A 57,671-nucleotide genomic window follows, 5' to 3' on the forward strand; every position below is an offset into this window, starting at 1 on the left:
AGGTAACACAGAAGAAGTAAAAAAATTAATAAATAATGGAGCAGATGTTAATGCCAAATCTAATGGCATGATGCCAATTCATTATGCGGCAAAATATAATCGTGTAGAATTAATAAAAGTATTAATCACAGCAGGTTCTGAAATACATAAAGCTTGTGACCAAGGTTATACAGCATTAACAATTGCTAAAAATGCAAAAGCAAAAGACGCAGCATTATTTTTAAAGCGTTTTAAAAAGAAAACTGCCTAGGAGTAGGTAATTATTTGAGTTAGTTAGTTAAAAAAAGCGTCCATTAGGATGCTTTTTTGTATTTAGAAATAGCCTCTCTTATTTTTTCAATTCTATTTTCGGGATCGGGATGTGTACTTTGCATTTCAGGAACTCGATTTGGTCCTGCTGCAGCTTTAAGAATTTCCATTACACCTATCATTTCTTCTGGATTATAGCCTGCGTCCATCATAAAAATTACGCCAAGTTCATCACTTTCTAGCTCGTCACCTCTTCCGTTTTTAAGTAATGATCCGTTACCAATTTGTTGGGCTACACCACCCATATCTATTGCAGAACTACCCATAGCTAATGTTTTCCAAAAATTAGCATTTGTTATACGTTCGTTTGAGTGTTTGCCTAAGACATGGCCTATTTCATGGCCTAAAACGCCTGCTAATTGATCTTCGTTTTCTAATTGAGAAAATAAGGCATATGTTATAAAAATTTGTCCACCTGGTAAAGCAAAAGCGTTTATTGTATTTTGGTCTGCTAACAGATGAAATTCGTATTTGTAAGGTGTATTTTTAGCTAAACTACTATTCACTAATTTATTGCCTACATTGTCTACAAAAGCTTGGTATTCTGTGTTTGGGTGTAATCCACCATGTTGTTGAGCCATGCCAGGCGCACTTTGTAATCCTATAGCTATTTCTTCTTGTGGCGATAAAGATATGGCTTGTTTTTTACCTGTATAAGGGTTCACTTCTTCTTGACTACATTTTCTTAAGAAAGCAAAACCAGCTATTGCTACGAATATTAAAATACGTATTTTAAAATTACCTCTTCTCATAATTGATGGATTAATGGGTTCAATTTACAAAAGTTTGACACATGTTTTGCCTTAAAGTCATCGATTTAGATTAAAATGTATTCCTTTTTTACGATAAAACCCTACTTTATTATCATAAAAATACTATACTTTTAGTCTTTAAAATGTCAAAGATGGATTACCAATTTAAAATACTGTCTAACCAAGATTTAGAGCAAATTATCCCTTTGGTTTTTGAACTCAATGCATCTAAAGTAAGTATGGAAATATTGAGAGCTCGATTTAATGAAATGAAAAATCAAAATTATAAATGTGCTATTATCTCGCTAGATAAAGACGTTGTTGGTGTGACGGGTTTATGGTTTAGTACAAGACATTACATTGGTAAATCAGTAGAATTAGATCATGTTTACATAAAACCAGAACATAGAGGTAGTGGCTTAGGAAAACGGTTTATGGCTTGGATTAATAATTATGTTGTAGAACATGGTTGTAAAGCAATAGAGCTCAATACCTATGTGCAAAATTACCCTTCTCATAAATTTTATTATAACGAAGGGTTTGAAATTTTAGGATATCACTTCTTAAAAAAGCTCTAGTGTTATTTTAAAAACTCTAAGTTAGCATTTGTGTGTATTTCATAAGGCTGTTTTCCGTATTCAAAAATTCTAGCCTCTAAGTTCCCTTTTAATGTTACACAACTGCCTTTAACATCGATCCAGCTACCTTCTCTAAGTCCAATTACAGGTTGTGTGTTAAATGCATGAAACTCCTTAATCCGTGTTTCTCTAGTTTCTCCCATATGTTTGCTACCAACAATTGGGTCTAAATAATGCGGATTAATATTAAATGGTAACAATCCTAACGTTTTAAAACTTGGCGGATACATAATGGGCATATCGTTAGTAGTATTCATGGTTAATCCACAGATGTTGCTACCTGCACTAGTTCCTAAATAAGGTGTTCCGTTATTTACAACGTCTTTTATTACAGACAATGTATTGGTTTTATACAGTTGTGATACTAAAACAAACGTGTTTCCTCCACCAACAAAAATTCCTTCCGCATTTTCAATAGCGTCTATTGGATTTTCAAATTGATGAATCCCAATAACGGTTTTACCAATAGATGCAAAGGCTTTTGCTGCAATAGCCGTGTACTCATCATGTGTAATTCCTCCAGGACGTGCATAAGGAATAAACAAAATGTTATTCGCAGAATTAAAATGAAGTTTTAATTCCTCTAATAAATAGTCTAAATAGCCACTACCATGAATTGTAGATGTGCTAGCAATAATTAATGATTTCAAATTTGATTTTTTTTTTTTTTTTTTTTTGAAAAATAGGAATTCTATATTGTATTGAAAAATTATTGCCTGTAGAAATCCACAAATCATTTAACAAAAGTTTGATTATCTTTTTTCTGTTTTTTAAAATATAAAGCCGAACTTTATAGAACCAACCCATTAAATTATGAAATCAATTTTACTAATCATAGGTTTGGCCATTTCAATATCTATGCACGCTCAAGACATAGACAGAGTTTCCGTAAATGGTAGAATTGTTGTGGCATCAGAGGATAAAGAAGGCGTTACTGTGTATAATTCTTCTTCTAATAAAGGCACTATAACTGATGAAAATGGTGTTTTTAAAATCGCTGTGGCCCTTAATGATGTTGTAGAGTTTGGAGCTCTTCAGTTTAAAGATTTTAATGTTATTATCTCAGAAAGTGTCATTGAGTCAAAGCAGTTAACAGTAATCTTAGTAGAAGAAGTTAATAAGTTAGATGAAGTGGTCTTGCTGCCATTTGGATTAACAGGGAACTTAAATACAGATTTTGAAAATGTTAGAACTTATAACGTTGATTTGGATGCCATATATTTTGGATTAGATCATATCGATGAGTTTGAATTCTCTGCAGATTATAAAACCGAAGCCGAAAATTTAGCGTTTAATGAGTATCATCCAAGGATGGAGCATATGTTAAATTTAATTAATGTCACTGGTTTTTTAATGAAACAAATTGTAAACATTGATGGTGTTAGCCTCGATCATATTAAGTTTAAATCCGAAAAGGAAAAACAACACATTGAAAAAACACCGTTTAAAAAAGCCTTAGACGACTATAGTGTTAATTTTGTACATACCAATTTTAATATACCCTTAAATCAAATCGAAGCTTTTACCGACTATGTGGAGACAGAGGGTGTTGATGAATCATTGTTTGATGATGATAAGGAAATGCAATTATTAGAACGCATCACGCAATTAAGCAAATCTTTCTTAACAACAATCAGTGAAAAAGATTAGAATAATAACATTTTTTACGATTATTTTAAGTCTAAGTTTACAGGCGCAATCTAAGGAACTTCAAGGTCAACTCATAGCTAATGATGATGTAGATGGACTTCATATTCAAAATAAATCTCAAGCAAAATATACCATTTCTAAATCCGATGGTAGTTTTATAATAGAAGCAAAGGCCACAGACACTTTAGTGATTTCTGGTGTGCGGTATAAGAAACAAGAATATATTATCACAGCAGCTATCGTAGAGCAAGGCATGTGCAATATATACCTTACCGAAAATGTAAGTGAGTTAAAAGAAGTTGTGGTTGGTAAAATATTAACAGGAAGTTTAGAGTCTGATGTTGAAAACTCAGATGCTAAAACAGAAATAAATTTTTATGACCTCGGAATTCCAGGTTATAAAGGAAAACCATTAACCCAGAACGAACGCAAATTACACGATGCAGATGGAGGAGGTCCAATTTATACGGGATTAGGAGTTAATGTTCATAAATTACTCAACAGAGTGAGTGGTAGAACAAAAAAACTAAAAAATATTGTAGAATTAGATAATAGAGATGCTTGTAGTAAACGATTGCAACGCGATTATGAATCTATACTTTTTGAAAAAGATACATTAACCGAGAATCTAAGAATAGAGTATTTTTTATATTGCCAAGAAGATGAAGAATTCTTAAACTTGTGCAATGCAAATAACGAGTTAAAATTGCTCGAGTTTTTGCAAATTAAATTAGTAGCATATCGAGAAAATAGAAAATCGGTAACCCAAGATTAATTTTTGGAATACGTTTTGAGGGACCAAAAAGAACTATAAAAATATTTATGAAATCATTACAGTTATTAATAGCCTTTTTAATGCTTCCACTTTTTATATCTAACCAAAGTTCGCATGAATATTACGTAAGTGTTACAAAAATTGAATATTCAAAAAAGGACGAAAGTCTTCAAATCATAAGTCAAATATTTATCAATGATTTTGAAACCTTATTGCGCAAACGATACGATGATAAAATCACATTAGATTCGGGTCAAGAGTCTGAAACAGTAGAGACCTATATGAAGCGCTACCTCGAAGATAAATTAAAAGTTAAAGTCAACGGGTTAAACGTTAAATTTAATTTTATAGGTAAAGAATATAAAGATGATATTACATATTGTTATTTAGAAGTAGAAAATATATCTGAAATAAAATCCTTAGAAGTCACTAATACCATATTATTCGACGTGTTTTCCGAGCAACAAAATATTTTAAGAATGAAGCTGTTAGGTAAACACAAGAGTTTTTTATTGGTGCCAGATAATGACACCTGTGCGTTAAACTTTAAATAAAAAACTTTGTAAGCCGTCTTAAATTCTTATTTTAGGCTTCACTTTTAAACACAACTAATTTATTTATGAAAATCACTAAGTATTTCTTATGCATTTTGCTATGTTCATCATTTAGTATTTATGCTCAAGATGAGGTAAAAGAAGAGCGTCAACCTGGTCATACCAACGAAAATAAGTTTAAGCAACTTTATGATGAGTTTGCTACACCAAATATGTTTAGAACGGGTTCGGGAGCTCCAGGGCCAGCATATTATCAGCAACAAGCTGATTATAAAATGGATATTGAAATCGATGATGTTAATGCAAAGCTTTTTGGTAACGAAACCATTACTTATACCAACAATTCACCAGATGATTTAAAATACCTTTGGGTACAATTAGATCAAAATATGCGTGCTAGAGACTCTAAAACACCACTTATTCGTTCATCTGGTATTGCGCCAGCATCTTCATCTTCAAGAGCAGTAAGTTCTTATTTAAAAGAATCCTTTGATGGTGGTTTTAATATAGAACATGTAAAAGATGTAAACGGAAAAGATTTAGAACATACTATTAATCGTACCATGATGCGTGTAGAATTACCGAGTGTTTTAAAATCAGGAGGTAAGTTTTCTTTTCAAATTAAATGGTGGTATAACATTAATGATCACGTAAAGGATGGTGGACGTTCTGGATACGAGTATTTTGAGGAAAATGATAATCGCATCTATGTCATGGCTCAGTTTTATCCACGAATGGCTGTATATAATGATGTAGAAGGTTGGCAGAATTCTCAATTTTGGGGACGCGATGAGTTTGCATTGCCATTTGGAAATTTTGATGTTAATATTACAGTGCCTGCAGATCATATCTTAGATGGTACAGGATATTTAGTAAACCGAGAAGACGTGTTTACCAAAGAAATGATGAAACGTTTTAAGAAAGCGAAAAAATCATACGACGAACCTGTTATGATAGTCACACAAGAAGAGGCTGAGGTTACAGAAAAATCGAAGAGTAAGAAGAAAAAGACCTGGAAACTGTCTGCACAGATGGTCCGTGATTTTGGTTTTGCAACCTCGCGTAAGTTTTTATGGGATATGATGGCTGTAAAAATTGGAGAAAAAGACGTGATGGCTGTGTCTTTATATTCTAAAGAAGGAAATCCATTATGGGAACAATGGTCTACTAAGGCTGTGGCGAGTACATTAAAGTCGTATTCGCGTATGACCTTTGATTACCCTTACCACAAAGCAATCTCTGTACATGCTCCAATGGGCATGGAATACCCAATGATTTGTTACAATTTTGGTCGTCCAGATAGAGAAGGAAATTATTCTGATAGAACTAAATACGGAATGATTAGTGTAATTATCCATGAAGTTGGTCACAATTTCTTCCCTATGATTGTAAACAGTGATGAACGCCAATGGACATGGATGGATGAAGGTCTTAATACTTTTGTACAGTATGTTGCAGAACAAGATTTTGGAGCATGGTATCCTAAAGCCTTATCGCCAAGTGATAAAGTATATCCTTCTCGCCGTGGACCAGCTAAAAATATTGTGAGATACATGGGCGGAAACCAAGATTACATTGCACCAATTATGACCAAAGGTTTAAATACATATCAGTTTGGTAATAATGCCTACAGCAAGCCAGCAACCGGATTAAATATTCTTAGAGAGACCATTATGGGACGTGATTTGTTTGATTATTCTTTTAGAGAATATGCAAACCGATGGATGTTTAAGCATCCAACACCAGAAGATTTTTTCCGTACTATGGAAGATGCATCTGCAGTAGATTTAGATTGGTTTTGGAGAGGCTGGTTCTACACAACAGATTATACAGATATAGGAATAAAAGACGTAAAGAAATTTGCAGTATCTGCAACGCCTAATGAAAACGGTAAACAATTAGCAGAGCGTTATAATAGAGATCCAAATAGCTTAGTGTATTTTATTGAAGAAGGTGCAGATGGATATGATGAAGCCATTACAAAAGGTGAGGCGATTGATGAAGTACCTACTGTAAAAGAATACATCATGGATAACTTCTCTCCAGCAGAACAAAAGGAATTAAAAGAAACACCTAAATTCTTTTATCAGATTACTTTTGATAAACCAGGAGGCTTAGTAATGCCAATTATTGTAGAATATGTTTATGCTGATGGCACTAAAGAGCGTGTAACCTATCCTGCACAAGTGTGGAGACTTAACGATAAAGAAGTAAGTAAAGCTATTGCTACACAAAAGGAAATTGTTTCAATTACTTTAGATCCAGATTTAGAGACAGCAGATGTAGATACAACAAATAACAGTTGGCCAAAAGAAGAAGTAACGAGTGATTTTGATAAGTTTAAGAAAAAAATAAAAGACTAAAACTATTTATTATATAATTTTGAGCCGACTTTATTAAAGTCGGCTTTTTTTTATTTTTAATTTGGCTAGGTATAATACATAAACTCACTTTATATTTGCATTATGATACATCATTTAACATTATTATTTATTGGAGGTGCCGAAATAATGGTAATACTACTCGTTGTGGTTATGTTTTTTGGTGCGGATAAACTACCAGAAATTGCACGTGGTTTAGGGAAAGGAATGCGTCAATTAAAGGATGCTACAAATGATGTTAAGCATGAAATCACTAAAAGTGCTAAGGACAGTAAAATTATAGATACTGAGGTAACCAATAACGTTAAAGAGGAACTCAATAAAATAAAAGATGACCTAGAAGACTTCACAGGATCATTGAAAAGAGACCGTTAAATTTTGCTATTACTAATTACTCACTGTATTTTTTGTTAAAATCATAAAATATGCTATAAAATTATACATTATATTTAATATATTTAGGAAATTAATTAATCAACTAAATCTTATTAAATGAAAAAAATGTACCGTTTGGTAGTCGTATGCATTGCTATTACCATAGTGTCTTGTGCTAAAGACACTATTTTAGAAGAGGAGCTTAATGCCAATCAGTTTCCCGAAAAAGCATTAACCATAGATCAGATTAATCAAAGAATCAGTGAGCAAATTGAAGCAACAGGCGATTTTGATTGGAATAATGAAGATGCACATTTTGTTTGGAGCGCCTTAATTTTAGGGCAAAATGTACTAACTGTAGGTTATGGTAATGAAGGACAAAGCTATAGTGAAGTTGTAGATAATGAGTTAATTCAGAAAAAGAATGAGCTGCTATCAATTATAATGTCAACAGAGCAGGTAGATAAAGATAATTTTAAGCTAAAAGAAGATGAAATTCTTACTGTTTTTGATGCTGAAGTAACCAAGTTAGAAACTGTTGTAGCGCTTAGAAAAAGTGAATATGTTAGGTATTTGGAGCCAAACGGCTACAACCATTATGTCGCTGGTTCGGTACAAAAATCGAGCTCAGGTTGCGATAAAAGTGCAGATTATATAAACACTGCGCATTATACAACAACAACGCCTAATAATGTGCAAGTCTCTTGGCATTTTAATGAACACAACATACAAAGTGCTTGGAGTAAGTCTACGGGTTCTGGTGTAACTATTGGGTTAATTGACACTGGTATTTCTAGATATCAATCACTATTAACTTCAGCAGGAATTAATGATGGGTATTCTTCAGGACGTTTTGTTCAGAAGTATGGAACCTTTATAGATTCTAATTGGTGGTGGTCTAATAATTATGATGGTCCAGATGATAAATGTGGACATGGAACAGCAATGGGTTCTACAATGGCATCGCCTAGAAATAATGACGGTATGCCTGTTGGTGTGGCTTACAACGCCAACTTAGTTGCGTACAGAGCTACAGAAGATGTTTTACTAAATGATTATCATGAAAGAAAAGGCGTTTCTAAAGCCTTAACACAATTAGGGAATAGAAGTGATGTAAAAATTATTTCTATGTCTATCGGTTACGTTTGGTCAATTGGAAATATTAAAGATGCTGTAAAATATGCCTACAGTAAAGGAAAACTGATTTTTGCAGCTGGCGGAACGTCGACAAGTTTTACAAATGGCTTTGGTGTCATTTTTCCGGCAACAATGAGTGAAACTGTGGCTGTAACAGGTGTAAATGATGGAAGTAACTACGAACGTTGCGAAACGTGCCATAGTGGAAGTAAAATAGATTTCACAATAATAATGGAAGGCGATAACAATACAAGTAAAGCGCCTCCTGTTTTAAACTTTTATAATGGTCAACGTCGTTATACAGGTGGTTCTTCTGCAGCAACCGCAACGACAGCTGGTATTGCGGCTTTGATTTGGTCTAAGTATCCTAATTGGAGTAGAACACAAGTGATTAATAGGTTGAAGCAATCGTCTGATTTATATCCTTATAAGAGTAGTAGCTTTGGCTACGGGAATATTGATGCACTACAAGCTGTGCAATAACTTAAAATTGAATTGAAATAAAAAAATCCTTTTCAAATTGAAAAGGATTTTTTTTAATTTATTTTTTTCTACTTATCGTTAAACCATCTCTAATAGGAAGCAGCACAGTTTCAATTCGTTCATCATCTTTTAGAAGAGTGTTGTAATCTAAAACTGCTTTGGTAGATTTATCTTTTTCATCTAAGGGTTCTACAACTTTTCCGTGCCATAAAACATTATCAGATAAGATAATACCTCCAGAATTTAACTTGTCAATGACTAAGTGAAAGTAATTAGAGTAGTTAGGTTTATCCGCATCTATAAAAACTAAATCAAAAGTTTGATTTAGTTTGGGAACAATATCTAAAGCACTTCCTGTATGCTGAATGATTTGTTTTCCATAACTAGATTTGTCAAAATACTTACGCTGAAAGTCTACCAATTCTTCATTAATATCAATAGTATGCAATTCGCCATCGCTAACTAAACCTTCAGCTAAACATAATGTAGAATAGCCAGTAAATGTCCCTAATTCTAAAATAGATTGAGGTCGTATTAATTTAGAAATCATACTCAACACTCGTCCTTGATAAGGACCACTGAGCATAATAGGTTGCAGCACTTTCTGATATGTTTCTCTGGTGAGCTGTTTTAATAAATCGGGCTCTTGTTCAGAATGTGCAACAACATAGTTGTCTAGATTTTCTGGTAAGAAATACATATCTAAAAATTTAATGCATCAAAAACAATTATTCAGCAGACTCTTCTTGCTGAACTTCTACTTCAGCTTCTTCTGCTTCTGGTTTGCCCATAAAGAAAAGAACAGCACCTACAACAACAAGCCCAATTTTAATAGCCCAAGCAGCAGTGTCGCCCCAAGAATAAATCCACATTAAGATTGTTGGAACTCTGTCAAAGAAATTTAAAACAATAGCAAATAGGCCAAAAAAGACCATGTATCCTCCGATTTTTTTCATAATATATTTAGTTGGTTAGAGTTTAAATATAGACATAATAAATGAATTTCAAAGCTATGATGTAATTCTTGCAATTAACTTTTGCTTAGCGTCTTCGTCATCACCACATAGCCATTGAATGACATTGTCTTCCCATATGGCATCACCTTCATTTGCTGTAATTATCTCTCTGTCAATCGCTAAGTCAATTATTTTTCCTGGATAAGAGGACTGCTTTTCGCTTTCCATTTCGCCTAAAGGATAAGGGTCATCAAGTCCCATAATTACTTGTTTAGAACCTTGATTTCTAATCAATAATTCTAAGCCTCCAGTATCATGTACTAAAGTGTCAAAGAAGATATTTTTATGACCAACCGCTTTTCTCGGATGACTTTTGCCTTCAAATAAATCTGGTCGTCCATCAAACCCTTGGATACGTCTTCCTAAGTTAATTTGTGCCAATTGGCCACCATGCGCAAAACAAGTTCTCATATTTGGATATTTATCTTGGTAGCCATTTAACGTTAAGAAGTGGTACGCGTCTCCACATTGTGCTAACATCCAAATTAAGTGAAAACGCCATGATGTGTTTTCTAATTTTATAAACTTTTCGCCATCGTAAGGATGGATTTCTACAGCCAAATTATATTTGTTGGCCATTTCAAAAATGGGCTCGTTTTCTTCGTCAAAAATACAACGCCAAGTACCAATAGAATCCATGTAGTGCGTTGGCAAACATAATAAGCGCATACCTAATACTTCTACGCAACGTTCAATTTCCCAGCATGCACTTCGTACAAATCCAGGATGAACCACAAAACCAGAGGTAAACTTACTTGGATGATTATGCTGTACTTTGGCATTAAAATCATTTTGAAACCGTAAGGCTTGCTTCATTTCTTCAACCCTTAAACCATTACCATAAAGTTGGGATAGGTTTAAAACCACAGCGTGGTCTAGCTTATTGCGTTCCATCCATTCTAATTTTTCGTCTAAGAAAAAACTAGAATCTGTAATGGGACGGTTCCAGTCCTTTTGGAGCATAAATTTTCGGTCTTTATCGACCCAAAATATGCCTTTGTCTTTCATGAATTGTGGAATCTCTTCAGGATAGGGAAGAAGGTGTGAGTGACCGTTTATTCTTAATTTACGTTTTGTCATATAGATTGTGAAACTTAGAGCAGTTAAATAACTCCGTTGATTAATTTATTCTCTATTCTTCGATTTGAACCTTTTTTGGTGGTTCCATAATTTCACCGCAATTAGGACAGCTACGTTTGTTTTTGTCACCGTAATACTTGTCGAAAATAGCAGGCATATCGGTTTCAATGTTATCTAAAGTGAAATCTTCCTCATAAAGTTTTGTGGTACAGTTTTCACAATACCATAATAACGCATCTTGTACACCTTCTTCTCTAGGATATTCAATAACCAAACCAACCGTATTGGCACCGCGTTGTGGCGAATGAGGCACTTTTGGAGGTAAAAGAAAAATATCACCTTCTTTTATATGAATGTCTTTAGGTACGCCTTCATCTATAACTTTTAAAACAATATCACCTTCTACCTGATAGAAAAACTCTGGTGTTTCATTGTAGTGGTAATCTTTTCTGCTGTTGGGACCACCAACGACCATCACAATAAAATCGCCATCTTTCCAAACCACTTTATTACCAACAGGTGGTTTGAGTAAATGACGGTTGTCTTCAATCCATTCTTTAAAATTTATGGGTGGAAATAGTTTGCTCATGATAAGAAGAAGCCCATCCTAACCTTCCCGAATGGGAAGGAACTCTTACTTGGGCGGATAAGAGTAGTTATTAAACAATAATATTTAAATCGTAATAGCTAAAAAATTATTTCACTAATATACAAAGACCGTCAAGGTTTTTAAAACCTTTAAAGCCTATTTTTAAGTTAAGAATTGCCGCAACAGTTTCTCCTTCCCTTATGGGAAGGGATAGGGAAGGGCTTTTTTATAGTGATTTTGTTCGTCCACCATCCACAGGAAGGTTAATTCCATTAATATAAGCAGCACGTTCACTCGCTAAAAATGTTATAGCATCGGCTAGTTCTTCTGGTTGGGCAAAGCGTTTTGCTGGCACTGCGTTTTTCATGGCATTTGCAGCTTCTTCTTCCGTGTTTCCTGATTTAGCCGATTTATTTTTAATAATTTGAGTTAAACGCTCTGTACCAGTGGCTCCAGGTAAAACATTGTTTACTGTAATACCAAACTGACCAAGCTCATTAGCTAATGTTTTACTCCAATTAGCAACGGCTCCTCTAATGGTGTTACTCACGCCAAGACCATCTAAAGGTTGTTTTACAGAGGTTGAAATCACATTGATAATACGACCAAAACCTTCCTCTTTCATAAAGGGAACAACGGTTTGAACGAGAACATGATTACATTTTAAATGTTGGGTAAAAGCCGATTCAAATTCATCAACTTCAGCAGAAAAAACAGGACCGCCTTTTGGGCCACCTGTATTATTTACCAAAATATGAAAACCATGATGGTTTGAAATATATTCCGAAACCTTAGTTTTTAAATCTTCTGGATTCGAAAAATCAGCCACAATATAATCGTGTGTTCTTTGCTGAGGTAATTCAGAAAGTACCGTTTTTAATTTATCTTCATTTCTTGCTACTAAGGTCACTTGAACACCTTCGGCTGCTAATGCCATTGCTGTTGCTTTTCCTATGCCTGCTGTACTGCCGCAGACTAGTGCGTATTTGTTGTTTAGTTGTAAGTCCATAAGCCCATCCCAACCTTCCCAAACGGAAGGGGTTTTGTTTAGAGTTATTATTTTAAAAATTTATTCAATTTATATTTAGAGTTCCAATCTAGTTTCTTCCCTTATGGGAAGACGGAAGATGGGCTTCTAGTATTTTATACAAACATTCTTAGCTTCCGTAAAAAAGCGTAAGGCTTCAAATCCACCTTCACGTCCTACACCTGAGGCTTTTACGCCGCCAAAAGGGGTTCTTAAATCGCGCATCATCCAAGTGTTTACCCAAACAATACCTGCTTGTAATTGGTTACTTAGTTTCATGGTGCGTTTTAGATTGTTGGTCCACAAGGTCGCTGATAAACCATATTTTACTTTGTTTGCCATTTTCGAAACCTCGTCTTCTTTACTGAAAGGCATTATGGTTACTACTGGTCCAAAAATTTCTTCTTGATTCACTCTGCAATTGTCATTGGGAACTTCAATAACGGTTGGTTCTAAATAATAGCCGTTTTCAAATCCTGCAACAGTCACTTCATTGCCTCCACAAAGTATAGTTCCATTTTCTGTTTTTGCAATGTTGATGTATTCTTTTACTTTTTCAAGATGTGGTTTGGACACTAAAGCGCCAATATTGGTATCGGATTCTGATGGATGTCCAACTTTAAGTTGTTTTACTTTTACAACAAAATCAATCTTAAATTTTTCATAGAGGGAAGCTTCCACAAAAATACGACTGCCACACAAACAAATCTGTCCTTGATTAGCAAATGAAGAACGTACTGTAGTGTTCAACATATCCTCGTAATCGCAATCGGCAAAAATGATATTTGGGTTTTTTCCACCTAATTCTAAAGATAGCTTTTTGAACATTGGTGCGGCGACTTTGGCAATATGTGCTCCTGTTGCTGTACCTCCTGTAAAGGAAATCGCTTTTATGTCTGGATGCTCAATAATGGCTTGTCCTGTGGTTGTTCCTAAGCCGTGAATAATATTTAAAACACCTTTTGGTAAACCTGCTTCGTTACAAATTTCTCCAAGTAGATAAGCCGTCATTGGTGTAACTTCACTTGGTTTGGCAACCACACAATTTCCTGCGGCTAATGCTGGTGCAATTTTCCACGTAAAGAGATAGAGTGGAAGGTTCCAAGGCGAAATACAACCGACAACGCCAATGGGTTGACGCAAGGTATAATTTATGGCATTCTGACCAACAGACTCATGACTTTCACTGGCAAATTGCGTAATGGCATTCCCAAAGAATCGAAAATTACTTGCTGCTCTCGGAATATCTATGGCTTTTGCTAATGATATTGGTTTGCCATTGTCTTTACTTTCGGCTTCAGCAAAACGGTCTAAATTCGCTTCTAATAATTCTGAAATTCTAATGAGGATTCTGCTACGTTCTTCTAATGTGGTTTGCGACCACAGCCTAAAGGCTGATTTGGCATTTTTATACGCTTCTTCTACGTCTTCTTTGGTTGAATTCGGAATTTGTCCATAAATAGCACCATCTGATGGATTATAGTTATCTATCCAGTTGCCTTGAATTGGATTTTGGAATTTTCCGTTTATGTAGTTTTTAATTCCTGCGAAGGCAGGAATCTCAACTTTTTTTGTTTTTTCTGACACAAGTTTTAAGTTGTTTAGTTTTGATAGCCTCCTACTGTTTTATCTAGTACCCATTTGTTGTTTTCTTTTTTATAGAGTAATTCATATCCATGAGACATAAAATAACCCATAGAAATATAAGATTTATTTAGTTTTTTATTAAAGATTGGTTTATATAATATCAATTGTCCTTCTTTCTCATTATCTGTCTCTAATTTTAGAATAGAGTCTTTTGAAACCAACCTAACTTCTTTAAAATTATCATCATAATATCTAATTTTTGACCAATCTACAATGTTGTGTCCATATTTTGAAAGCTTAAAAACATCTAAGACTTGGTTTTCTTTTATTTGATTAATAATAAAAGTTGTGTCATTCTCTTTAAAAAAATGATTAATAACTTCAGGAAAAGTTGATGGTTTTCCTAATAATTTTAAATATTTAATATCTGTATTTCCGGTATAGTTATAAGAATGAAACATTAGGTATGGATTTTTGCTACTATAAGGATATAAATAATCATCCTCTTTATTACTTAAAATTTCATTTAAGAAATTAAGCTTAAATTCATCGGTAATTAAAGGTGTTTCAATTGTAGTTTCTTTAAATTTATTAGTTATTATATCCTTTTCTGAGTTCTGACAAGATAAACTCAAAAGAAAAATGAATAGATATGTATAATATAGTTTCAAATAGTAATTAGTTTTTAATGCTATGCGATTCCTCGTCGCTGCGCTCTGTAGGAATGACATTGATGATTCTTTATTTTGGTTTATAAGCCATAACCTTTATCTCAACAACCAAATCTGGATGTGGTAACTGATGCACAGCAACGGTTGTTCTGGTTGGTCCGGTTTCTTTTTCAAAGAATTCTGCGTAAGCTTTGTTGTAATCTGCAAAGTCATTCATGTTAACTAGAAATGACGTAACGTCAACCACATCTTTAAGGCTTGCTCCAACTTTTGCTAAGTTTTTTTCTATGTTTTTTAGAACTTCTTGCGTTTGGGTGTAGGCGTTTAAACGTTTTGTTCCCATCTCGTCAATGATGTCTACGCCAGCGATGCTGTTGTCTGCACGTCTAGAACTAGTGCCTGACACGAAAATGAAATCGCCTACTTGCTTAATGTGAGGGTAAGCTCCTCTTGGTGTTACTTCCATATGTTTAAAAAGCCCCTTTTAATTTCCCCAAAAGGGGAAAAAATCAGAGCGAAAAATTGAGTTAATATTTATAATTAATATTTTTTATGAGTCATTAGTTCCTTCCCTTTGGGAAGGTTAGGATGGGCTTTTTTTTACAATCCCGCGATCCTATCGTCTTCTAAAATAGCTTCAGTTTCTGCATTTACTTTATATAAAATGTCTTTTAAATCGTCTTCTGATGATATAATTTTATCGGTTAGCATGTTTAGTATGGCCTTGTCTTGTGCGCGTCCTTTTAGCATGGCTTGTCTATAACCTATCTTCTCGTTAAAGGTAACTAAACTATATTTTGACGAATACTGATTCGGAAATTCTTTCTCCAGCGCCATTTCAATTTTTCGTTTTTCTTGAAAAATTGGATTTGCCACATGGCCTTTCATTTCATGGAAATTGTCAATGGCTAAATCGGCAATGGCATCAGTGTCTTTCTTTCGGTTTTTCTCGTAAGTTTCAAATATCGCTTCCCAATTGTCGAGATTTTGGTCTAGGACTTTATCAAATTCAACAACATCTTCAAAAGACGCGTTCATACCTTGACCGTAAAAAGGGACGATAGCATGGGCAGAATCTCCCATCAATAGTGTATTTCCTTTATAATGCCATGGCGAACATTTTACAGTGCCTAATGATGCTGTTGGATTTTCAAAAAAGTCATCGACTAAATTTGGCATAATGGCTAACGCATCTGGAAACTCGTTTTGAAAAAATTCAGTTACAGCTTCTGGTGTAGTTAAATTATTGAAATTATATGTGCCTTCGTTATAACTTAGGAATAAAGTGACCGTAAAACTTCCGTCTAAATTTGGTAACGCAATAAGCATAAAGCTACTTCTAGGCCAAATGTGTAAAGCGTTTTTAAAGGTTTTGTAATCGCCAGTTTCGGTAGGTAAAAAACTAAGTTCTTTGTAACCATGACTTAAATACTCTTGCGAAAAACTGAATAAAAACTTCTTACCTAAATAATAACTTTTTCGCAATGCTGAACCTGCACCATCAGTTGCTATGATGCAATCTGCATCTTCTATAAATTCGTCTTTTGTATTATAATCTTGAAATAAAGCCGTGGTTTTTTCAAAATCTACCGATTTACATTTTTTATTGAAATGTATGGTAACGTTATCATGTTTTTCGGCTTCGGTTAGTAGTAAACCATTCAATTCTCCTCTAGAAATAGAATTGATATACTCGTAATCTCGACCGCTGTAATTAGACATAAAGGTGTTGCCTTCTTTATCGTGAAGCATTCTTCCATGCATAGGAATACATAATTCTTTTACTTTGTCTTCTATACCAACGAGTTTCATGGCTTTGTTACCTCTATCGGAAAAAGCTAAGTTGATAGAACGACCAGCAGATATGTCTGTGGTTCTTAGGTCTGGACGCATTTCGTAAACGGTTACGTTGTAGCCGCGTTGTCCTAGTCTTAGTGCTAAAAGACTCCCGCAGAGTCCTGCGCCAATGATTAGTATGTTTTGTTTGTTACTCATAATATTCTGTCTGGTCGAGCGCAGTCGAGACCTCTTATGACCTCTCGACTGCGCTCGAGGTGACACTTAGTTTTTATTCAAAATAGCTTTCATCTTTTCTACCATCCAGTAAACATCTTCAAATGAATTGTATAATGGTACTGGTGCACATCGTATCACATCTGGTTCGCGCCAATCGCTAATAACACCAGCTTCGGTTAATTTATCGTGTAAGGATTTGTCTGCATTTAACACTTGAATAGAGAGTTGACAACCTCGTTCTTCAGGGTTTTCTGGCGTAATAATTCTTATGGTGTCTTCACCTAAAGCTTTCAATAAAAATTCAAAATAACCGGTTAGTTTTTTCGATTTTTTTAGAATTTTATCAAATCCAACGTCATGAAACATATCTAGTGATGCTTTAATCGCAGCCATGGATAAAATTGGTGGATTACTGAGTTGCCAACCTTCGGCTCCTGGTAAAACATCAAATTCGTGTCGCATATTAAAACGTGTGTCTTTATTGTGACTCCACCATCCTGTAAATCGGTTGAGGTCTTTGTCATAAGCATGGCGCTCGTGCACAAAGCAACCCGATAAACTTCCTGGTCCTGAATTTAGATATTTATAAGTACACCAAACAGCAAAATCGGCTCCAGAATTATGTAAATCTAAATAGACGTTTCCGGCTCCATGAGCACAATCAAATCCGACTTTACAGCCATAACTGTGTCCAAGGTCTGTGATACGTTTAAAATCGAAAAACTGACCCGTATAATAATTAACACCACCAATCATAATTAAGGCTATCTCATTACCATGAGCTTCAAGAATGTCTTCTAAATCTTCGTAACGTAATAATTCTTCGTCTTTTCTAGGTTTCCAGAGAATTAATCCGTCTTTGTCATCGTAACCATGATGACGCAATTGGGATTCTACAGCATATTTATCTGAAGGAAAGGCATCACTTTCAATAAGAATTTTATAGCGTTCTGTGGTTGGTTGGTAAAACGACGCCATCATAAAATGCAGATTCGCCGTTAAAGAATTCATTGTAACCACTTCAATAGGTTTAGCACCAACTAATTTGGCTGTGGCTTCTGTTAAAAATTCGTGATACGGTAACCAAGGGTTTTTAGCATCAGTATGACCTTCAACACCAAGATTTGCCCAATCTTCTAGCTCTTGATTAATATAGTTTTTTGTTGCTTTTGGTTGCAAGCCAAGCGAGTTACCACAGAGGTAGATGAGCTCATTTCCCTTTTTGTCTTTTGGGATGTGAAACTGTGCTCTGTAACTAGATAATTCGTCTAATTCGTCTTGTTGTTTTGCGTAATCAAGACCAGGTTTATAGTTGGACAAAGTATATTGAATTTTCGGTTATTAACAAAAATAAGATAATTAAATGGTTTTTTTGTAATAGATAAATGCCTGTATTGAAAGATGATTAATTTCTAGATTTAAATTGTTTAATTGACAATATCTGCTTAGATTTAGAGTAATCAATCAATAACATACATGCTTAAGAATTTATGGTTGTCTTACCATCAATGGTATATTAAATACGGTGGATTCTCAAAAGGAGAAACACAAGACGAATTGTCTTATTTTAGAGATAGACTTTTTATATCTATTCTGTTATTGGTTTTACCTTTAGGCCTGTTTTCATACATACCTAGTGCTATTTTTAGTGTTATGCTAGAAAAATGGAATGTATTCTACGTGGATACTTTGGCGTTTTTACTCATTTGTTTTTTGTTTTTTAATAATAAAATGAGTTTAAGCCTTAAGAAAAAAGTGTTTTCAATTAACTTGTTTGTATTATCATTTGTGCTCGTTGTAAATTTAGGTTTAAAGAGCAGTAGTGGTTTGTTATTATTTATGTTATGTATTTTGGTAACGCTCTACAGTGGCAAAAAAGCAGGATTAATGACTGTATTCTATACCAGTTGTGTTTATGCTTTATTGGCAGTTGCTTTTTACTATAAAATTGTTTACTTACCAATTTTTGAAAATGAAGTTATTGAAGTTGTTGTCATTGTATTTCTAAACAACATACTTTTTATTTTAATGACTGTTTTTTCCGTTTCTTTTTTAATTGACCAGATTAATGCTGCGCTAATCAAAGAAAGTAAGTTGCAATCCGAGCTTGTAGAAAAACATAAAAATGTCATTATTGCTAAAGAAAGAGCAGAACAGTCTGATCAGTTAAAATCTGCATTTTTGGCGAATATGAGTCATGAAATAAGAACACCTATGTATGGTATTTTAGGATCTGCAGAATTGTTGAGAGATTATCAAGATCAAAATGATAAAGACTTTAAGGCGTTTGTTGATGTTATAGAGCACAATGGTTCAAAATTATTAGAAGTGATTTCTGGGATCTTAAATATTTCGCAAATTGAAACAGGTGTGATGTCTGTTAAGGTTAGTGCATTTAATGTTAAAGATGCTATAGCAACAGTTTGTAAGCCATTTGGAGCGGAAGCAAAGTTAAAGGGCGTTAATTTTATTTTAAAAAATAATATCAGTGAAACCGAAAGTATAATTCAATCCGATCAAGCCAAACTAGTTGTTATTTTAAAGAAACTAATAGAGAATGCTATTAAATTCACGTCCAAAGGAGATCGAATTGAAATACGTACAGTAAATGTTGGTACTAGAATACAATTTTCAATTGAAGATACAGGTATTGGTGTGCCAGAGGATAAAATTGATACTATTTTTGATCCATTTTATCAGGTTGATATTTCTAATAAAAATGCGTTGCATGGCTCAGGTATTGGGTTGTCTATAGCTAAAGCTTATGTGAAATTATTAGGAGGTAATTTAACGATAGAAAGCCAAGAAGGTTTTGGGTCTACATTTACATTTGGTGTTGATCGTCATTTAAAATCATCATAAATGTTTAAAGAACCTATAAAAAAAAACAAAGCACTTTTATAACTAATAAAAGTGCTTTCATATATATATATATATATATATATATATATAGGCGCCAAAAGGCGGAAAATGTAAGCTATGCATTATAAATAATCTTAAAACGCGAATCTTACATTATAGACTACAAATGTAATGCCATACTACTAGTTTTCCAAAGTAATGCTAACATCTGTAAAATTAAGATTCCAATTCTTATTGGCCATTTTATGTGCTGTGGCAATTTTAATGCCGTTATAAGTTTTATAGTTTTCAAAAGTTGTTGTTAAAGAAGGTTCTTTAGCATTTCCTTTTCTAAAAACCCATTCTCTAATGATAAAGTCATTATCGTAATAAATATCATAAGCATCACCAGGCGTATAACCACCTTCATTAGGATAGGTAATGGTTAACATATTTAATTGCATTTTGCTAATTGGTGCTATCGTAAATATTGGTTGTGATATTTCTGCAGCGCTATCCCAAACTAATTGAAAAGGGACTAGTAACCAAAATTTATCATTAATGAATTCTTGGTCTACGCCAATATGTGTACTATCCATTTTGCTTCTGGTGTATGCAATGCTCGTTTCGCCAGTCGTCATTTTTATTTTATCTGTTTTAGGCAACCATGTCCAAGACCTTCCATTACCTTTAATAGTATCTCTATCAACTTGAAATGTGAATTTTACTTCAGATACATTTTTCCAGTGTACAAAACCATGTGCATTAGCAATTTTTTCGACTAAAGTTGTATTTAGATCATCATCAGTTTGAATTTTTTGTCTGTCGGATTTACAATTAAAGACCAGTAGCAGGCAGATTAAACCAAGGTATAAAGGTTTCATATTAAAAAGTTGTTTTAAATTACATGCAAAATTAACCAACCATGAAAGAGAATTCGAATTATTTTGAAGTAAATAAAGTAACTTGGAATAAAAAAGTAGCTATACATGCTCAAAGTGAAATGTACAATATGAAGGCGTTTAAAAACGGAAAAACATCTTTAATGCCTTATGAACTTAAGGCACTTGGTAATGTTGAAGGGAAGTCTTTATTGCATTTGCAGTGTCATTTTGGTCAAGATACATTGAGTTGGAGTAGAATGGGCGCAAAGTGTGTAGGTGTAGATCTAAGTGATGAAGGTGTAAAATTAGCAAAGCAATTAAATGAGGAATTAAACTTAGATGCTGAGTTTGTTTGTTGTAACGTTTTAGATACATCACAGCATATTACCGAAACTTTTGATATTGTTTTTACAAGTTACGGCACCATAGGTTGGTTGCCAGATTTAAAACCATGGGCAACAATGATTGCAGAGCGCTTAAAGGTAGGAGGTACATTTTATATTGTGGAGTTTCATCCTATTGCGTGGATGTTTGATTATGTGGATGGGCAACCAAAAATGAAATATCATTACAGTCAAGATGAGGTGATCTATGAAGAGTATGAAGGCACTTATGCGAATCAAAATTCAAAAATGATGAGTAAAGAATATGGTTGGAATCATGGATTAAGCGAAGTCGTTAATTCACTAATTGAAGCCGGTTTGCAAATTGAGTTCCTCAATGAATATGATGAAAGTCCGTATGATGTATTTCCTGATTTAATAAAAACGGAGTCTGGAATGTATGTTATGGAAAATCAATTCTTTCCTATGATTTTTGAGTTGAAGGCTACTAAGAAGGAGCCCCTTTAATTCCCCAAAGGGGAAAACTGTACAATCTCAATTTATATTAATAGTACCTGAAAACCTAGTAAATTTTAAAATCTACTAGGTTTATATAAATATCTAGACCTGCTAGATTAAAAAAAAACCTGCTAGGTCTAATTTTGATTAATGCTTTTCATCTTCTTTTAGTAGCTCAGGAAACTTAGCTTTAAATCTATTTAATCTCGGAATCGAAACGTTTCTGATATAACCATGATTAGGATGTCGTTTTTCAAAGTTTTGGTGGTAATCTTCACCAACCCAAAATTTTTGAAAAGGATAAACCTCTGCAGCAATTGTAGCATCTAATTCTTCAGCTAAAGCCGCTTTTTTCTCCTCAATTATTTTCTTTTGCTCATCGTTTTGATAAAAAATAATAGAACGGTATTGCGAACCATGATCTGGACCTTGTCCATTAACTTGAATCGGATTCTGAGAGCCAAAATACACATCAACTAATTCGGAAAAACTAATGATGTCTGGATCGTAAATAATCTCAACGGCTTCTGCATGGCCAGTTTTACCCGTATTACTTGCTTCATAGGTTGGGTGTTCTGTAAATCCTCCAGAATAGCCAGAGATCGATTCGTCCACACCTTTTACACTTTCAAATATGGCTTCTACACACCAAAAACAACCACTTGCAAAGTAGGCTCTCGCTTTGCCATCTTCTAACGGAACGACCACTGGTTCGGCTTCAATGACAGCTTGCTGTTTTGGATTATTTTGGGCTTGATTATGACAATTACATAGTAATGTAATCGCTAGTAGTAATAATATCTTTTTCATAATGACTTTTTTTTTGGGATAGTCGTCATAAAATACAAATCCTTAAGTTTAATTTTTTTAAAGTTTTCTTAAAAAAAAAGCCTTTGCGATATGCAAAGGCTTAACTCTTATTTAGAATGCTGATTATTTGCTTAATTTGGCAAACAATTTATTCATTTTTACTTTTTCTTCTTCAGCTAATACAGAATCCACTAAGATACGTCCACTGTGCTCATCCGTAATAACTTTTTTGCGAGATGCTATTTCTACTTGCACTTGTGGAGGGATAGTAAAGAAAGATCCACCAGAAGCACCACGCTCAATAGCTACAACTGCTAAACCATTTTTAACGTTGTTTCTAATTCTAAGGTATGCTTTTACTAAACGCTCATCAATTTTCTTTTGAAAATCTAAAGACTTATCAATTAGAGCTTCTTCTTCTTTTTCAGTTTCCTTTAAAATTTCGTTTAGCTCTCCTTTTTTGTGCTTTAAATGCGCATTACGATCTTTTAAGCGCTCCTTAGTTTCAGAAATGATTACTTTTTTCTGCTCTATTTGCGCTTTAAATTCTTTAATGTGCTTTTCAGCTAATTGGATTTCTAATTCTTGAAATTCAACTTCTTTGGTCAATGAGTTATATTCTCTGTTATTTCTAACATTTTTTTGTTGCTCACTGTATTTTTTAATTAAAGCTTTTGCTTCTTCAATTAAATTTTTCTTCCCTTTAATTTCGTCGTCAATAATAGTAAGACTATCATTTAGCTTTTCCATTCTTAAGTTAAGTCCTTCAACTTCGTCTTCTAAATCTCTAACTTCTAACGGAAGCTCACCTCTGACATTTCTTATTTCATCTACTCTAGAGTCAATCAATTGTAAATCATATAGTGCTCTTAATCGCTCTTCAACAGAAAGTTCAGCCTTTTTTGCCATAATTATAAATACTTTATCGGATTTGTATTTGTCTTTGATAAAATGATTGCAAAATTAGTAATTTTTTTTGAGAGATAGTCTACTAAAAACGATTTTGTGAACTGTTCACTTTCATAATGCCCAATATCAGCTAAAACAATATCGTTTTCGGCGGTAAAAAAATCATGATATTTTAGGTCTGAAGTGACCAAAAGGTCTGCATTGGCCGCTTTTGCAGCTGAAATTGCAAAACTCCCTGAGCCACCTAAAACTGCAATTCGTTGTATGGGTTTATTTAGAGATTTTGAATGCCTTATGCAGGCTGTATTCATTTTAGTTTTAATATATTTTAAACAATCTTCTGTTTTCATGGCAGTTTTGAGCTCGCCAATCATGCCCATACCAATTTTCTGGTTGGTGTTTTCTAAAGTACTTATTTCATAGGCGACCTCTTCATAAGGATGCGCTGCAAATAATGCTTTTAATAGTTGAGGTTCTAAATGTTTTTGAAATGTAACAGAAATAGCTGTTTCATTTTCTGTATGTAATTCCCCTTTTTTGCCAATTACAGGATTCGCATGTTCATTCCCTAAATATGTGCCTTGTCCTTCTACGTTAAAACTACAAGATTCGTAATTGCCTAATGCGCCTGCACCTGCAGAAAATAGAGCAGATCTTAAGGCTTCGGCATTTGCTGTAGGTACATAGGTTTGTAGTTTTTTAATTGTACCAGATTGCGGTATTAATATTTTTTTATGTGTTAATTCTAATTGATTACAAATTATTGAATTTACACCATTATAAGCGTTATCTAGAGCCGTGTGGATTGAGAAAATCGCAATTTGATGTTGTATGGCTTTGATAACGACGCGTTCTACATAGGTTTTTCCTGTTAATTTTTTTAAGCCTGAAAATATAATAGGATGAAAACTTACAATTAAGTTGCATTTTTTTTCAATGGCTTCATCCACAACTGCTTCGAGCGTGTCTAATGTTACTAAGATACCCGACACCTTATTGTTTTTGTCACCAACCAATAAGCCTACATTATCAAAATCTTCAGCATAAGCTAAAGGTGCTAAGTTGTGTAAGTGATTAATTACGTCTTGTATAATCATAAGTGTATATTTGTTTCAAAAATAATATAATTTAGTACTCGTGAAGTTTTTACGTATCATATTGTTTCCCTTTGTGCCAATTTATTTTTTAATCACTTGGTTAAGAAATTGGATGTACGATTTAGGATTTATATCTTCTAAGTCTTATGATTTTCCTATTATTTGTGTTGGTAATCTCAGTACAGGTGGTACAGGTAAAACACCAATGATAGAATATTTAGTAAGATTATTGCGAGAAGATCGGCAACTTGCCACCTTAAGTAGAGGTTATAAACGAAAAACCAAAGGTTTTGTGTTAGCTGACCAACATACCAATGCCGATAAGATTGGAGATGAGCCATTTCAGTTTTACAAAAAGTTTAGTGATATTAGTGTTGCCGTAGATGAAGACAGGCAAAATGGTATCGCCAAGCTGATGGGTTTAAAAACGCATCCAGATGTTATTTTGTTAGATGATGCCTATCAGCATAGAAAGGTAAAAGCGAAATGTAACATAATGTTAACGGCTTATAATAATCTATATTTTAAAGATTGGGTTTTGCCAACAGGCAATTTACGCGAACCTAGATTAGGCGCAAAGCGTGCAGATATTATAGTGGTAACAAAATGTAATAACGATCTATCTGAAGCTGAAAAGTTTGAAATGGCATCTAAAATGAACTTAAAAAAACACCAGCAGCTATTTTTTAGTTACATTGATTATGCACCACACGTTAAATCGGAAAGTGATACACTCGATTTAGAACATTTACCAGAATTTTTACTCGTTACAGGTATAGCCAATGCCAATCCACTAGTTGAATTTTTAACGCGAAAAGGTTTAAAATTTAGTCATTTGGAGTTTCGTGATCATTACGATTTTAAGCCGTCAGATATTGAAAAAATAGTCGAGAATAAATTAATAGTTACAACAGAAAAGGATTTTGTTAGATTATCTGGCCAAAAGGAATTACATGGGAAATTGTATTATCTGCCAATAGAAGTAAAAATTGATAATGCAACGCAGTTTGATGGATTGGTAAAACGTATTATTAACTAAAGTAGCTCGAAACAATTTTCTCTCCTGATAAGGCTGCGTGTAATTTAGATTCGAAATCCTCTTGTTTAAATGGTTTAGAGATAATATCATTAAAACCAGCTTCACCAAACTCATGCATTTTATCTTCTAAGGTCACAGCAGTAAGGGCAAAAATAGTTAGCTCTTTGTCAAAAGTTCTAATAATTTTAGTCGCTTCTAATCCACTAATTCCTGGCATGTGAATATCCATTAAAACAACATCGTAGGTAACTTCTTTTACTTTTTCTACTGCAGCTTCACCATTATCAACGACATCACAATATAGATTCATTTTGTTCAGAATCTTCTTGGTAATCATTTGATTGATTTTGTTGTCTTCTACAATTAGAATTTTTACATTACTTAAATCCAAACTATCCATCTTATTAACTTTTTTAACGTCTTGTGTTTTTGGTTTTTCGGCTTCTTTATCATATTCTAGAGGCAGTTCAAAAAAGAATGTTGTGCCTTTACCAAGCTCACTCTTTAGATAAATTTTACCTTTTAGAATTTGAATAAGTCCTTTTACAATAGATAAGCCAAGACCAGTTCCGCCATATTTTCTGTTTATTTGTACAGAACCTTGCGAGAAGCTGTCAAACATTTGACCTTGCTTTTCTTTTGTAATACCAATACCATTATCTTCAATTTCAAAACGTAAGTTGTAGGTGTTGTCTTTAACATCAATTTTGTACGCTTTTACCCAGATGTCTCCATCTTTGGTGAATTTAATAGCATTTCCAAGTAGGTTAATTAAGATTTGGGAAATCTTTAGTTGGTCGCCAATATAGTTTTCTGGCAATCCTTTTTCATAATCAAAATGAATCTTTGTGTTTTGGTCGTTAGCAGAATTACTAAGTGCCGAAATCACATTTTCTAGTTTATTTTTAAGGTTAAAGTTTTCTGGGTCTAACTCTACCTTATTGGCTTCAATTTTATTTATTTGAAGTATATCATTGATAAAAGTTAATAGGTAATCCCCTGAAAATTTTAATGATTTTAAATGTGGAATTTGATGCTCTTTTGGTTCTTCATCTAAGAGCATATTTGTTATACCCGTTACCGCATATAATGGTGTGCGCAGCTCATGAGTAACGGTAGATAAAAAATTTGCTTTTGTTTTAGAGGCTAATTCTGCTTTCTCTTTAGCGACGATAAGTTCATCGTTCTTTTTGTGAAGCATTGTATTTGTATTTAGCCTAATGTTATTGTTTTTATATAATGATAATGTTAGTAAAGACAGTATAGTAATTAATGCAATACTTAAAATTGTAGTGATTCTGGTAAATGCACTTTCAGCATTAACTTCTTCAATTTGAGCTTTTAATTGTGCATTTTCTGCGTCTTTATACCTATCAATATTTTCACCAGACATGCCAGATGGTATGTTGTTTCGTTTTATATTTAAAATAGAGTCTGATAACTTAATATGCTCTTTTATATAATAATAAGAGCGTTCAAAATCTTTATGATTATGATGTATATCACTAAGCGCAACATAGGCTTCGTTGACATTTGCTAATATATTATGCTCTTTAGCAATGGATAGGCCTTCTTCTGCTTGTGATAGTGCTAAGTCGGTTTTGTTTAAGGCGTCAGATACCTTAGCACTTTGAATTAATGCACTACTTAAACGATCATCTTGATTAAATTTCTTGGCAATAATGATGGTTCGCTCTAGGCGTGATTTTGCTTCTTCGTAACGCTTTTGCGCTATAAATATTTTTGCTTCGTTTAGCGAAACATCTGAGATAAATTCTTCTAAATCTTCTTGTTCAAAAAGATTTTTAGCAGAATTAAAATATTGTAAGGCATAATCGTATTCTTCTAAATTACTATGAATTACACCTTTTATATTATATGTTATTGCTAAATTGGTATAATCGTTAATTTCGCGTTGTATTTTTAACGCAGTATGAAGTGAAATTGTTGCTAAATCAGGTTTGTTAACTAAAAATTGAACTTTAGCAATCTTGGTGTGTATTTTTCCTTGATTGACCTTATCATCAATTTTAGTAGCAATGGTCAAGGCTTTATCTAGATTATCTTGTGCATCGTAATATTTACCGCGATCACTATCTATTTTGGCCTGAACTAAATGATTTTCAAGCTGTAAGGTTAATGTGTCTGTGTCTTCTACGCTTTCTTGTTGCGAGAAAATCAGACTACAAAAACATGCTAAAAAAACAAATATGTAATATTTGAAATGGGACATTCAGCTCATTTAATTTGTAGCAAATATAAATATTTATTCGATAAAAGCTATTATTTTACCGATAAATTGCATATTAGGTCTAAAATTCTTGAGCTATAACCTGTTTCATTATCGTACCAACCTACTATTTTTACCATGTTTCCGATTACGGAAGTCATCTGAGAATCAAAGATACAAGAGTGCGGATTTCCAACAATATCTACAGAAACTATTGGGTCTTCTGTATATTCTAGTATATCTTTTAATGGTCCTTCGGCTGCTGTTTTAAAAATTTGGTTAACATTTTCAATAGATGTTGGCTTTTCTACATTTATTGTTATATCTGTTAAAGAGCCATTTGCTACAGGTACTCTAATACCACATCCACCAATGACGTCTGATAAATCCGGAAATATTTTAGTGAGTGCTTTTGCAGCTCCTGTTGTTGTTGGAACAATAGATTGTCCGGCTGCTCTAGCTCTACGTAAATCTTTATGTGGTTGGTCATGCAGACTTTGGTCTGTTGTATAGGAATGAATAGTGGTAATATAGGCTTGTTTTATCCCAAGATGTTCTTTAATTAAAGCAATCATTGGTGCTGCATTATTGGTAGTGCAAGATGCATTAGAAATAATGGTTTCATCACCATTGATACTTTGGTCATTTACTCCAAGGACTATGGTTTTTATATCATCTTCTATGGCAGGAACAGATAAAATAACGCGTTTACCGCCATTAGTGATATGATGTTGAAGTTCTGTTTTAGACTTAAATTTTCCTGTAGACTCTATGACAAAGTCGGGTTTTATTTCAGACCAATCTAAGTGTTTAGGGTGAGTGGAATTATATAAAGGAATAGCAATATCGTTAACTATAATATTGTTTTGGTTATAACTAACGTCTTCATTTAAAACACCGTGAATGCTATCGTATTTTAACAAATGACTTAATGTTTTAGCGTCTGCCAAATCATTTATTGCTACTACTTTTATCTGCTGTGTTTGTATGGCTAGCCTAAAAATTCGACGGCCAATTCTACCAAAGCCGTTGATGGCAATTGTAATCATTAATTAATGTGTTTTTGTGCCTTATATGAAGATCTTACCAAAGCGCTACTTTCAACATGTCTAAATCCTAATTCTAATCCAATGTCTTCATATTCTTTAAATTGGTCAGGATTAATAAACTGTTTTACTGGTAAATGTTTTTTACTTGGTTGTAGATATTGGCCAATAGTTACGACATCCACATCATTTGCTCTAAGGTCATGCAAAGTTTGTATAACTTCTTCACGTTCTTCTCCTAAACCTAGCATAATACCAGATTTTGTTCTGCGTTGTCCTTGGGCTTTTAAATATTTTAAAACACCTAAACTTCTATCATATTGCGCTTGTATTCTAACCTCGCGCGTAAGGCGTCTAACGGTTTCTATATTGTGAGAAACCACTTCTGGTGCAACGTCGATAATTCTGTCAATGTGTTTTTCTATACCTTGAAAATCAGGAATTAACGTTTCTAGTGTTGTGTTAGGATTCATTCGTCTTACAGCTTTTACAGTTTCGGACCACATAATGCTTCCCATATCTTTTAAATCATCACGATCTACACTGGTTAATACAGCATGCTTTATTTGCATTAATTTAATTGAGCGCGCCACTTTTTCTGGTTCGTCCCAATCTACAGTTTCTGGCCTTCCTGTTTTAACACCACAAAATCCACAAGAACGCGTGCATACATTACCTAATATCATAAAGGTTGCTGTACCTTCTCCCCAACATTCGCCCATGTTAGGGCAGCTGCCAGACGTACAAATCGTATTTAATTTGTATTTGTCTACTAAAGATCTTAGTTCTGTATATTTTTTGCCTGTCGGTAATTTTACTCTTAACCACTTTGGCTTACGTTCTGGTAAAATATTTGATGCGACTTTGGTTTCCATGCAGTTTTGTATTTCTATAGACAAAGATACGAAGTAAATAACAAAAATTGAGCCTTTGTATACAATGTTGGTGGTGTTAAAAAAAGAGCTGTTGCTTAACCAAACATAAATACATTTATGTGACTCTATTTTAGTGGTCTATGCTTTGGTAATAATAGCGGCTAATAGCTTTTTTGCTCTTAAGAGTTTTACCTTTACATTATTTATGGGCTCATGGAGTTCGTTAGAAATTTCTTTGTAACTCAATTCTTGAAAATATCTTAAGTTAATCACTTCTTGATAATGTGGCTTCAACTTTTTTATATCCCTTAGTAATTTTGCTAAGTTTTGTTCTGTAATAATCTTATCTTCAGGCGTAGGCGAGTCGTCAATAATTTCAAAATAATTATCATTATCGTCTTTTGATGTATTATTGATCGTTTTTTTTTGCTTTCGAACTAAATCAATATGAATGTTTTTTGATATTGTAATCAGCCAAGTTTTAAACTTAAACGATTCGTTATAGGTGTCAATTTTATCAAAAGCTTTTGAAAAAGTTTGAATAGTGATGTCTTCGGCATCATTTTCGTTTTGAGTTCTTTTAAGCTGAAATCCATAGACATCATTCCAAAAAGAATCTAGTAAAAAATTAAATGCAATTTGTTCTTTGTTTTTTGCTTTTGAAATGGCCTCTTTTATTTCCAATGTTTTGGTTTCGATATCTTATTAGCTATAAAGATACTTAATTGTGTAGTAATTAAAAATAATTCTAAAAATGGCGCTAAGAGAATAAGGTCTGTTTCCTCAAACTTTTTAGCCGTTAACCCAAAACAGAGCCATTGTATAACAAAGCGCGTGCCTGCCAAAGCTAATAGCCATTCCCAAGGCGTTGAGGTAAATATTAGTGAGATACCTAATACCCAGAAAAGCAACTGTGAGATAAAAAAGACACCAAGTATGATTTGATGTTTTAATTTATAAAATTTAGCTGTTGTGATATGCCTTCTTTTTTGAATTATCCAAGATATAAATGATGGTTTGGCCTCAGAAATAGTGAAACTCTCTTTTGAGAAGCATAATGCCGTGTTTTTAGCATTGGCGACTTCGTTTATAAATAAATCATCATCTCCAGATTTTATGGACATGTGATTGTTAAAGCCACGATTATTAAAAAAGAGTTCTTTTCTGTAGGCCATATTACGTCCTACACCCATATAAGGCAATTCTAATTTAGCATAAGAGAAATACTGTAAGGCAGTCATTACGGTTTCAAACCTTATGAGTTTGTTTAGAAAAGAAAATTTCTTTTTTGCGTAAGCACCATAACCTAAAACGATAGATTTTTCGTTAGAAAAGTGGGCACTCATATGTGATAACCATAATTTAGAATTAGGCACACAATCGGCATCAGTAAAAACTAAGAAATCATTTTTAGATGCTTTAATACCTAAGGTTAGTGCGTATTTTTTATTTCCCCAAAATGCTTCGTTACTTTTTACATCAACAAGTTTTATGTTGGTGTTTTGAGAAGCAAAAATTTCCATAATTTCTAATGTCTCATCACTAGAACTGTCGTTTACTAAAACAATTTCGAAATTGGAATAATCTTGGTTTAATATGGATGGTAAGTTTTTTTCTAAATTTTGAGCTTCATTTTTAGCACAAATAATAACAGAAACTGGAATTTGTTTTTTTAATCGAGATTCTGGTCGTTTTATAGCAAATGAAAAGAGAAAACTAGTGTAATATACGACCTGAATTATAACTACGACGAAAAATGCGTAAAACAGTAATGTGGTAAAAGCCATTAAGGTTTAAGAATGTTGAGGTTCGCTACAATCTTTATATTGATCTGGAGTTTTACCGCAAAAGCCACAAGCTTCACCTTCTTTGTTAAGCATTGGGTTTTGACTCGCACACGTACCAGCGAATTCACCATTTTTTTTGGCCCATAGTTTAATGGCTATTCCGGCTACAGCGAAAGCTAAAAGTGCTAGTGTTATTAATAGTAATTTCATTATTCTACTAAATTTTGCACAAAGATAATACTTTTACTTTGATTCCTTATCGTATTTTTTTTGTGACTTAACATTCTGATTATGTGTCATATTAGCATTCAACATATATTACTAACTAATTAATTTATCAATTATGAAAAAATTATTTGCAGAGTTCTTTGGAACGTTTTGGCTTGTTTTTGGAGGTTGTGGTAGTGCAATTTTCGCGGCAGGAATTCCTGAATTGGGAATTGGATTTGTCGGTGTCGCTTTGGCCTTTGGATTAACGGTGTTAACCATGGCATATGCAGTGGGACATGTTTCTGGAGCTCATTTTAATCCAGCAGTATCTATTGGTCTTTGGGCTGGTGGAAAATTTGATGCAAAAGATCTTCCTGGTTATATTATAGCACAGGTTATTGGTGCCATTGCGGCAGCAGGTGTATTATATCTTATTGTGTCGGGAAAATCTGGTTTTGATGGTGTCGGTGGTTTTGCTGCTAATGGTTATGGCGAATTGTCTCCAGATGGTTATGGATTAGTTTCTGCTTTGGTAGCAGAATTTGTGCTAACAGCATTTTTTCTATTGGTTATTTTAGGGAGTACGTATCCTAAAGCTCCTAAAGGATTTGCTGGTATTGCAATTGGTTTGGCTTTAGTATTAATACATTTAATTAGTATACCAATAACAAATACATCTGTAAATCCTGCGAGATCTTTAAGTCAAGCGATTTACGCAGATGGTGCATATTTATCTCAAGTATGGTTGTTTTGGGTTGCGCCTATTGCTGGTGCAATTGCAGGTGGATTAATACACAAAACGTTGTTTTCTAAAGATTAAGATCTTAAAAATAATATACAAAAAGAGGCGCAATGTTTATTGCGCCTCTTTTTTTGTTATTTATATATTAAAAGTTCTATTGATCTTTTAATGATACTTCTGCAACTTCAGTATCTGTTTCAGTAGTATTATCTTTTGATTTTATTTTTATACTCAATGCTAATGCATCTTCCATATATGGAATTTGCTTTAACTTACGGTCAGACTCATCTAGTATACCTAAGTTTACCATTTTGTCTTGCATTTCTGCCCAAATCTCGTAATGCTGCTCTTCTGGTAATTGTGGTAAAGAAATAACATCAATCATTGACGTTTTTTCAATTGGATTAATATAAGCAACCGTTTTTAAGTCTTTAGCACGATCATTACCTGTAATTAAATATTTTTTAGAATCAGGATTGTTTAATTTCATTAATTCTCTTGACAATTGATCTAATTTAGAATTATTAGATTCAATGTCACTACGCAAATCATAAATTTCATCAACAACAACATTGTTTTCGTTGTTTAATTGCATGTTTTTTTGATATAACATAAATGATGTAGCGGCAAATAAAACTGCCGCAGCACTTGCTGCAATACTATACCAAGGTGTTTTTCTTTTTTGTACTAAATTGATGACTTTAGTGTCTTTTGTGTCTTCTAAAGCGGCAAATATGTCTTCTAACATATCATTTGGTACTTCTGTAGCGCCAGCTTTAGCTATGATTTCTAAATTATTTTGTAATTCTTCGTAGGCTTCTGCTGCTTCAGAATAATTGTCAATAAAGTACTCAACCTCCTTAGATTCTTCCAAGGAAGTATCTCCAACTAAATACTTATTAAGTAAGTTAGAGTTTAAAAAAGTATGTAATTTTTTTTCCATGATTAACTGTTTTCTGGATCGTAAACCTTCTTAAGTTCTCGTAATCCTATTTTTAATCTAGATTTTATTGTACCAAGCGGAATTTCTAATTCGTCACTAGCTTCTTGCTGTGTCATCCCTTGAAAAAACAAGGCGTCTAACACGATTTGGTATTTTTCTTCTAGTCGACCAACATGCTCTTTAATGTCCATGACATCTTGGTTTAAATTAGATGTTGGTAGAATATATACGTTAGAAGTTTCAATTTGGACTTCTTTCTGAAAACGATTATTAAAACTTCTTAATTTATCAATGGCTGTATTTCTTGCAATACGAAATAACCATGTAAATAGTTTTGCCTTTGACGGGTCATATTTTGAAGCGTTTTTCCAAACTTTAACGAAGGTTTCTTGTAAGGCATCTTGCGCTACTTCTTCATTAATTGTTATTTTTAAAATAACACCATATAAGCTGTTCGAATAATTTTCGTAAAGTAAATTTAATGCACGCTTATCTCCTTTTTGGAGTAAATCGATTATTTTTTTCTCTATTGGTGTTATACTCAAAGTGTTAAAGTTTGTTTTTTTTATATTTATGACATCCAAATTGGATTTTGAAACGTAAATATAATTAAATACACCTTATATAGGTGCCCTCAATATATTTTTAGAATAATTTTTACTTCATAAGCGTTTGATTAATAGCATTTTCAACAGAGGTTATTCTAAAGCTAAAAGTCCCAATCCAAATTGGGACTTTTGTTTTATATGATGTTTACTTCGGTTTCTATAGTAATATTAAAAAGTCGTTTTACAGTTTTTTGAATTAGCATGGCTAATTCAAAAATCGCCTTTCCTGAGGCATCACCATAGTTAACTAAAACTAAGGCTTGTTTATTATGCACACCATAGTTGTTGAAGCGTTTGCCTTTAAAACCTGCTTTTTCAATCAGCCAACCTGCTGGTATTTTTATGGCGTCTTCCGTAATTTTATATGAAGGAATTTCTGCAAAGTTTTGTTCTAATGCTTCAAACGCCTTAGCTGTTATGATTGGGTTTTTAAAAAAGCTACCACTATTACCTATTTCTTTTGGATCTGGTAGTTTGCTTTTTCGTATTGCAATTATCGCGTCTGAAATGGATTGAATTGATGGTTTTGTAATGCCCTTAGCTTCTAGTTCATTTTTTATTACGCCATAATCCATCTGTAAGAGATGGTTGCGCTTTGTTAATTCTAAATTTACACTTGTTATGATGTATTGGTTCTTTAGGTTTTGTTTAAAAATAGATTCTCTATAATCAAACTTACATTCAGATTTTGTAAAGGTTCTTAACGTTTGGTCTATTATGTGTATAGCTTCACAACTCACAAATACATCTTTTAACTCTACACCATAGGCGCCAATATTTTGGATTGGTGCTGTACCAATATTACCTGGTATTAATGATAAATTTTCTACACCACCATAATTGTGTTTTAGACACCATAAAACAAAGTTGTGCCAATTTTCACCAGCCATGGCTTTTATGGTTATTTTGTCTTGCGACTCATTAACGGTTTCTATACCTTTTATATTGATATGAAGCACTAAGGCTTCAATGTCCTTTGTGAGTAACATATTACTGCCTCCACCAAGAATAAATAAAGGTGAATGCTGATACGTCTTTAAGGTTTCAGTGAGCTGCGCAATGGAGGTAATATTACAATACGATTGTGCTTTGGCTTCTATGCCAAATGTATTAAATTGTTTTAGTGACGCGTTTTTTACTATAGTCATTAATCTTTATAAACTTTTAAGGCTTCTTTTAAAATCTCTACAGAGGTTCTTAAACTTGCTTCGTTAAGTACATATGCAATTCTAATCTGGTTTAAACCAACACCTTTGGTAGAGTAAAATCCAGCAGCAGGTGCAACCATAACTGTATTGTTGTTAAAATCGAAGGATTCTAACAGCCATTTCGCAAAATCATCTGAATTTTTTACGGGTAGTTCTGCAATACAATAAAACGCACCATTTGGTTTAGCAACCTTAACACCTTCTATTTTTTCTAATGCTTCAATTAAAATATTTCTACGCTTTACGTATTCTTCTTTAACATCATCAAAATAACTTTGTGGTGTGTCTAAAGCAGCTTCGCTGGCAATTTGTGCTAAAGTTGGAGGGCTTAAACGTGCTTGTGCAAATTTTAATGCCGTTTTTATAAATTCTTTGTTTTTAGAAACTAAATAACCAATACGTGCGCCACACATACTGTAGCGTTTAGATACAGAATCTATTATAATAGCATGCTCTTCTAATCCTGGCTCTTGAAGTATAGAGTAATGCGCCACACCATCATAGACAAACTCTCTATAAACTTCGTCTGCAATTAAAAACAAATCGTGCTTTTTTACTATAGCAGCTAATTGTTTAATTTCGGCTTTAGAATATAAATAACCGGTTGGGTTGCCTGGATTACAAATTAAAATGGCCTTTGTTTTTGGCGTGATAAGTTTTTCAAATTCTTCAATAGGAGGTAAGGCGAAATTGTTTTCAATTTTAGAAATAACTGGCACAACATTGACACTAGAAGCTGTAGAAAAACCGTTGTAATTTGCATAAAATGGTTCAGGAATAATAATTTCATCGTCTTCATCCATTATACTACCAAAAGCAAATAATAAGGCTTCGCTTCCTCCAGTAGTCACAATGATATCGCTGTGTGTAACGTTGATGTCGTTACGTTTATAATAATTAGCAATTTTTTCTCTGTAAGCTTCAGAACCTTCAGATCTTGAATATGCTAAAATGTCTAAAGAATGTGTTTTTACAGCATCTAAAGCGATATCTGGTGTTTTGATATCTGGCTGCCCAATGTTTAGGTAATATACTGTTTTCCCTTGTTTATGCGCTTCTTCTGCGTAAGGCACCAATTTTCTAATTGGCGATTCGGGCATTTTAATACCTTTATTTGAGATTTTTGGCATGAAGTTTAGATTTTAAAATGCTAAGTTCTGAAAATTCTTATGTATTTAGAGAAAAATTCACAAAAAAAAGAGTCCTCAATTTGAGAACTCTTAATATAATAAATTTTAAAGTCATTTATTCTTCAATAATGCTTTTACTTTTCTTTTCTAAAACACTTGTTTTATTTGCTTCTACAACCATTCCTTTAATTCTAAGTGCAACCGTTTTTGGTTCTGCATTAGTCGTTATAGTAATCGTTTTAGCAATTTTATTAAGATTATTAGTATTATATTTTACTATAATTTCTCCAGTTTCTCCTGGTAAAATTGGCTCTTTTGGCCAGCTAGGCACAGTACAACCGCAAGTAGATTTTGCATTTTCTATAATAAGTGGTGCATTACCTGTGTTTGTAAATTCAAATGTTCTTTTTCCGTCAGCACCTTTTTCTATTGTGCCATAATCGATAACATTAGTCTTAAATTCTATTTTCGGTTTTGCGTCTTGCGCATAAGTCGCAAAACTAATAAGGCTAACAAATAATACTGCTATTAAATTTTTCATCATTTTATTTTTAAAATTGATTATTCAAAACTAGTTACTTTTTAGTTCCAATCAAAATTTATTAGACGTAATACATACCATTTAACAGAATTTATGGTTTTTCAACGCATATTGTTACGCTAATAATTTTTCGAAATAGGAATTATAAGTACTTTTGTCAGTTATATTACAAAAACGATACCAAACATGGAAATTCCATCAAAATATAATGCCTTGTCAGTAGAGAGTAAGTGGTACAACTACTGGATGGAGCACAACTATTTTCACTCTACACCAGATGATAGAGAACCTTACACCATTGTAATTCCGCCACCAAACGTTACTGGGATTTTACACATGGGACATATGTTAAACAATACCATTCAAGATGTGTTAATTAGAAGAGCACGTTTGTTAGGTAAAAACGCATGTTGGGTTCCTGGTACAGATCACGCTTCTATTGCTACAGAAGCCAAAGTTGTTGCTAAATTAAAGGCACAAGGCATCGATAAAAATGATTTAACTCGTGAAGAATTTTTAGAACATGCTTGGGAATGGACCGAAGAATATGGAGGAGTCATCTTAGAGCAACTTAAAAAGTTAGGTTGTTCTTGTGATTGGGATAGAACTAAATTTACAATGGACGACGATATGTCTGAAGCTGTAATTAAGGTGTTTGTAGATTTATATAACAAAGGCTTAATTTATAGAGGCTACCGCATGGTAAATTGGGATCCAGAAGCTAAGACGACCTTGTCTGATGAGGAAGTTATCCATGTTGAAAAACAAGGTTTACTCTATTATTTGGAATATAAAATTGAAGGTAGTGATGAAAAATTAACCATTGCAACCACAAGACCAGAAACTATTTTTGGAGATACTGCTATTTGTATCAATCCAAATGATGAACGCTTCACACACTTAAAAGGTAAGAAGGCGATTGTGCCAATCTGTGGACGTGTAATTCCTATTATAGAAGATGAGTATGTAGATATTGAATTTGGTACAGGTTGTTTAAAAGTAACACCTGCTCACGATGAGAATGATAAAGTTTTAGGCGATAAACACAATTTAGAAGTTATAGATATCTTTAATGAAGATGCAAGTTTAAATAGCTTTGGATTGCAGTTTGAAGGTCAAGATCGTTTTGTAGCCAGAAAAGCAGTCGCTAAAGCATTAGAAGAAGCTGGAATTTTAGTAAAAACTGAAAACCACCTTAATAAAGTAGGAACTTCAGAACGTACAAAGGCAGTTATAGAACCAAGATTAAGCGACCAATGGTTCTTAAAAATGGAAGATTTAGCAAAACCTGCTATTGATGCCGTTTTAAAAACTGGCGATGTAAAATTATTTCCAAAGAAATTTGAAAATACCTATCGTCATTGGATGGAGAATATTCGCGATTGGAACATCTCTCGTCAGTTACTTTGGGGACAACAAATACCTGCGTACTACTATGGCGACGGAAAAGAAGATTTTGTAGTTGCAGAATCTATTGAAGACGCACTAAAATTAGCCATAGAGAAAACAGGCAACCAACAACTAACAACTAATGACTTAAAACAAGATACTGATGCACTAGATACTTGGTTTAGTTCTTGGTTGTGGCCAATAAGTGTTTTTGATGGTATCAGAAATCCTGAAAACGAAGAAATAAAATATTATTACCCAACCAATGATTTGGTAACAGGTCCAGATATTTTATTCTTTTGGGTAGCACGTATGATTATTGCTGGTTACGAATATAAAGAAGAAAAACCTTTTGAAAATGTTTATTTAACTGGTCTAGTTAGAGATAAGCAAAGACGAAAAATGTCTAAATCTTTAGGGAATTCCCCTGATGCTTTAAAGTTAATTGAAGATTATAGCGCAGATGGTGTTAGAGTAGGATTGTTACTAAGTTCTGCAGCCGGAAACGACCTAATGTTTGATGAAGCCCTTTGTCAGCAAGGAAAAGGTTTAGGTAATAAAATTTGGTCTGCATTCTATTTAACAAATTTGTGGGACGTTGCAGATTTAGAGCAACCACAATCTAGTGCAATTGCGATTGAGTGGTTTGCTTCTAAATTTCAGAAAGTATTAATTGAAATCGAAGATCACTTTAGTAAATACAGATTGTCTGATGCTTTAATGGCTATTTATAAATTGGTTTACGATGATTTTGCATCTTGGTTATTAGAGATTGTAAAACCAGCCTACCAACAGCCTATAGATTCAAAAACCTATAATGCTGTAATGGCAATTTTTGAAGATATCCTAAAAGTGGTTCATCCATTTATGCCATTTATTACTGAAGAAATTTGGCAATCGATTAGTGAACGAACACCAGAAGACGCATTAATCGTTTCAACATGGCCAGAAGCAAAACCAGTTAATGAGGCTTTGATTTCTGAATTTGAATTTGCAACGGAAGTTATTTCAGGAATTAGAAACATAAGAAAACAAAAGAATATCGCTTTTAAAGATGCCATTGGGTTTTCTGTTGTAAATAATGAAAATGTAAATACAACATTTGATGCTGTAATTTCTAAATTAGGAAATTTGGAGAGTTTCGAATATGTAACTGAAGCTGTAGAAGGCGCTTTAACGTACAGAGTAAAATCTAACGAATACTTTATTCCTATGGAAGGCAGTATTGATGTTGAAGCAGAAATAAAGAAACTAACTGAAGAATTAAATTACACGGAAGGTTTTTTGAAATCTGTTCAGAAGAAACTTTCTAACGAGCGTTTTGTTGCAGGTGCACCAGAGCAAGTTGTAGCTTCAGAGAAAAAGAAAGAAGCAGATGCTTTAGCTAAGATTGAAACGCTAACAGCTAGTTTGGCAAGTTTAAAGTAATATTAACAACCTGCAAGGTTTCTAAAACCTTGTAGGTTTCTATCATAAAGCATGATTTTTTACCATGTAGAAGCTAGTCTATGCTCCTATATCTAAAAGCAAAGCGTTCTAACGTCTAGTTTACCACTCATTAATCTTATTACTATCGAGCTTCACAAAAATAAAGAGGAGGATAGTAAAGCCCCAAAGTCCGGAGCCGCCATAACTAAAAAAGGGTAGTGGAATACCAACAGTTGGAATTAATCCCATGACCATACCAATATTAATAGTGAAGTGAATAAATAAGATGGAAGCGACACCATAGCCATAAACACGACTAAATTGTGATTTTTGGGCTTCAGCCAAATAAAGAATTCTTATAATAAGGCATACAAAAATTAACACGACAAAGCTAGTGCCTAAAAATCCCCATTCTTCACCAACTGTACTAAAAATGTAATCGGTTTCTTGTTCAGGAACAAACTTTCCGGTTGTTCTCGTGCCTTCTAAAAAGCCTTTTCCCGAAAATCCACCAGAACTAATGGCTTGTTCGGATTGAATAAGGTTATAAGCTTCAGATTTTTTCATTCGTTCTAGCTTAGCAGGATCTTTTTCTAAGCGTAGCCATAAACTAATTCTATTTTGCTGATGTGGTTTAATGCCATGCTGATAGAATAATTTTACACCATATGAAAATATAACACTTATGAGCAATACTAGGATGTACTGCAATATTGAGCCTCTTTTTTTCTTTCTAAGAAAGTACGTCGTTATTAAAACGATTGCTACACCACCACCCGTAATTAACACTCCAAATTTAAGACCCAGAACAGCAAGAACAATTAAGGAAAGCCCTATAATTAAATAGATTTGTTGTAGACCTTCTCTGTAGAATACAAAGAAAAATGCGAGATATACGATGGTGCTTCCTGCATCATTTTGAAGTAAAATTAATAAGGCAGGAATAAAAATTATAGCAGTTACTCGTAGCTGATCTTTTAAGGTTTGCATGTTCGTTTGCAGATCACTTATGTATTTGGCAACTGCGAGTGCTGTGGCAAATTTTGCAAATTCACTGGGTTGTATGGTCATGCTGCCAATGCCGTACCATGAGCGCGCTCCATTAACGTCTTTACCAAAAATAAATAACCCAATTAATGCCAATATGGCGACTAAATAAATGATACTGGCAAACCGTTCATAAAATTTGGCTTCAAAGGATAAAATAAGAATTACTAAAACAAAAGTTAAGCCTAAAAACACAAGTTGTTTTCCATAAAGTTGGGTGGTGTCAAAGTAATTCGTTACTTCTCCAACATGCGATGCTGATAAAATATTGAGATAGCCAAAACCAACTAGCAACAAAAAAAGGATAATGATAATCCAGTCGAATTTAAAACCTCTATGATTTTCTCTTAACATTAATAATTCAAGTTTTGAAGTTGAGAATCGGTGTCCATAGAATATTCATCTATGACTTGAAGCGTGGTTTCTCCATTAATTTTAAAAGGCTCATCAGAATATGGCTTTTTGTATTCGTTTTCTAAGCTATGCGTTAAAATCCATTTTTCTAAATCCGTTCTTGTTATATGGCCTTTTATGTATTTTTCAATCATTAAACTGGCCATTCTTCCTGCAAAACGACTTCCCCAATATCCGTTTTCTACAAAGACGGCAATTGCAATTTTTGGGTTGTCTTTTGGTGCAAACGCCACAAAAATAGAATGGTCTGTAAGTTGCGTTTTTACACTGTCAATCTTTACAAAGTTTTCTGCTGTTCCTGTTTTTCCACAAATTTCAATTCCTGGTACTCTTAAGGATTGTGCTGTTCCTTTATTGTAAACATCAAACATACCTTCTATTACAGGTTCAAAGTGTCGTTTATCTATTGTGGTATGATGTGGTATTTTAAATTTTTTAGGAATGGTGTCGCCTTCTATACTTTTGATAATGTGAGGTGTGTAGTAATAGCCACGATTTCCGATGGCAGCAGCCATATTCGCTAACTGAATTGGTGTTGCTTCAACTTCACCTTGTCCAATAGCATTAGAAACGATATAGGTTGATCCCCAACGATTATCGCCATATTGTCTGTCATAATAATCACCATCTGGAATCCTTCCTTTTCTTCCAACAGATAAATCATTATTGAGATAATTTCCTAAACCAAAACTTTTTGCGTGCTCAGACCAAATATTCATGCCTTTGCCAGCATCATCATATTTGTCTACAATTCGTCGGTATACATTTACAAAATAAGCATTGCAAGATTGGGCAATTCCTTCATTCATGTCTACAGGACTTCTATGATGGTGGCAGCCAGTTAGTCGTCTGCTTCCGTAATAATAGCCCATTCTACACGTAAATTTGTCGTCTATTTCTACAACCTCTTCTTGCAACCCTATTAAAGCATTTATCACTTTAAAAGGAGATCCTGGAGGATATTGAGCTTGTAAGCCTCTATCAAAAGTAGGCATGTTAATCGTATCTCTAAATAGGCGGCTAAAGTTCTTGTTTCGTTCTCTACCTACTAATAAATTTGGGTTATAACTTGGGCCTGTTACCATAGCTAATATTTCGCCGCTTTGTGGATCTAGTGCTACAATTCCACCACGTTTGTGTTTCATTAGTAGCTCACCATAGGCTTGTAATTCTGAGTCAATCGTTATCGTAATGTCCTTACCAGGTTTAGGTAAAGTGTCATAACGACCATCTTTGTAAGGGCCAATATTTTTATTGTGTCTGTCTTTTTGTATAAATTTTATTCCCTTTACACCACGTAATACATCTTCGTAAGACAGTTCTATACCTTGCTTGCCAATGAGATCACCTAATTTATAATAGGGTTGACGTTTTATAATTCTTCGATTTACTTCACCGAGATCACCAAGTACGTTGGCTCCAATGCTCGTTTGGTAAAACCTAAGCGATCGTTTTTGAATGTAAAACCCTTCGAATTTTCGCATTTTTTCTTGAAGTACAGCATAATCGGTTTTTGAAAGTTGCGGTACAAAAGGTGACGGAAGTCTTGGCGAATAATTTCTGGCTTTATTTAATTTTTTGGTGTATTCTTCTTTAGTGATTTTTAATAATCTGCAAAATTCTTCTAGTTCTAATGCGTCTAGCGGAGAAACCTCTCTAGGTATAACCATAACGTCATAAGATGGCTGATTGGCCACTAGTAGTTTGCCGTTACGGTCATAAACATAGCCTCTTTTAGGGTAATTATATACTTTTCTAATCGCTGTGTCTTCAAAGATATTGTAAGAAGAACTATTGTAAACTTGTAAATAAAATAAACGTGCAATAAATACTAGACCAACAAGAACGACAGTTACAAGAAGTAATAATTTTCTCATTTTTTATTTGGGCTAAATAGAATTATAATCAATACACTTAGTAGTATGGTAAAAATACTAGAAAATAACGTCTTTTTTAGGGTTAAAAGTATGTTGGAAATGTTAAAAATTTCGAGAGAAAATAAGATTAAATGATGAATAATGGTACCTAATGTGAGGTATGTTATAAGGTTGCCAATGTCTGTTGTTGTGAATTTTATACTTTGATGCTCATAGAGCATACCAAATGAGCTTTTTAGTAAAATTGGTCTAACATATGCTAAGGATACTGCTGCTGCTGCATGAACTCCACCTGAATCTGAAAATAAGTCTACCAACATTCCCAGAATAAAGCTTGATAATAACAATACTAATCGTTCTTCTCTAATGGGAAATAAGAAAATATAAATGATATAGATATATGGATTAATAAAACCAAAAAGATTAATTTGATTACAAATCACGACTTGCAAGAGCAGTAACGCAATAAATCGGATAATATTTATACCTAAAACATTATTCATTGCTGCTGTTTTCTAGGTTTAATATTTCTTTTCGATTTAAGTTTTCTAAAATATAAACCGTACCAAGGTTGGTCATATCGTTAAACAATTTAACTTGAATGGTATAGGTGTCTCCACTAATGTCACTTTCAAAACTTGAAATGGTACCAATACCAATTCCTTTTGGGAATATAGATGATTCACCACCAGTTTCAATAGTATCTCCAATTTTTACAGGTGCATATTGCGACACATCTTCGAGTTGTACATGGCTTGGTAATTTACTGTTCCATGTAAGGGATCCAATATGATTAGATCGTTTTAGTTTGGCGTTTATTCTACTTTTTGTGTTTAGAATAGATAGCACTGTAGCGTAATTCTTTGAGGTATTGTCAATAATACCAACAATTCCGTTTGATGTAATGACGCCAAAGTCTTCCTTTATACTATCGTTTTTACCTTTGTTTAGGGTTAGAATGTTATTTGGCAAAGCATAGCTGTTTTTATAAACATCTGCAATAGTCACTTTGTAATGTGCATTAGTATATGAACTGTCAATAAAAGTAGAGTCGGTTTGGGGATTGAGATTATAAAGTTGTTCTCTTAATTGCTTATTTTCTTTGGCCAGAATATCGTTTTCTGTTTTTAAATTAAAGTATTGATCCACAGAATTCATTGTGCCATAGACTCCACCTGTTAAAAAATTGGCTGAATTTATAAATTTACTCCTATGGTAAGAATGCGACTGAATGGTAAGCGCTAAAGCGATACTAAAAAGCAATAAAAACAACAGAAATGTTTTGTTTCGTATAACAAAATTGAATATTTGTTGCATTATTTATGGCTTATTTAATCAATACGCTTTTGTATTTTGATAAGTTTTTAAGTACAATACCTGTACCTCTTACTACGGCTCTTAATGGATCTTCAGCAATATAAACTGGTAAATCTGTTTTCTGTGATAAACGTTTATCTAAACCTCTTAGCATAGAGCCTCCTCCAGCTAAATAAATACCTGTATTGTAAATGTCAGCCGCCAATTCTGGTGGTGTTTGTGATAATGTTTCCATTACAGAATCTTCAATACGTAAAATAGATTTATCTAAGGCTTTGGCAATTTCACGAAATGATATTTGAACCTGCTTAGGTTTACCTGTTAGTAAATCACGTCCTTGAACGCTCATATCTTCTGGAGGTAATTCTAAATCTTCTGTGGCCGCACCAATTTGAATTTTTATTTTTTCGGCAGTTCTATCACCAACATATAAGTTATGTTGCGTTCTCATGTAATAAATAATGTCGTTTGTAAATACATCACCAGCAACTTTTACAGATTTGTCACAAACAATGCCACCAAGGGCAATCACTGCGATTTCGGTAGTACCACCACCTATATCTACAATCATATTTCCTTTAGGTTGCATAATATCTACACCAATACCAATAGCTGCAGCCATTGGCTCATGAATTAGATAGACTTCTTTACCATTGACACGCTCACAAGATTCTTTTACTGCACGCATTTCAACCTCTGTAATTCCAGATGGAATACAAACAACCATGCGCAAAGCCGGATTAAAGAATTTTTTCTTTAGTGCTGGTATGTTTTTTATAAACATACTAATCATTTGCTCTGACGCATCGAAATCTGCAATAACACCATCTTTTAAAGGACGAATTGTTTTAATGTTTTCGTGCGTTTTTCCTTGCATCATGTTGGCTTCTTTACCAACGGCTATGATTTTTCCGCTAATGCGGTCTCTTGCTACTATAGAAGGATTATCTACAACAACTTTGTCGTTGTGAATAATTAATGTGTTTGCTGTTCCTAAATCTATGGCTATTTCTTCCGTTAGGAAATCAAAAAATCCCATGTGCTATTCTTAAATTATTTGGGTTATTCTTGTCTTTATTTTAAGACTATCTGTAAAAGTAGTAAAATATACGTTATTTATACCGTTATAGATGTTTAAAGCCAGTTTTTTTTTCTTTGATTAATTGAAAGCTAAAAAATAAGTAAATAAGTTGGCTTTTGTACCGAAATAATTTCGGTACAAAAGCACTTAATTTAGTGTTTAAAATGACGTGTTTCGGTAAAGACCATTGCTAAGTTATTGTCATTACAATAGTTAATACTTAATTCGTCTTTTATAGAGCCACCAGGCTGTATCACAGCAGTTATTCCAGCATTATCTGCTATTTCTACGCAATCTGGGAATGGGAAAAAAGCATCACTAGCCATAACAGCACCTTTTAGCTCAAATTTAAAGGATTGTGCTTTGTGTATAGCTTGATTTAAAGCATCAACTCTACTGGTTTGTCCTGTACCACTTGCACATAACTGTTTGCCTTTTACAAGAACAATCGTGTTAGATTTTGTATGCTTACATATTTTTGAAGCAAATATTAAATCGTCTAGCTCTTCCGTAGTTGCTGTTTTGTTAGTTACAGGTTTTAAACCTTCAAGCGTATCTGTAACGTTATTTCTATCCTGAACTAAAACACCATTTAAACAACTTCTAACATTTGTTTTAGGCATTTCAATATCCTTCAAAATTAAAAGAATTCTATTTTTCTTTCCTTTTAATATGTCTAAAGCTTCAGGAGAAAATGAAGGTGCGATAACCACTTCACAAAATAATTTATGGATTTCTTCTGCCGTTGCTACGTCAATTTCAGAATTACTAATAAGAACACCACCAAAGGCAGAAACTGGGTCACCAGCTAAAGCATCTAAATAGGCTTGGTGCAGTGTGTCTCGTTGTGCTAAGCCACAAGCATTATTATGCTTTAATACGGCAAAAGTTGGAGCGTCGTTTTTAAATTCTAACATTAAGTTTACAGCGGCATCAACATCTAATAGATTATTGTAACTTAATTCTTTACCATGAAGTTTTGTGAAAATCTCATCAAAATCGCCAAAGAAGAATCCTTTTTGATGTGGATTTTCGCCATATCTCAAGACTTTACCTTTAGTTTCAGAAATTTTTAATGAAGGGATTTCATGATTCTTATTGAAATAATTAAAAATTGCAGAATCATAATGAGAGGAAACATTAAATGCCTTTGCGGCAAATTGTTTTCTGTCGTCCTCAGAGGTTTCTCCGTTTTTAGATTCTAATAAGTCTAAAAATTCTGCATAATCGTCTACAGAAGATACACAAGTTACATCTGCATAATTTTTAGCTGCGGCTCTAATTAAAGAAATTCCTCCAATATCAATTTTTTCTATAATATCTTGGTTACTTGCACCAGATGCTACGGTTTTTTCAAAAGGATATAAATCCACAATAACGACATCAATTTGTGGGATGTCAAATTCTTTTAATTCAGCAACATCTCCATCGTGGTTTTGACGATTTAAAATGCCACCAAAAACTTTAGGGTGTAATGTTTTTACTCGGCCACCAAGTATAGAAGGGTATGACGTAACGTCTTCTACAGGTACGACATTAATACCAAGGTCCTTAATAAATTTTTCAGTACCTCCTGTAGAATAAATGGTAACGTTAAGGTCATTTAATTTTTTTACAATTGGTTCTAATCCATCCTTACTAAATACAGAAATTAGTGCTGATGAAATGGTTTTGTTGCTCATAATGTTGTGTTGTGTTTTAGATGTGGCAAAAATACGTATATTCAAAAAGAAAAACTTAGTAGAAAATGTAGTTTCTTTAAGTTTTTTGTAACAATAAATTGTTGAAAACGTCCTATCTTTAAAATGTTATAAAACAACCCTTGCATGCTGGTCTATTTTCGTTTATTAAAAGAGAGTTTTTCGTTTGCTATTAATGCCCTTAGAAATAATAAACTCCGAACGTTTTTATCGCTTTTAGGTGTTACGGTTGGTATCTTTTCAATTATAGCCGTTTTGGCAGCAGTAGACTCTTTAGATAAAACAATTACATCGCAATTAAGTTCGTTAGATAGTAACACCATGTACGTAGTTAACCGATCTTTTGGGCCTACAAATGTACCGCGTTGGCAACGAGAATCTTTTGATCCTATTTCTTTTAACGAGTATAAAAGTTTAAAATCGTCTCTATTTGATGCAGAGCATGTGGCATTTCAATTAGGTGTAAAGCCTGAAAACATTAGATACGAATCGGAATTGGTCAGTGGTGTAAATACTGTGGTGGTCTCGCATGAGTTTACGGATATTCAAGTTTTAGAATTTGAAAAAGGCCGATTTTTTAATGAATCAGAATCCAATTCTGGACGTTCGGTAGTGGTTATTGGTGCTCAAATTGCTAAATCGCTTTTTGGAGAATTTGAACCTATTGGTAAAAAGGTGCGCATTTATGGTCAAAAGTTTACGGTAATTGGTGTGGTTAAAAAAGAAGGTTCTGGTTTATTGGGAGACAGTAATGATGTTTCGGTTTTTTTACCTGCTAATTTTGTGAGAAATAAATTTGGTGATAATAATCCTAACAATATGCATATTGTGATTATAAAACCCAAAAAAGATGTGGATATTGATGGGTTAAAGGCTGAAATATCTCAAATTTTAAGAAATAAACGCGGTATAAAACCAAATGAAATAGATACGTTTTTTGTAAACATCATTGCAGGCTTACAAGGTGCTATTGACGAAATGCTCGGCATGTTAAACCTAATTGGTTGGGTTATCAGTGGCTTTTCTCTCTTAGTTGGAGGTTTTGGTATTGCAAATATTATGTTTGTTAGCGTTAAGGAACGTACTAATCTTATAGGTATTCAGAAATCGCTTGGTGCTAAAAACAAGTTTATTCTGTTTCAGTTTTTGTTTGAAGCTGTCATTCTTGCAGTTGTCGGTGGACTTGTAGGTCTGTTCTTTGTGTATATTGGTACCCTTATTGGTAATCACTTTGCAGAAGATTTTGAATTTGTGTTATCACCTCAAAATATGTCACTCGGTTTCTTTATCTCTTCATTAATTGGATTAATTTCTGGTGTGATACCAGCTTTAAGAGCATCGCGTTTAGATCCGGTTGAAGCTATACGAACAGGAATGTAAACCCAACAAAAAGGTAGTTACTGTAAAAAATTATGGTAAGATAGTAGCGACTTTAGCGCATACAAATTCTAAAAATTGCTCGTCAGCTGATGTAAAAGGATCTGGCGTGTTTGAGTCTATATCTATTTGGCCAATATTTTCATTGTTTACAAAAATAGGTATTACAATTTCTGCCTTCACATTAATACTACAAGCGATGTAATTGTCTTGGGCAGCCACATCCGGAACAACAAAATTTTCATTACTTACTGCAACTTGGCCACAAATGCCTTTGCCAAATGGAATGATCGTATGGTCTGTTGGCTTACCAACATAAGGTCCTAATTTCAATTCGTTTTTGGTGCCATTTTTAAAATAAAAGCCTACCCAATTATAGTAAGAAACATTGGTTTCTAATGTTTCACATATTAATAGAAGGCGTTCTGAAACACTCAGATTACTTTGCGCTATTATGCTTTCTATTGTAGGTTTTAGTAATTGTAAATCCATAATTGAAAAAAAACTTTTGGTAAAAGTATCTAAAATGGACTATTTTGAAATACTGTTTTTATAAATTTAACAACTAATTAATACTACCGAATTGAAGTTACTTTTAATAAAATATAAATCAGTAATTCGCTTTATTGTCACTTTTCTAGGTGTATATGCTATATTGTCTGTAGGATATCATATCTATTTGAATGCGTCGGACGGTTCAATTTACTATCCAGATTATCTTACACATTTAGTGGCAAATCAAACGAATGATGTCTTAAATAGCTTAAGCTATACGACAGAGATTTTACCACATCCTGATGAAGCTTCCCTTAAAATCATTATAAATGGAAAATATGTAGCACGTGTTATAGAAGGATGTAATGCTATAAGTGTCATAATTTTATTTTTATCTTTTATAATCGCATTTGCAGGTAAATTTAAATCGACTTTATTATTTGGCTTAGCAGGTAGTATTATTATTTATGTGTTTAATTTAATCCGAATTGTGATTTTATCAATTGGGCTTTATCATTATCCTTGGCGAAAAGAAATATTGCATACGGTTATTTTCCCCATGTTAATTTATGGAACTGTATTTATATTATGGATGGTTTGGGTGAATCGGTTTTCTAAACAATTACATTCTAATGCATAGACTTGTCACTTATTTATTAGTTGGTGTGCTTTTACTGTTCTTAGTATTAATAAGAGCCTACGAAAATGTGTTGTTTTACGATCCTTATTTAACTTTTTTTGAAAACGATTATTTATATATAGACAGTCCAAGGAGAGAAGTCGCCAAATTGGTGTTATTTACAACATTGAGATTTGTGTTAAATACCCTTATTTCTTTGGGTGTTTTATACCTTGTATTTAGGGATAAGAGCATTGTTAAGTTTTCTGTTATTGTTTATGTCGTTGTATATATATTATTGTTAATTCCGTTTCTGTATTTTGTCATCAACCCTAAGCAAGAAGATTATTACTTGTTTTTTAATGTAAGGCGCTTTTTAATTCAGCCCATAGGTCTAATTTTATTATTGCCAGCGTTTTATTATTATAAACTGAAGCGTTAATAGTTTTATAAATCATTTATCATTTTTTAGGAATTTTGTAAATTTGCACTGTGAATTTTTCAATTGCACATAAAACTTTTTCAGTCACATTATCATTCTTGGTATTGGTGTCGTCTTTATCATTAACTATTGAGAAGCATTTTTGTGGAGAAACTTTAGTGGATGTTGCTATTTTTTCGGACATAGAAAAGTGTGCAGATGATGTTGTAAAAACAGATGCAACTTCTGTAGTGAAAAAGACATGCTGTAAGGATGAGATTGATGTTATTGCTGGTTTGTCTGAAATTACGATAAATTCGTTTGAAGATTTAGATAGTATTCACCAGCAGATCTTATTTGCCTATAGTTATTCATATATCAGTCTTTTTGAGGGTTTACCAAAATTAATTATCCCTCATGAAGCGTATACACCTCCTAAACTCATCAAAGACATACAGGTTTTAGATGAAACTTATCTAATTTGATTATAGATACATTCACTTTGTAAAAAAAGGATGCACGCATTGTTTAGTGCATATGTTATATCTATAAATCAAGTAAATGAAAAAATATTTAATATTTAATTTTATGATTTTGTCGTTGGTGTTATCAGCACAAGATCAATTAAAGGGCATCGTTACAGAATTTAGTACAGGAAAAGAAATGCCTTTGCCAGGCGCTAATATCTATTGGTTAGGATCTACAATAGGAACTATAACCTCGGAAGATGGAACGTTTGCGTTACCATATAAATTTTCATACAATAAATTAGTAATTAGTTATGTAGGATTTAAGACCGATACCCTAACCATTAACGACAACAAATACATAACACACGTTATGCAGGTTAGTGATGAGTTAGATGCTGTAGAATTAAAAATACGTCAACAAGCCACTCAAAAATCCTATCTAAAAGCCACTAATACGTTTACAGTAACCAGTGCAGAGTTGTTAAAAGCTGCGTGCTGTAACTTGGCAGAAAGTTTTGAAACCAATCCATCGATAGATGTTAATTTTGCAGATGCTGTTTCAGGCACAAAGCAGATTAAAATGTTGGGATTAAACTCACCTTATATATTAATTGCAACAGAAAATATACCTACAATAAGAGGTGCTTCGCAAGCCTATGGATTGAGTTTTATACCAGGAACTTGGGTTGAAAGTATTCAAATAACCAAAGGGACAGGTAGTGTTGTTAATGGTTTTGAGAGTATTGCAGGTCAAATAAACGCAGAGCTAGTAAAACCAACCACAGATGATACATTGTTTGTAAACCTGTATGGTGCTTCTAGTGAGCGTATAGAACTTAATACACATGTTAATACTAAAGTTACAGATAAATGGAGTACAGGATTGTACCTTCATGGCAATACACATCAGCAAAAACACGACGTCAACGATGATGGGTTTTTAGATATGCCAATGTACAATCAAATTAACGTTATGAACCGTTGGCAATATACGAACCTAGAAAAAGGCTTAGTGAGTTTTATAAATTTAAGATATTTAAATGATGAAAAACAAGGCGGTCAATTAAATTTTAATCCAGAAACGGATAAAGGCACAACAAATTTTTGGGGCAGTGAAATACAAACGGAACGCTTCGAAATTTCAACAAAATTAGGGTATGTAGATCCAGAACTTCCGTATAAAAGTTTAGGGTTTCAAACGTCCTTTAGTCATCATAACCAAGATTCTTATTTTGGGTTAAACCAGTATGATATTCAGCACAATAGTTTCTATTCTAATTTGGTGTATAATACTATTATTTCAGATTCGCGCCATAAAGTAAAAACAGGATTGAGTTTTACTTACGATCACTATGATGAGGTCGTAAATACAGATTTATACGAGCGAACTGAAAATTCTATTGGTGGTTTTTTTGAGTATGCTTATGATAACTTAGACAAGTTAACTTTAACAGCTGGTGTAAGAGTAGACCAGCACAATAGATTAGGCCTGTTTCTTACACCACGTTTGCATGTGCGCTACACACCTTGGGAAAAATCCGCGTTGCGTTTTTCAGTAGGTAGAGGTAAGCGTAGTGCTAATATTTTTGCTGAAAACCAAAATATGTTTTCGAGCTCTAGGCAAATTAATATATTAAATTCTGGAGGAAAAGTATATGGATTAGATCCGGAAATTGCCTGGAATTATGGTTTAAGTTTTTTACAAGGGTTTAATTTATTTGATAGAAAAGGCGATATCACATTAGATTTTTATAAAACCGATTTTCAAAATCAAGTGGTCGTCGATTGGGAAAATCCATATGAAGTCAACTTCTATAATTTAGATGGCGAGAGCTATGCCAATAGTTTTCAGGTAGAATTAAATTATAATGTGTTTGAAGGATTTGATCTTAGAACGGCTTATAAATATTATGATATAAAAACTGAGTATAATTCGGGTAAGCTTGAAAAACCCTTAATTCCAAAACATCGTTTATTTGCCAACACTTCATACGAAACCGAAATGTCTAAAGAAGGGTCTCAATGGAAATTTGATGCCACCTTTAATTGGTTAAGTGCACAACGATTTTCTAGTACAACGTTAAGTCCATTAGCGTATCAATTGCCTGAAGAAACGCCAACCTTGTCCACAGTAAATTTACAAGTTACAAAAGTGTTTTCTCCAAAATTTGAAGTATATTTAGGAGGCGAAAATGTAACAAATGTAAGGCAAGATGATCCCATAATTAGTGCAGATAATCCATTTGGCTCTAATTTTGATAGTAACTTTGTATATGGTCCAATTTTTGGAAGTATGTATTATGCAGGATTACGATTTAGAATAAAGTAATCCGTTCCTTAAAACGGTTGAAATTAATTAAGTAACGAGAAAATAAAACATTAAAATCTGAAGAGATTAAAATTAAAAACAATATGAAAAAAGTAATAGTATTCCTTTCATTAATAGTAACCACAGTGGCATTTGCACAAAATAAAAATGCTAAGGTAAGTATGGAAGTAGATGGTGTTTGCGGTATGTGTAAAGAACGTATAGAAAAAGCAGCAATACGAACAAAAGGCGTAAAGTCTGCCGTTTGGAATGTAGATACACATGAGTTAAAACTCATTATTGATGAACGCAAAACCGATGTCAAAACAATTGCAAAAAATGTTGCAGCTGTTGGCCATGATACAAAAGAAATAAAAGCTACAGATGAGCAATACAACACTGTACATCCATGTTGTAGATACAGAGATGAAACTGTTTTAAAAGATCATGAACCTAAAGAAGACGCAAAACATAAATCTAAAGAAAACTAAAACCAAAACGTTGAAAATGAAGTATAATTTATTGTTATTAATGCTATTATGCATAGCCACGACCGTTAATGCACAGAAAGATTACGTTATTACTATTGATGGGAAATCGTATGACATGGCCTTAGATGGTAACCAAGAAGTAAAAATTAAAGGTAAATTATATAACATTGGTTTAAAGAAAAAAGATACGCTGCTGTTGGATGATGCGTATTTTGAAATGAAATACACCAAAGATCACGAAGTATCTCGAGTAGATATAGACTCAGATATAGAGCAAATTATGTTAATGACAGCAGGAGGATCTGGATTAATAATTCAAAAATACGGGTCGTTTAATCCTACAATGCTGCAAGAAATGATGCTCAATGAGGTCACTAAGGAGAGTGTAAGTTATGGCTATGAGTTAAAACGTGAAGATTATGAAAAAGAATTGTCGTCTGGCGAAACGGTAAATATTTTAAAAGCTGTTTTAACGTATAAAGGAGAAACCGAAGTCTATGAAGTCATGGCACAAGGAAAAAAAGATGAAGGTATCATTGTGATGACCATGAATATGAATATGGGTGTAAAAGATGGCGGAGAAGATATGATACAGCTCATGTGGAATTCATTAAAAATTAAAGCCTAAAATTAAGCCTGAATGTTTTCAGGCTTTTTTTTAGCTTGTAGTAACCTTTAAGTTGTGCCTTTATAGATGTCTATAAGGACCTATTTAGCGTATAAAATCGAATAGCATCCGCTACCCAAACATTTGTAATTTGGCTAGAATTAGCCATTGGTTTTATAGGATGATGCGGTTTTATTATTTTTTTTCTTTCAGTTCAGATTCAATTAAATTCATTATCTCGTTTGAGTAATCTAACATTTTAACATACAAGTTTAATCTGTTATTTTCAACACCCATTTTCATTAAAAGTGGGTGTAAAATATTTGGGTTTTGATATAATTCTATTAATTTTTTATTCTGAAGTTCAGTATCTTTTTTAAAGACCTTGCTTAAACCAAAAGACTGCTTAATTCTATTGTTTAAAAATAATCCTCCAATTGATTTAAATTCATTATGTATACTATTTATTAAATCCATGGACAATGTTTCATCCTCAAATCCTTGATTTATCTCAGCAGAAAATAAAGCTAATTTTGATTTAAGCGTTTCGCTTTTCAATATTTTTATATCGCCACTGCCAATTAATGCTTGATAGCTTCCTATAACAGGTTCGGCTCTAAAATAATTAAAAGCGCCAAAGTAGATAAATGTACCAATAGAATCTCTTTTGTATTGTAAATCTTTTTTTTCTAAGCATTCTATAAGAGATTTACAATTATCAATCACAAAGGACTGTTTATCGACGATGTCTGCATATATTTTATTGTTCTCTATAAAATCTTTTTGTAGCGTTTTAAGTATTAATAATTCGTTCTTTTCTTCTTGTTGTTTTTCATTCCAATTGTTAATGCTTAATGCAATTAATATACCTATTACAACGAGTACAATTTCTCCGATGGCATAAATGAGATATTTATTAAATTTATTTTCGGAGAGTAGTTGTTGTCTTATACGTCTAAAGAATTTTATCATTGGTTGGTGGTTTCTGGTAACGATGTACAACGTGAATGGTTGTGCAACTAAGTTAGCAAACTTTTATTAACCCTTGAATATTACATAGTTGTTTTTCAATGTAAGCAAAAACAAACAATTACTTATAGCTATTGTTGCGCAAGTATTTTTAAATTTTCTTTAGAATCCAATTCGATATTTTTTGAATTCGAAATATTATAATTAATGTTAAAATCGTTTTTATAATATATTTAGCAAATGCAAAATTTGGTAATTCTATTTCTTCGTTACCATTTAATTTTGAAATAAATTTAATACAGTAATCAATCAAATCAGGAATCTGATAAATTAATTTTGCTAACCAAATAACGCCAACTGTCAATAAAATCAGTTTTGTCAGCGATTCGACGTTTAGTTCCATTTTTATTTCTTTTTCAGATTTAATTAGTTTTTTAGCAATCCATTCTGCTTTTATAAACAGAAATAGGGAAACAACAATGTTGGCTATTGTCATAAATGTTCCTGTGAAATAGAATTTGTCGATTGGTTCGTTAAAAACAGTTTCAAAATGAGTCATCATAGTAGCTCCATAAATTGTAAAGAAATAGGAGCCAAAATGGTCAAAAATTTTAGTGAATAAAAAAATTCCGGCTATTCTAATAGTAAGAGCGGATAAAACTCGGTTTGTCATGAATTTTCTATTTTGGGCTTTTGTTACAAATCGGTTTTAGTTAGATGTAAATGCGTGGCTATGCAACTAAATTAGCAAACTTTTATTAACCAGAGAAAATTACGAAGCGAATTTATAGGTAGTGCTGGCAACGGGCTTTTATGGTGTCTGATCTTTAATAAGTCAATTTAATTTCATAAGTTGTTAGGCCATATCCTGAACTTCCTAAATTTTGATTGATTACTGTCCAATCTTCATTCTCAACTGGTGATAAGATTGAAAAGGGGTTAATCAAATCTTGCGATTCATAAAATTTAATTTCACTAAATGAATTTTTTGGGGCTGGATTAACGCCAATTATGCCATCTTCAAAAATTTTGAAAGATGTGTTTTTTTCTATAACATCAGTTGTATCTATTTCTAATCCTAATTCTTCAGATTTCTGATAAATTATAATAATATCTTTATTTGTTTCATTATTTATAAAATACTCTGCAGCACCAGCTGGTTCAATAATTATATTATCATCGCTATTTTTACTACAGCTACTTGTTAGAATAAGAATAAATAATATGTATCTTTTTATTAAATTGAATAATTTCATAATTTTTTTTAAGGCCTAGGTCGTTCTGTTTTTGCGGACTTGTTTGTTTTGCTAATATTCATGGTTATATGCTGGTTGTAGTCTATAATAAATCAACAGATTTTAACACTTTGAAAAGTTATTAGTTTACATCGTTTTTTTACCCTTAATAACCCAAGTTTTCAAACTTTTGTCTGTGCTTTCACATGGTTGTAGCGATAAAGCTCTAGACATATATGGTCCGGCATCGTCACTTTCGCTTCCGGCCGCAAGACAAAGATTACTGTCTTCTTTTGGTCTGAATTCTCCACTTTCTTTATTATATATAAATTTTTGTTTTGAAGATTGAGGGTCACTTTTTACAAGGCTTATTGTCATTCCTATTTTTGGTCCTCCAAGCATTGCAGCACAGAAACCAGGATATGTGGCAGAGCAAATCTGTTGTGTTTTATCATCATAGTAAAATAGAACATCGTCGCCATTGGGTTTGCAAGAATGCACATGTAAGGTGTCATTAAAGCCTCTATTCTTTGTGTCTATACAATAGCCTAACTGGTCGCGCTCATCTAAATTATCCGCGAGATAGATTATAGGTTCTGGCGATTTAATATTAGGTACATTTGAAGTAGGATTTTCTTGGGTTTCAGTCTTTGGGGTTTCAGTTGCAATTTGTTTTTCCTTTTTAATTGAGTTGCAGCTCATACATAGGGAAAACAATAAAATTGGTATTAGATTTTTCATTGGTATTTGTTTTAAAGTTATACAAGAGTATGCTTGTTTTTATTCAGTTCAATTATTCTCTAAATTAATTTAAAAATAGACTTGCTAAAATTGGCAAAATTCCAAAAATGACAAGTCCAACTATTGAAGTCCAACATTGATAATTTTTCTTTTCTTTTTTTATGGAACTAAAAATTATAAAAATCAGACTCAATAAAAGTAAAACTGTTCCTAAAATTCCGAAATGAAATATAACTTCTGCTGTGTTGCCTCCTGCATTAAAGATACTGGTGTAGCTGATTGTTAGATAAAAGGAAATAACATTTATTATTACAATCCAAATCATAAAATGAAATGCCCATTTTTTAAAATTTATGCTATTCATTTTAAGTTAGTTTTTCAGTTCGTTTTTATACAATTCTGCTATTTTATTTCTTTCGTTTTCGTTTTTTAAAATATTTTGAAGCCACATTTGTGGTTGGTCTGTTGCATTTCCATATTCTCTATCCTTATATTCTTTAAATTCCGAAAAGTCAAGCCAATTCTTGTTGTGAATATGCTGAAGGGAATAAACAGCCATTTCTCCATTAGTTGCTCCAAAAAATGGGCAAGTATGTACTTTGGTTATAGTTGTGTCAGAAAGTTTGGTGATAAGAAAATTGGTCAATTCCGTTTTGTCATTTTTCGCAAACTTTTCCCATTCTTTTTCACTAAAAACCATAGTTGGAATTTTTCTCTTTTTTTCTGTGACATATTGTGTTCCACCTAAACAGCCTCCTTTTTCAAAGACCATAAAATTCCACTGTTCAGCAATTGAATCTGTTTGTTGAATTTCAGGCTGAAAAAAATCTTTACTCAATTCAGCAGTTTCAATGCTCAATTCAGGTTTTGATTCCGATTGAGTTTTACACGAAATCAAAGTTA

60 protein-coding genes (2 of these 60 cut by a window edge) are annotated in these 57,671 nt (G+C 33.1%); 20 read left to right on the forward strand and 40 right to left on the reverse strand.

What is annotated here, in order from left to right; all coding sequences use genetic code 11:
• Positions 1-250, forward strand: the 3' portion of a protein-coding gene (locus HNV08_RS12615; RefSeq protein ID WP_173281686.1) for an ankyrin repeat domain-containing protein. It extends 146 nt beyond the left edge of the window; the window shows 250 of its 396 coding nt (coding positions 147-396); the start codon falls outside the window, past its left edge; its stop codon occupies positions 248-250.
• Positions 251-293: 43 nt separating this feature from the next.
• Here HNV08_RS12615 and HNV08_RS12620 read toward each other — a convergent pair whose 3' ends face one another.
• Complete coding sequence (locus tag HNV08_RS12620) at positions 294-1,061, reverse strand: M48 family metalloprotease (protein WP_173281687.1); 768 nt, start codon at positions 1,059-1,061, stop codon at positions 294-296.
• A gap of 152 nt (positions 1,062-1,213) precedes the next feature.
• Between HNV08_RS12620 and HNV08_RS12625 the strand changes: the two genes are divergently transcribed.
• Positions 1,214-1,639, forward strand: coding sequence for a GNAT family N-acetyltransferase (locus tag HNV08_RS12625; RefSeq protein ID WP_173281688.1), 426 nt, complete (start codon positions 1,214-1,216; stop codon positions 1,637-1,639).
• Between the two features lie 2 nt (positions 1,640-1,641).
• Here HNV08_RS12625 and pepE read toward each other — a convergent pair whose 3' ends face one another.
• A complete protein-coding gene (gene pepE, locus HNV08_RS12630) occupies positions 1,642-2,349 on the reverse strand; it encodes a dipeptidase PepE (RefSeq protein WP_241697220.1) in 708 nt (235 codons plus the stop codon).
• A gap of 163 nt (positions 2,350-2,512) precedes the next feature.
• Between pepE and HNV08_RS12635 the strand changes: the two genes are divergently transcribed.
• From HNV08_RS12635 to HNV08_RS12660, 6 genes are all read left to right on the forward strand, one after another.
• Complete coding sequence (locus HNV08_RS12635) at positions 2,513-3,349, forward strand: peptidase associated/transthyretin-like domain-containing protein (RefSeq protein WP_173281690.1); 837 nt, start codon at positions 2,513-2,515, stop codon at positions 3,347-3,349.
• Complete coding sequence (locus HNV08_RS12640) at positions 3,336-4,124, forward strand: peptidase associated/transthyretin-like domain-containing protein (RefSeq protein WP_173281691.1); 789 nt, start codon at positions 3,336-3,338, stop codon at positions 4,122-4,124. The genes HNV08_RS12635 and HNV08_RS12640 overlap by 14 nt, the downstream gene beginning before the upstream one ends.
• A gap of 47 nt (positions 4,125-4,171) precedes the next feature.
• Positions 4,172-4,678: a DUF6702 family protein gene (locus HNV08_RS12645; RefSeq protein ID WP_173281692.1), complete on the forward strand. Its 507-nt coding sequence runs from the start codon at positions 4,172-4,174 to the stop codon at positions 4,676-4,678.
• 65 nt (positions 4,679-4,743) lie between these two features.
• Positions 4,744-7,041 (forward strand): M1 family metallopeptidase, encoded by a 2,298-nt coding sequence (locus HNV08_RS12650; RefSeq protein ID WP_173281693.1) that lies wholly within the window; start codon positions 4,744-4,746, stop codon positions 7,039-7,041.
• Positions 7,042-7,143: 102 nt separating this feature from the next.
• Positions 7,144-7,434, forward strand: coding sequence for a Sec-independent protein translocase subunit TatA/TatB (locus HNV08_RS12655; RefSeq protein ID WP_173281694.1), 291 nt, complete (start codon positions 7,144-7,146; stop codon positions 7,432-7,434).
• 117 nt (positions 7,435-7,551) lie between these two features.
• Positions 7,552-9,054, forward strand: coding sequence for a S8 family peptidase (locus tag HNV08_RS12660; protein ID WP_173281695.1), 1,503 nt, complete (start codon positions 7,552-7,554; stop codon positions 9,052-9,054).
• Between the two features lie 58 nt (positions 9,055-9,112).
• On the opposite strand, the gene HNV08_RS12665 is transcribed toward HNV08_RS12660, so the two are convergent.
• The 10 genes from HNV08_RS12665 to kynU all read right to left on the reverse strand — a co-directional run bounded on the left by HNV08_RS12665 (position 9,113) and on the right by kynU (position 18,360).
• Positions 9,113-9,754, reverse strand: a complete 642-nt coding sequence (locus HNV08_RS12665; protein WP_173281696.1) for an O-methyltransferase — start codon at positions 9,752-9,754, stop codon at positions 9,113-9,115.
• A gap of 28 nt (positions 9,755-9,782) precedes the next feature.
• Positions 9,783-10,010, reverse strand: a complete 228-nt coding sequence (locus tag HNV08_RS12670; protein ID WP_173281697.1) for a hypothetical protein — start codon at positions 10,008-10,010, stop codon at positions 9,783-9,785.
• A gap of 54 nt (positions 10,011-10,064) precedes the next feature.
• Positions 10,065-11,150, reverse strand: a complete 1,086-nt coding sequence (locus HNV08_RS12675; RefSeq protein WP_173281698.1) for an amidohydrolase family protein — start codon at positions 11,148-11,150, stop codon at positions 10,065-10,067.
• A gap of 52 nt (positions 11,151-11,202) precedes the next feature.
• Positions 11,203-11,739: a 3-hydroxyanthranilate 3,4-dioxygenase gene (locus tag HNV08_RS12680; RefSeq protein WP_173281699.1), complete on the reverse strand. Its 537-nt coding sequence runs from the start codon at positions 11,737-11,739 to the stop codon at positions 11,203-11,205.
• Between the two features lie 226 nt (positions 11,740-11,965).
• Positions 11,966-12,748, reverse strand: coding sequence for an SDR family oxidoreductase (locus HNV08_RS12685; RefSeq protein WP_173281700.1), 783 nt, complete (start codon positions 12,746-12,748; stop codon positions 11,966-11,968).
• A 126-nt stretch (positions 12,749-12,874) separates the two neighbouring features.
• The gene (locus HNV08_RS12690) at positions 12,875-14,353 is read right to left on the reverse strand and encodes an aldehyde dehydrogenase (protein ID WP_317170247.1); all 1,479 of its coding nucleotides are present in this window, start codon (positions 14,351-14,353) and stop codon (positions 12,875-12,877) included.
• Between the two features lie 14 nt (positions 14,354-14,367).
• Positions 14,368-15,024, reverse strand: a complete 657-nt coding sequence (locus HNV08_RS12695; protein ID WP_173281701.1) for a hypothetical protein — start codon at positions 15,022-15,024, stop codon at positions 14,368-14,370.
• A gap of 70 nt (positions 15,025-15,094) precedes the next feature.
• Entirely contained in the window at positions 15,095-15,490 is a 396-nt protein-coding gene (locus HNV08_RS12700) for a RidA family protein (RefSeq protein WP_173281702.1), read from the reverse strand.
• A 134-nt stretch (positions 15,491-15,624) separates the two neighbouring features.
• Positions 15,625-17,019 carry an FAD-dependent oxidoreductase gene (locus HNV08_RS12705; protein ID WP_173281703.1) on the reverse strand — a complete coding sequence of 465 codons (1,395 nt, stop codon included), beginning with the start codon at positions 17,017-17,019 and terminating at the stop codon, positions 15,625-15,627.
• Positions 17,020-17,085: 66 nt separating this feature from the next.
• Positions 17,086-18,360 carry a kynureninase gene (gene kynU, locus HNV08_RS12710; protein WP_173281704.1) on the reverse strand — a complete coding sequence of 425 codons (1,275 nt, stop codon included), beginning with the start codon at positions 18,358-18,360 and terminating at the stop codon, positions 17,086-17,088.
• Between the two features lie 156 nt (positions 18,361-18,516).
• Here kynU and HNV08_RS12715 point away from each other — a divergent pair, with 156 nt between their 5' ends.
• Positions 18,517-19,902 (forward strand): sensor histidine kinase, encoded by a 1,386-nt coding sequence (locus HNV08_RS12715; protein ID WP_173281705.1) that lies wholly within the window; start codon positions 18,517-18,519, stop codon positions 19,900-19,902.
• A gap of 182 nt (positions 19,903-20,084) precedes the next feature.
• On the opposite strand, the gene HNV08_RS12720 is transcribed toward HNV08_RS12715, so the two are convergent.
• Entirely contained in the window at positions 20,085-20,765 is a 681-nt protein-coding gene (locus tag HNV08_RS12720) for a hypothetical protein (protein ID WP_173281706.1), read from the reverse strand.
• Between the two features lie 41 nt (positions 20,766-20,806).
• On the opposite strand from HNV08_RS12720, the gene HNV08_RS12725 reads away from it, so the two are divergent.
• Positions 20,807-21,616 carry a class I SAM-dependent methyltransferase gene (locus HNV08_RS12725; protein ID WP_173281707.1) on the forward strand — a complete coding sequence of 270 codons (810 nt, stop codon included), beginning with the start codon at positions 20,807-20,809 and terminating at the stop codon, positions 21,614-21,616.
• Between the two features lie 138 nt (positions 21,617-21,754).
• Here HNV08_RS12725 and msrA read toward each other — a convergent pair whose 3' ends face one another.
• From msrA to HNV08_RS12740, 3 genes are all read right to left on the reverse strand, one after another.
• A complete protein-coding gene (gene msrA / locus HNV08_RS12730) occupies positions 21,755-22,417 on the reverse strand; it encodes a peptide-methionine (S)-S-oxide reductase MsrA (protein ID WP_173281708.1) in 663 nt (220 codons plus the stop codon).
• A 123-nt stretch (positions 22,418-22,540) separates the two neighbouring features.
• The gene (locus tag HNV08_RS12735; protein WP_173281709.1) at positions 22,541-23,326 is read right to left on the reverse strand and encodes a zinc ribbon domain-containing protein; all 786 of its coding nucleotides are present in this window, start codon (positions 23,324-23,326) and stop codon (positions 22,541-22,543) included.
• A 2-nt stretch (positions 23,327-23,328) separates the two neighbouring features.
• On the reverse strand, positions 23,329-24,423 hold the full coding sequence (locus HNV08_RS12740) for a Nif3-like dinuclear metal center hexameric protein (protein ID WP_173281710.1): 1,095 nt from the start codon (positions 24,421-24,423) through the stop codon (positions 23,329-23,331).
• 40 nt (positions 24,424-24,463) lie between these two features.
• Here HNV08_RS12740 and lpxK point away from each other — a divergent pair, with 40 nt between their 5' ends.
• Entirely contained in the window at positions 24,464-25,462 is a 999-nt protein-coding gene (lpxK, locus tag HNV08_RS12745; RefSeq protein WP_173281711.1) for a tetraacyldisaccharide 4'-kinase, read from the forward strand.
• On the opposite strand, the gene HNV08_RS12750 is transcribed toward lpxK, so the two are convergent.
• The 6 genes from HNV08_RS12750 to HNV08_RS12775 form a co-directional block, all read right to left on the reverse strand.
• Entirely contained in the window at positions 25,455-27,695 is a 2,241-nt protein-coding gene (locus HNV08_RS12750) for a hybrid sensor histidine kinase/response regulator (RefSeq protein WP_173281712.1), read from the reverse strand. The two genes, lpxK and HNV08_RS12750, sit on opposite strands and share 8 nt — an antisense overlap.
• A 50-nt stretch (positions 27,696-27,745) precedes the next feature.
• Positions 27,746-28,741: a type I glyceraldehyde-3-phosphate dehydrogenase gene (gene gap / locus HNV08_RS12755; protein WP_173281713.1), complete on the reverse strand. Its 996-nt coding sequence runs from the start codon at positions 28,739-28,741 to the stop codon at positions 27,746-27,748.
• Positions 28,741-29,613, reverse strand: a complete 873-nt coding sequence (gene lipA / locus HNV08_RS12760) for a lipoyl synthase (protein ID WP_173281714.1) — start codon at positions 29,611-29,613, stop codon at positions 28,741-28,743. Before lipA ends, gap begins: the two co-directional genes overlap by 1 nt.
• A gap of 138 nt (positions 29,614-29,751) precedes the next feature.
• The gene (locus HNV08_RS12765; RefSeq protein WP_173281715.1) at positions 29,752-30,297 is read right to left on the reverse strand and encodes an RNA polymerase sigma factor; all 546 of its coding nucleotides are present in this window, start codon (positions 30,295-30,297) and stop codon (positions 29,752-29,754) included.
• The gene (locus HNV08_RS12770) at positions 30,288-31,400 is read right to left on the reverse strand and encodes a glycosyltransferase (RefSeq protein WP_173281716.1); all 1,113 of its coding nucleotides are present in this window, start codon (positions 31,398-31,400) and stop codon (positions 30,288-30,290) included. The genes HNV08_RS12765 and HNV08_RS12770 overlap by 10 nt, the downstream gene beginning before the upstream one ends.
• A 6-nt stretch (positions 31,401-31,406) precedes the next feature.
• Positions 31,407-31,610: a membrane or secreted protein gene (locus tag HNV08_RS12775; protein ID WP_173281717.1), complete on the reverse strand. Its 204-nt coding sequence runs from the start codon at positions 31,608-31,610 to the stop codon at positions 31,407-31,409.
• A gap of 133 nt (positions 31,611-31,743) precedes the next feature.
• On the opposite strand from HNV08_RS12775, the gene aqpZ reads away from it, so the two are divergent.
• Positions 31,744-32,430: an aquaporin Z gene (aqpZ, locus tag HNV08_RS12780; RefSeq protein ID WP_173281718.1), complete on the forward strand. Its 687-nt coding sequence runs from the start codon at positions 31,744-31,746 to the stop codon at positions 32,428-32,430.
• A 76-nt stretch (positions 32,431-32,506) separates the two neighbouring features.
• Here the strand turns inward: aqpZ and HNV08_RS12785 are convergent, their stop codons facing one another.
• The 5 genes from HNV08_RS12785 to HNV08_RS12805 form a co-directional block, all read right to left on the reverse strand.
• Positions 32,507-33,295 (reverse strand): anti-sigma factor, encoded by a 789-nt coding sequence (locus HNV08_RS12785; RefSeq protein WP_173281719.1) that lies wholly within the window; start codon positions 33,293-33,295, stop codon positions 32,507-32,509.
• A gap of 2 nt (positions 33,296-33,297) precedes the next feature.
• Positions 33,298-33,840 carry an RNA polymerase sigma factor gene (locus tag HNV08_RS12790; protein ID WP_173281720.1) on the reverse strand — a complete coding sequence of 181 codons (543 nt, stop codon included), beginning with the start codon at positions 33,838-33,840 and terminating at the stop codon, positions 33,298-33,300.
• Positions 33,841-34,037: 197 nt separating this feature from the next.
• The gene (gene murB, locus HNV08_RS12795; RefSeq protein WP_173281721.1) at positions 34,038-35,051 is read right to left on the reverse strand and encodes a UDP-N-acetylmuramate dehydrogenase; all 1,014 of its coding nucleotides are present in this window, start codon (positions 35,049-35,051) and stop codon (positions 34,038-34,040) included.
• Positions 35,051-36,241: a pyridoxal phosphate-dependent aminotransferase gene (locus tag HNV08_RS12800; protein ID WP_173281722.1), complete on the reverse strand. Its 1,191-nt coding sequence runs from the start codon at positions 36,239-36,241 to the stop codon at positions 35,051-35,053. Before HNV08_RS12800 ends, murB begins: the two co-directional genes overlap by 1 nt.
• A 115-nt stretch (positions 36,242-36,356) precedes the next feature.
• Positions 36,357-36,782: a DUF1573 domain-containing protein gene (locus HNV08_RS12805; RefSeq protein WP_173281723.1), complete on the reverse strand. Its 426-nt coding sequence runs from the start codon at positions 36,780-36,782 to the stop codon at positions 36,357-36,359.
• 186 nt (positions 36,783-36,968) lie between these two features.
• Here HNV08_RS12805 and HNV08_RS12810 point away from each other — a divergent pair, with 186 nt between their 5' ends.
• On the forward strand, positions 36,969-39,599 hold the full coding sequence (locus HNV08_RS12810; RefSeq protein ID WP_173281724.1) for a valine--tRNA ligase: 2,631 nt from the start codon (positions 36,969-36,971) through the stop codon (positions 39,597-39,599).
• A 120-nt stretch (positions 39,600-39,719) separates the two neighbouring features.
• On the opposite strand, the gene rodA is transcribed toward HNV08_RS12810, so the two are convergent.
• The 6 genes from rodA to purH all read right to left on the reverse strand — a co-directional run bounded on the left by rodA (position 39,720) and on the right by purH (position 47,017).
• The gene (gene rodA, locus HNV08_RS12815; RefSeq protein ID WP_173281725.1) at positions 39,720-41,000 is read right to left on the reverse strand and encodes a rod shape-determining protein RodA; all 1,281 of its coding nucleotides are present in this window, start codon (positions 40,998-41,000) and stop codon (positions 39,720-39,722) included.
• A complete protein-coding gene (gene mrdA, locus HNV08_RS12820; RefSeq protein ID WP_173281726.1) occupies positions 41,000-42,937 on the reverse strand; it encodes a penicillin-binding protein 2 in 1,938 nt (645 codons plus the stop codon). Before mrdA ends, rodA begins: the two co-directional genes overlap by 1 nt.
• Entirely contained in the window at positions 42,934-43,440 is a 507-nt protein-coding gene (gene mreD / locus HNV08_RS12825) for a rod shape-determining protein MreD (protein ID WP_173281727.1), read from the reverse strand. Before mreD ends, mrdA begins: the two co-directional genes overlap by 4 nt.
• Entirely contained in the window at positions 43,433-44,254 is an 822-nt protein-coding gene (mreC, locus tag HNV08_RS12830) for a rod shape-determining protein MreC (RefSeq protein ID WP_173281728.1), read from the reverse strand. The genes mreD and mreC overlap by 8 nt, the downstream gene beginning before the upstream one ends.
• A 10-nt stretch (positions 44,255-44,264) precedes the next feature.
• Positions 44,265-45,293: a rod shape-determining protein gene (locus HNV08_RS12835; RefSeq protein ID WP_157362883.1), complete on the reverse strand. Its 1,029-nt coding sequence runs from the start codon at positions 45,291-45,293 to the stop codon at positions 44,265-44,267.
• Positions 45,294-45,487: 194 nt separating this feature from the next.
• The gene (purH, locus tag HNV08_RS12840) at positions 45,488-47,017 is read right to left on the reverse strand and encodes a bifunctional phosphoribosylaminoimidazolecarboxamide formyltransferase/IMP cyclohydrolase (protein ID WP_173281729.1); all 1,530 of its coding nucleotides are present in this window, start codon (positions 47,015-47,017) and stop codon (positions 45,488-45,490) included.
• A gap of 144 nt (positions 47,018-47,161) precedes the next feature.
• Between purH and HNV08_RS12845 the strand changes: the two genes are divergently transcribed.
• Complete coding sequence (locus HNV08_RS12845) at positions 47,162-48,415, forward strand: ABC transporter permease (RefSeq protein WP_173281730.1); 1,254 nt, start codon at positions 47,162-47,164, stop codon at positions 48,413-48,415.
• A gap of 30 nt (positions 48,416-48,445) precedes the next feature.
• Here HNV08_RS12845 and HNV08_RS12850 read toward each other — a convergent pair whose 3' ends face one another.
• Positions 48,446-48,904 carry a GAF domain-containing protein gene (locus HNV08_RS12850; RefSeq protein WP_173281731.1) on the reverse strand — a complete coding sequence of 153 codons (459 nt, stop codon included), beginning with the start codon at positions 48,902-48,904 and terminating at the stop codon, positions 48,446-48,448.
• Positions 48,905-48,995: 91 nt separating this feature from the next.
• On the opposite strand from HNV08_RS12850, the gene xrtF reads away from it, so the two are divergent.
• The 6 genes from xrtF to HNV08_RS12880 all read left to right on the forward strand — a co-directional run bounded on the left by xrtF (position 48,996) and on the right by HNV08_RS12880 (position 53,844).
• Positions 48,996-49,547 carry an exosortase family protein XrtF gene (gene xrtF / locus HNV08_RS12855; RefSeq protein ID WP_173281732.1) on the forward strand — a complete coding sequence of 184 codons (552 nt, stop codon included), beginning with the start codon at positions 48,996-48,998 and terminating at the stop codon, positions 49,545-49,547.
• Complete coding sequence (locus HNV08_RS12860) at positions 49,540-49,968, forward strand: exosortase F system-associated membrane protein (protein ID WP_173281733.1); 429 nt, start codon at positions 49,540-49,542, stop codon at positions 49,966-49,968. The genes xrtF and HNV08_RS12860 overlap by 8 nt, the downstream gene beginning before the upstream one ends.
• Positions 49,969-50,018: 50 nt before the next feature.
• A complete protein-coding gene (locus HNV08_RS12865) occupies positions 50,019-50,432 on the forward strand; it encodes an HYC_CC_PP family protein (RefSeq protein ID WP_173281734.1) in 414 nt (137 codons plus the stop codon).
• A gap of 76 nt (positions 50,433-50,508) precedes the next feature.
• Complete coding sequence (locus tag HNV08_RS12870) at positions 50,509-52,746, forward strand: TonB-dependent receptor (RefSeq protein ID WP_173281735.1); 2,238 nt, start codon at positions 50,509-50,511, stop codon at positions 52,744-52,746.
• An 83-nt stretch (positions 52,747-52,829) separates the two neighbouring features.
• A complete protein-coding gene (locus HNV08_RS12875) occupies positions 52,830-53,216 on the forward strand; it encodes a heavy-metal-associated domain-containing protein (protein ID WP_173281736.1) in 387 nt (128 codons plus the stop codon).
• A gap of 16 nt (positions 53,217-53,232) precedes the next feature.
• Positions 53,233-53,844: a hypothetical protein gene (locus HNV08_RS12880; RefSeq protein WP_173281737.1), complete on the forward strand. Its 612-nt coding sequence runs from the start codon at positions 53,233-53,235 to the stop codon at positions 53,842-53,844.
• Between the two features lie 174 nt (positions 53,845-54,018).
• On the opposite strand, the gene HNV08_RS12885 is transcribed toward HNV08_RS12880, so the two are convergent.
• The 6 genes from HNV08_RS12885 to HNV08_RS12910 form a co-directional block, all read right to left on the reverse strand.
• Positions 54,019-54,795, reverse strand: a complete 777-nt coding sequence (locus HNV08_RS12885) for a DUF6090 family protein (RefSeq protein WP_173281738.1) — start codon at positions 54,793-54,795, stop codon at positions 54,019-54,021.
• 148 nt (positions 54,796-54,943) lie between these two features.
• On the reverse strand, positions 54,944-55,465 hold the full coding sequence (locus HNV08_RS12890; RefSeq protein ID WP_241697221.1) for a hypothetical protein: 522 nt from the start codon (positions 55,463-55,465) through the stop codon (positions 54,944-54,946).
• Positions 55,466-55,619: 154 nt separating this feature from the next.
• Positions 55,620-56,048: a hypothetical protein gene (locus HNV08_RS12895; RefSeq protein WP_173281739.1), complete on the reverse strand. Its 429-nt coding sequence runs from the start codon at positions 56,046-56,048 to the stop codon at positions 55,620-55,622.
• A 126-nt stretch (positions 56,049-56,174) separates the two neighbouring features.
• The gene (locus HNV08_RS12900; protein WP_173281740.1) at positions 56,175-56,768 is read right to left on the reverse strand and encodes an RICIN domain-containing protein; all 594 of its coding nucleotides are present in this window, start codon (positions 56,766-56,768) and stop codon (positions 56,175-56,177) included.
• A 64-nt stretch (positions 56,769-56,832) separates the two neighbouring features.
• Positions 56,833-57,132: a hypothetical protein gene (locus HNV08_RS12905; RefSeq protein ID WP_173281741.1), complete on the reverse strand. Its 300-nt coding sequence runs from the start codon at positions 57,130-57,132 to the stop codon at positions 56,833-56,835.
• Positions 57,133-57,138: 6 nt separating this feature from the next.
• Positions 57,139-57,671: the 3' portion of a hypothetical protein gene (locus tag HNV08_RS12910; protein ID WP_173281742.1), read on the reverse strand. Its footprint extends 34 nt past the window's final position; only the last 533 of its 567 coding nucleotides appear in the window; the start codon falls outside the window, past its right edge — the gene reads right to left on this strand; the stop codon is at positions 57,139-57,141.

Source organism: Winogradskyella eckloniae, from assembly GCF_013249045.1.
GTDB lineage: Bacteria > Bacteroidota > Bacteroidia > Flavobacteriales > Flavobacteriaceae > Winogradskyella > Winogradskyella eckloniae.

Excerpts from the sequence above, each read along its gene's own strand:
- gap (WP_173281713.1), bottom strand. The coding sequence starts at position 28,741 with ATGATTACAATTGCCATCAACGGCTTTGGTAGAATTGGCCGTCGAATT.
- HNV08_RS12620 (WP_173281687.1), bottom strand. The coding sequence starts at position 1,061 with ATGAGAAGAGGTAATTTTAAAATACGTATTTTAATATTCGTAGCAATA.
- HNV08_RS12900 (WP_173281740.1), bottom strand. The coding sequence starts at position 56,768 with ATGAAAAATCTAATACCAATTTTATTGTTTTCCCTATGTATGAGCTGC.
- HNV08_RS12850 (WP_173281731.1), bottom strand. The coding sequence starts at position 48,904 with ATGGATTTACAATTACTAAAACCTACAATAGAAAGCATAATAGCGCAA.
- HNV08_RS12705 (WP_173281703.1), bottom strand. The coding sequence starts at position 17,019 with ATGAGTAACAAACAAAACATACTAATCATTGGCGCAGGACTCTGCGGG.
- HNV08_RS12775 (WP_173281717.1), bottom strand. The coding sequence starts at position 31,610 with ATGAAATTACTATTAATAACACTAGCACTTTTAGCTTTCGCTGTAGCC.
- HNV08_RS12680 (WP_173281699.1), bottom strand. The coding sequence starts at position 11,739 with ATGAGCAAACTATTTCCACCCATAAATTTTAAAGAATGGATTGAAGAC.
- HNV08_RS12835 (WP_157362883.1), bottom strand. The coding sequence starts at position 45,293 with ATGGGATTTTTTGATTTCCTAACGGAAGAAATAGCCATAGATTTAGGA.
- HNV08_RS12800 (WP_173281722.1), bottom strand. The coding sequence starts at position 36,241 with ATGCCAAAAATCTCAAATAAAGGTATTAAAATGCCCGAATCGCCAATT.
- msrA (WP_173281708.1), bottom strand. The coding sequence starts at position 22,417 with ATGAAAAAGATATTATTACTACTAGCGATTACATTACTATGTAATTGT.
- mreD (WP_173281727.1), bottom strand. The coding sequence starts at position 43,440 with ATGAATAATGTTTTAGGTATAAATATTATCCGATTTATTGCGTTACTG.
- purH (WP_173281729.1), bottom strand. The coding sequence starts at position 47,017 with ATGAGCAACAAAACCATTTCATCAGCACTAATTTCTGTATTTAGTAAG.
- HNV08_RS12665 (WP_173281696.1), bottom strand. The coding sequence starts at position 9,754 with ATGTATTTCTTACCAGAAAATCTAGACAACTATGTTGTTGCACATTCT.
- HNV08_RS12810 (WP_173281724.1), top strand. The coding sequence starts at position 36,969 with ATGGAAATTCCATCAAAATATAATGCCTTGTCAGTAGAGAGTAAGTGG.
- HNV08_RS12720 (WP_173281706.1), bottom strand. The coding sequence starts at position 20,765 with ATGAAACCTTTATACCTTGGTTTAATCTGCCTGCTACTGGTCTTTAAT.
- aqpZ (WP_173281718.1), top strand. The coding sequence starts at position 31,744 with ATGAAAAAATTATTTGCAGAGTTCTTTGGAACGTTTTGGCTTGTTTTT.
- rodA (WP_173281725.1), bottom strand. The coding sequence starts at position 41,000 with ATGTTAAGAGAAAATCATAGAGGTTTTAAATTCGACTGGATTATCATT.
- HNV08_RS12870 (WP_173281735.1), top strand. The coding sequence starts at position 50,509 with ATGAAAAAATATTTAATATTTAATTTTATGATTTTGTCGTTGGTGTTA.
- HNV08_RS12735 (WP_173281709.1), bottom strand. The coding sequence starts at position 23,326 with ATGGCAAAAAAGGCTGAACTTTCTGTTGAAGAGCGATTAAGAGCACTA.
- HNV08_RS12650 (WP_173281693.1), top strand. The coding sequence starts at position 4,744 with ATGAAAATCACTAAGTATTTCTTATGCATTTTGCTATGTTCATCATTT.
- HNV08_RS12845 (WP_173281730.1), top strand. The coding sequence starts at position 47,162 with ATGCTGGTCTATTTTCGTTTATTAAAAGAGAGTTTTTCGTTTGCTATT.
- HNV08_RS12635 (WP_173281690.1), top strand. The coding sequence starts at position 2,513 with ATGAAATCAATTTTACTAATCATAGGTTTGGCCATTTCAATATCTATG.
- HNV08_RS12670 (WP_173281697.1), bottom strand. The coding sequence starts at position 10,010 with ATGAAAAAAATCGGAGGATACATGGTCTTTTTTGGCCTATTTGCTATT.
- mreC (WP_173281728.1), bottom strand. The coding sequence starts at position 44,254 with ATGCAACAAATATTCAATTTTGTTATACGAAACAAAACATTTCTGTTG.
- mrdA (WP_173281726.1), bottom strand. The coding sequence starts at position 42,937 with ATGAGAAAATTATTACTTCTTGTAACTGTCGTTCTTGTTGGTCTAGTA.
- HNV08_RS12645 (WP_173281692.1), top strand. The coding sequence starts at position 4,172 with ATGAAATCATTACAGTTATTAATAGCCTTTTTAATGCTTCCACTTTTT.
- HNV08_RS12715 (WP_173281705.1), top strand. The coding sequence starts at position 18,517 with ATGCTTAAGAATTTATGGTTGTCTTACCATCAATGGTATATTAAATAC.
- HNV08_RS12700 (WP_173281702.1), bottom strand. The coding sequence starts at position 15,490 with ATGGAAGTAACACCAAGAGGAGCTTACCCTCACATTAAGCAAGTAGGC.
- lipA (WP_173281714.1), bottom strand. The coding sequence starts at position 29,613 with ATGGAAACCAAAGTCGCATCAAATATTTTACCAGAACGTAAGCCAAAG.
- HNV08_RS12675 (WP_173281698.1), bottom strand. The coding sequence starts at position 11,150 with ATGACAAAACGTAAATTAAGAATAAACGGTCACTCACACCTTCTTCCC.
- HNV08_RS12725 (WP_173281707.1), top strand. The coding sequence starts at position 20,807 with ATGAAAGAGAATTCGAATTATTTTGAAGTAAATAAAGTAACTTGGAAT.
- HNV08_RS12770 (WP_173281716.1), bottom strand. The coding sequence starts at position 31,400 with ATGGCTTTTACCACATTACTGTTTTACGCATTTTTCGTCGTAGTTATA.
- HNV08_RS12885 (WP_173281738.1), bottom strand. The coding sequence starts at position 54,795 with ATGATAAAATTCTTTAGACGTATAAGACAACAACTACTCTCCGAAAAT.
- HNV08_RS12655 (WP_173281694.1), top strand. The coding sequence starts at position 7,144 with ATGATACATCATTTAACATTATTATTTATTGGAGGTGCCGAAATAATG.
- murB (WP_173281721.1), bottom strand. The coding sequence starts at position 35,051 with ATGACTATAGTAAAAAACGCGTCACTAAAACAATTTAATACATTTGGC.
- HNV08_RS12740 (WP_173281710.1), bottom strand. The coding sequence starts at position 24,423 with ATGATTATACAAGACGTAATTAATCACTTACACAACTTAGCACCTTTA.
- HNV08_RS12750 (WP_173281712.1), bottom strand. The coding sequence starts at position 27,695 with ATGTCCCATTTCAAATATTACATATTTGTTTTTTTAGCATGTTTTTGT.
- HNV08_RS12860 (WP_173281733.1), top strand. The coding sequence starts at position 49,540 with ATGCATAGACTTGTCACTTATTTATTAGTTGGTGTGCTTTTACTGTTC.
- HNV08_RS12805 (WP_173281723.1), bottom strand. The coding sequence starts at position 36,782 with ATGAAAAATTTAATAGCAGTATTATTTGTTAGCCTTATTAGTTTTGCG.
- HNV08_RS12660 (WP_173281695.1), top strand. The coding sequence starts at position 7,552 with ATGAAAAAAATGTACCGTTTGGTAGTCGTATGCATTGCTATTACCATA.
- HNV08_RS12625 (WP_173281688.1), top strand. The coding sequence starts at position 1,214 with ATGGATTACCAATTTAAAATACTGTCTAACCAAGATTTAGAGCAAATT.
- HNV08_RS12785 (WP_173281719.1), bottom strand. The coding sequence starts at position 33,295 with ATGGAAAAAAAATTACATACTTTTTTAAACTCTAACTTACTTAATAAG.
- HNV08_RS12905 (WP_173281741.1), bottom strand. The coding sequence starts at position 57,132 with ATGAATAGCATAAATTTTAAAAAATGGGCATTTCATTTTATGATTTGG.
- HNV08_RS12875 (WP_173281736.1), top strand. The coding sequence starts at position 52,830 with ATGAAAAAAGTAATAGTATTCCTTTCATTAATAGTAACCACAGTGGCA.
- HNV08_RS12890 (WP_241697221.1), bottom strand. The coding sequence starts at position 55,465 with ATGACAAACCGAGTTTTATCCGCTCTTACTATTAGAATAGCCGGAATT.
- HNV08_RS12685 (WP_173281700.1), bottom strand. The coding sequence starts at position 12,748 with ATGGACTTACAACTAAACAACAAATACGCACTAGTCTGCGGCAGTACA.
- HNV08_RS12880 (WP_173281737.1), top strand. The coding sequence starts at position 53,233 with ATGAAGTATAATTTATTGTTATTAATGCTATTATGCATAGCCACGACC.
- HNV08_RS12895 (WP_173281739.1), bottom strand. The coding sequence starts at position 56,048 with ATGAAATTATTCAATTTAATAAAAAGATACATATTATTTATTCTTATT.